At 71.1% G+C, this 55225-nt stretch carries 60 protein-coding genes (2 of these 60 only partly in view); 38 read left to right on the top strand and 22 right to left on the bottom strand.

The window, feature by feature from the left end; all coding sequences use genetic code 11:
- The 12 genes from BLW32_RS13790 to BLW32_RS13735 all read left to right on the top strand — a co-directional run.
- On the top strand, positions 1-170 hold the 3' end of the coding sequence (locus BLW32_RS13790; protein WP_068741800.1) for a hypothetical protein. Its footprint begins 340 nt before the window's first position; 170 of the gene's 510 nt are visible here — the last part of the coding sequence; the start codon falls outside the window, past its left edge; it ends in the stop codon at positions 168-170.
- Between the two features lie 103 nt (positions 171-273).
- Positions 274-594 carry a hypothetical protein gene (locus BLW32_RS13785; protein WP_068741801.1) on the top strand — a complete coding sequence of 107 codons (321 nt, stop codon included), beginning with the start codon at positions 274-276 and terminating at the stop codon, positions 592-594.
- Positions 591-941, top strand: coding sequence for a hypothetical protein (locus BLW32_RS13780; protein WP_068741802.1), 351 nt, complete (start codon positions 591-593; stop codon positions 939-941). Before BLW32_RS13785 ends, BLW32_RS13780 begins: the two co-directional genes overlap by 4 nt.
- On the top strand, positions 938-2785 hold the full coding sequence (locus BLW32_RS13775) for a hypothetical protein (protein WP_068741803.1): 1848 nt from the start codon (positions 938-940) through the stop codon (positions 2783-2785). Before BLW32_RS13780 ends, BLW32_RS13775 begins: the two co-directional genes overlap by 4 nt.
- Complete coding sequence (locus BLW32_RS13770; RefSeq protein ID WP_139286157.1) at positions 2769-3125, top strand: hypothetical protein; 357 nt, start codon at positions 2769-2771, stop codon at positions 3123-3125. The genes BLW32_RS13775 and BLW32_RS13770 overlap by 17 nt, the downstream gene beginning before the upstream one ends.
- Entirely contained in the window at positions 3118-3531 is a 414-nt protein-coding gene (locus BLW32_RS13765; RefSeq protein WP_068741805.1) for a hypothetical protein, read from the top strand. Before BLW32_RS13770 ends, BLW32_RS13765 begins: the two co-directional genes overlap by 8 nt.
- Before the next feature lie 146 nt (positions 3532-3677).
- The gene (locus BLW32_RS27550) at positions 3678-3827 is read left to right on the top strand and encodes a hypothetical protein (protein WP_156486413.1); all 150 of its coding nucleotides are present in this window, start codon (positions 3678-3680) and stop codon (positions 3825-3827) included.
- A 25-nt stretch (positions 3828-3852) separates the two neighbouring features.
- Positions 3853-4347: an SdpI family protein gene (locus BLW32_RS13755; protein WP_068741807.1), complete on the top strand. Its 495-nt coding sequence runs from the start codon at positions 3853-3855 to the stop codon at positions 4345-4347.
- Positions 4348-4416: 69 nt separating this feature from the next.
- Positions 4417-6762 carry an RNA ligase gene (locus BLW32_RS13750; protein ID WP_082791417.1) on the top strand — a complete coding sequence of 782 codons (2346 nt, stop codon included), beginning with the start codon at positions 4417-4419 and terminating at the stop codon, positions 6760-6762.
- Positions 6759-6953, top strand: a complete 195-nt coding sequence (locus BLW32_RS27075; protein WP_139286156.1) for a hypothetical protein — start codon at positions 6759-6761, stop codon at positions 6951-6953. Before BLW32_RS13750 ends, BLW32_RS27075 begins: the two co-directional genes overlap by 4 nt.
- A 27-nt stretch (positions 6954-6980) precedes the next feature.
- Positions 6981-7181 carry a hypothetical protein gene (locus BLW32_RS13745; protein ID WP_139286155.1) on the top strand — a complete coding sequence of 67 codons (201 nt, stop codon included), beginning with the start codon at positions 6981-6983 and terminating at the stop codon, positions 7179-7181.
- A gap of 193 nt (positions 7182-7374) precedes the next feature.
- Positions 7375-7743 carry a hypothetical protein gene (locus BLW32_RS13735; protein ID WP_068741811.1) on the top strand — a complete coding sequence of 123 codons (369 nt, stop codon included), beginning with the start codon at positions 7375-7377 and terminating at the stop codon, positions 7741-7743.
- An 18-nt stretch (positions 7744-7761) separates the two neighbouring features.
- On the opposite strand, the gene BLW32_RS13730 is transcribed toward BLW32_RS13735, so the two are convergent.
- Positions 7762-8019: a hypothetical protein gene (locus tag BLW32_RS13730; RefSeq protein ID WP_068741812.1), complete on the bottom strand. Its 258-nt coding sequence runs from the start codon at positions 8017-8019 to the stop codon at positions 7762-7764.
- Positions 8020-8259: 240 nt separating this feature from the next.
- Between BLW32_RS13730 and cysS the strand changes: the two genes are divergently transcribed.
- From cysS to BLW32_RS27545, 5 genes are all read left to right on the top strand, one after another.
- Entirely contained in the window at positions 8260-9702 is a 1443-nt protein-coding gene (cysS, locus tag BLW32_RS13725) for a cysteine--tRNA ligase (protein WP_068741813.1), read from the top strand.
- A 14-nt stretch (positions 9703-9716) separates the two neighbouring features.
- A complete protein-coding gene (locus BLW32_RS13720; RefSeq protein WP_217635851.1) occupies positions 9717-11837 on the top strand; it encodes a hypothetical protein in 2121 nt (706 codons plus the stop codon).
- A 56-nt stretch (positions 11838-11893) separates the two neighbouring features.
- Positions 11894-12106, top strand: coding sequence for a hypothetical protein (locus BLW32_RS13715; protein ID WP_068741815.1), 213 nt, complete (start codon positions 11894-11896; stop codon positions 12104-12106).
- 57 nt (positions 12107-12163) lie between these two features.
- On the top strand, positions 12164-13108 hold the full coding sequence (locus tag BLW32_RS13710; protein WP_068741816.1) for a hypothetical protein: 945 nt from the start codon (positions 12164-12166) through the stop codon (positions 13106-13108).
- 230 nt (positions 13109-13338) lie between these two features.
- Positions 13339-13494: a hypothetical protein gene (locus tag BLW32_RS27545; RefSeq protein ID WP_156486414.1), complete on the top strand. Its 156-nt coding sequence runs from the start codon at positions 13339-13341 to the stop codon at positions 13492-13494.
- A gap of 62 nt (positions 13495-13556) precedes the next feature.
- Here the strand turns inward: BLW32_RS27545 and BLW32_RS28175 are convergent, their stop codons facing one another.
- The 3 genes from BLW32_RS28175 to BLW32_RS13695 form a co-directional block, all read right to left on the bottom strand.
- Complete coding sequence (locus BLW32_RS28175; RefSeq protein ID WP_068741817.1) at positions 13557-16994, bottom strand: P-loop NTPase family protein; 3438 nt, start codon at positions 16992-16994, stop codon at positions 13557-13559.
- Positions 16995-17292: 298 nt separating this feature from the next.
- Positions 17293-17670, bottom strand: coding sequence for a hypothetical protein (locus tag BLW32_RS27060; RefSeq protein ID WP_139286152.1), 378 nt, complete (start codon positions 17668-17670; stop codon positions 17293-17295).
- Positions 17671-17720: 50 nt separating this feature from the next.
- Positions 17721-18794 (bottom strand): RNA ligase family protein, encoded by a 1074-nt coding sequence (locus BLW32_RS13695; protein WP_068741819.1) that lies wholly within the window; start codon positions 18792-18794, stop codon positions 17721-17723.
- A 447-nt stretch (positions 18795-19241) separates the two neighbouring features.
- Here BLW32_RS13695 and BLW32_RS13690 point away from each other — a divergent pair, with 447 nt between their 5' ends.
- The 4 genes from BLW32_RS13690 (at position 19242) to BLW32_RS13675 (ending at position 23266) form a co-directional block, all read left to right on the top strand.
- Positions 19242-21476 (top strand): hypothetical protein, encoded by a 2235-nt coding sequence (locus BLW32_RS13690; RefSeq protein ID WP_068741820.1) that lies wholly within the window; start codon positions 19242-19244, stop codon positions 21474-21476.
- A complete protein-coding gene (locus BLW32_RS13685) occupies positions 21466-21882 on the top strand; it encodes a hypothetical protein (RefSeq protein WP_139286151.1) in 417 nt (138 codons plus the stop codon). The genes BLW32_RS13690 and BLW32_RS13685 overlap by 11 nt, the downstream gene beginning before the upstream one ends.
- A 138-nt stretch (positions 21883-22020) precedes the next feature.
- A complete protein-coding gene (locus BLW32_RS13680; RefSeq protein WP_082791418.1) occupies positions 22021-23016 on the top strand; it encodes a YHYH protein in 996 nt (331 codons plus the stop codon).
- Positions 23017-23077: 61 nt separating this feature from the next.
- Positions 23078-23266 carry a hypothetical protein gene (locus tag BLW32_RS13675; protein WP_068741823.1) on the top strand — a complete coding sequence of 63 codons (189 nt, stop codon included), beginning with the start codon at positions 23078-23080 and terminating at the stop codon, positions 23264-23266.
- A gap of 18 nt (positions 23267-23284) precedes the next feature.
- Here the strand turns inward: BLW32_RS13675 and BLW32_RS13670 are convergent, their stop codons facing one another.
- Both BLW32_RS13670 and BLW32_RS13665 read right to left on the bottom strand, forming a co-directional pair.
- Positions 23285-23749, bottom strand: coding sequence for a hypothetical protein (locus tag BLW32_RS13670; protein ID WP_068741824.1), 465 nt, complete (start codon positions 23747-23749; stop codon positions 23285-23287).
- A complete protein-coding gene (locus BLW32_RS13665) occupies positions 23746-24672 on the bottom strand; it encodes a hypothetical protein (RefSeq protein ID WP_139286150.1) in 927 nt (308 codons plus the stop codon). The genes BLW32_RS13670 and BLW32_RS13665 overlap by 4 nt, the downstream gene beginning before the upstream one ends.
- Positions 24673-24769: 97 nt before the next feature.
- Between BLW32_RS13665 and BLW32_RS13660 the strand changes: the two genes are divergently transcribed.
- Positions 24770-25333, top strand: coding sequence for a putative endonuclease domain-containing protein (locus tag BLW32_RS13660; protein WP_068741826.1), 564 nt, complete (start codon positions 24770-24772; stop codon positions 25331-25333).
- A gap of 413 nt (positions 25334-25746) precedes the next feature.
- Here the strand turns inward: BLW32_RS13660 and BLW32_RS13655 are convergent, their stop codons facing one another.
- Complete coding sequence (locus BLW32_RS13655; RefSeq protein WP_082791419.1) at positions 25747-26001, bottom strand: helix-turn-helix domain-containing protein; 255 nt, start codon at positions 25999-26001, stop codon at positions 25747-25749.
- A gap of 360 nt (positions 26002-26361) precedes the next feature.
- Between BLW32_RS13655 and BLW32_RS13650 the strand changes: the two genes are divergently transcribed.
- The 4 genes from BLW32_RS13650 (at position 26362) to BLW32_RS13635 (ending at position 30293) form a co-directional block, all read left to right on the top strand.
- Complete coding sequence (locus tag BLW32_RS13650) at positions 26362-27702, top strand: tyrosine-type recombinase/integrase (protein ID WP_139286149.1); 1341 nt, start codon at positions 26362-26364, stop codon at positions 27700-27702.
- 203 nt (positions 27703-27905) lie between these two features.
- Positions 27906-29297 (top strand): flotillin family protein, encoded by a 1392-nt coding sequence (locus BLW32_RS13645; RefSeq protein WP_068741828.1) that lies wholly within the window; start codon positions 27906-27908, stop codon positions 29295-29297.
- A 6-nt stretch (positions 29298-29303) separates the two neighbouring features.
- Positions 29304-29738: a MarR family winged helix-turn-helix transcriptional regulator gene (locus BLW32_RS13640; RefSeq protein WP_068741829.1), complete on the top strand. Its 435-nt coding sequence runs from the start codon at positions 29304-29306 to the stop codon at positions 29736-29738.
- Positions 29739-29795: 57 nt separating this feature from the next.
- The gene (locus BLW32_RS13635) at positions 29796-30293 is read left to right on the top strand and encodes a DUF4395 domain-containing protein (protein ID WP_068741830.1); all 498 of its coding nucleotides are present in this window, start codon (positions 29796-29798) and stop codon (positions 30291-30293) included.
- Positions 30294-30380: 87 nt separating this feature from the next.
- On the opposite strand, the gene BLW32_RS13630 is transcribed toward BLW32_RS13635, so the two are convergent.
- Complete coding sequence (locus BLW32_RS13630) at positions 30381-30824, bottom strand: flavodoxin domain-containing protein (protein ID WP_068741831.1); 444 nt, start codon at positions 30822-30824, stop codon at positions 30381-30383.
- A 76-nt stretch (positions 30825-30900) separates the two neighbouring features.
- Between BLW32_RS13630 and BLW32_RS13625 the strand changes: the two genes are divergently transcribed.
- The 4 genes from BLW32_RS13625 to BLW32_RS13610 are packed head-to-tail and all read left to right on the top strand — an operon-like array spanning position 30901 to position 34568.
- Entirely contained in the window at positions 30901-31698 is a 798-nt protein-coding gene (locus BLW32_RS13625) for an alpha/beta fold hydrolase (RefSeq protein ID WP_068741832.1), read from the top strand.
- Between the two features lie 23 nt (positions 31699-31721).
- Complete coding sequence (locus tag BLW32_RS13620; protein WP_068741833.1) at positions 31722-32861, top strand: alpha-hydroxy-acid oxidizing protein; 1140 nt, start codon at positions 31722-31724, stop codon at positions 32859-32861.
- Entirely contained in the window at positions 32858-33379 is a 522-nt protein-coding gene (locus BLW32_RS13615; RefSeq protein WP_068741834.1) for a hypothetical protein, read from the top strand. The genes BLW32_RS13620 and BLW32_RS13615 overlap by 4 nt, the downstream gene beginning before the upstream one ends.
- A 10-nt stretch (positions 33380-33389) precedes the next feature.
- On the top strand, positions 33390-34568 hold the full coding sequence (locus BLW32_RS13610; protein ID WP_068741835.1) for a cation:proton antiporter: 1179 nt from the start codon (positions 33390-33392) through the stop codon (positions 34566-34568).
- On the opposite strand, the gene BLW32_RS13605 is transcribed toward BLW32_RS13610, so the two are convergent.
- From BLW32_RS13605 to BLW32_RS13595, 3 genes are all read right to left on the bottom strand, one after another.
- Positions 34501-35370: a MetQ/NlpA family ABC transporter substrate-binding protein gene (locus BLW32_RS13605; protein ID WP_068741836.1), complete on the bottom strand. Its 870-nt coding sequence runs from the start codon at positions 35368-35370 to the stop codon at positions 34501-34503. The two genes, BLW32_RS13610 and BLW32_RS13605, sit on opposite strands and share 68 nt — an antisense overlap.
- 65 nt (positions 35371-35435) lie before the next feature.
- Complete coding sequence (locus BLW32_RS13600) at positions 35436-36287, bottom strand: exodeoxyribonuclease III (protein WP_068741837.1); 852 nt, start codon at positions 36285-36287, stop codon at positions 35436-35438.
- Positions 36288-36301: 14 nt separating this feature from the next.
- Entirely contained in the window at positions 36302-37468 is a 1167-nt protein-coding gene (locus BLW32_RS13595) for a zinc-binding dehydrogenase (protein ID WP_068741838.1), read from the bottom strand.
- A 117-nt stretch (positions 37469-37585) separates the two neighbouring features.
- Here BLW32_RS13595 and BLW32_RS13590 point away from each other — a divergent pair, with 117 nt between their 5' ends.
- Genes BLW32_RS13590 through BLW32_RS13580 form a run of 3 tightly spaced genes read left to right on the top strand, consistent with a single transcriptional unit; the run spans position 37586 to position 40066 of the window.
- On the top strand, positions 37586-38323 hold the full coding sequence (locus BLW32_RS13590) for a lipase family protein (RefSeq protein WP_102101978.1): 738 nt from the start codon (positions 37586-37588) through the stop codon (positions 38321-38323).
- 46 nt (positions 38324-38369) lie between these two features.
- Positions 38370-38825 carry an SRPBCC family protein gene (locus tag BLW32_RS13585; protein WP_068525744.1) on the top strand — a complete coding sequence of 152 codons (456 nt, stop codon included), beginning with the start codon at positions 38370-38372 and terminating at the stop codon, positions 38823-38825.
- Positions 38822-40066 (top strand): APC family permease, encoded by a 1245-nt coding sequence (locus BLW32_RS13580; protein WP_068741840.1) that lies wholly within the window; start codon positions 38822-38824, stop codon positions 40064-40066. The genes BLW32_RS13585 and BLW32_RS13580 overlap by 4 nt, the downstream gene beginning before the upstream one ends.
- On the opposite strand, the gene BLW32_RS13575 is transcribed toward BLW32_RS13580, so the two are convergent.
- From BLW32_RS13575 to BLW32_RS13545, 7 genes are read right to left on the bottom strand one after another with little or no spacing between them, the layout of a single operon-like run.
- A complete protein-coding gene (locus BLW32_RS13575) occupies positions 40038-40607 on the bottom strand; it encodes a YdcF family protein (protein ID WP_068525929.1) in 570 nt (189 codons plus the stop codon). The genes BLW32_RS13580 and BLW32_RS13575 overlap by 29 nt on opposite strands.
- On the bottom strand, positions 40592-42187 hold the full coding sequence (locus BLW32_RS13570; RefSeq protein ID WP_139286148.1) for an alpha/beta hydrolase family protein: 1596 nt from the start codon (positions 42185-42187) through the stop codon (positions 40592-40594). The genes BLW32_RS13575 and BLW32_RS13570 overlap by 16 nt, the downstream gene beginning before the upstream one ends.
- Positions 42174-43169, bottom strand: a complete 996-nt coding sequence (locus tag BLW32_RS13565) for a CgeB family protein (protein WP_068741842.1) — start codon at positions 43167-43169, stop codon at positions 42174-42176. Before BLW32_RS13565 ends, BLW32_RS13570 begins: the two co-directional genes overlap by 14 nt.
- Positions 43166-44407, bottom strand: a complete 1242-nt coding sequence (locus tag BLW32_RS13560; RefSeq protein WP_068741843.1) for a lipopolysaccharide biosynthesis protein — start codon at positions 44405-44407, stop codon at positions 43166-43168. Before BLW32_RS13560 ends, BLW32_RS13565 begins: the two co-directional genes overlap by 4 nt.
- Complete coding sequence (locus tag BLW32_RS13555; protein ID WP_068741844.1) at positions 44404-45543, bottom strand: glycosyltransferase; 1140 nt, start codon at positions 45541-45543, stop codon at positions 44404-44406. Before BLW32_RS13555 ends, BLW32_RS13560 begins: the two co-directional genes overlap by 4 nt.
- Entirely contained in the window at positions 45540-46583 is a 1044-nt protein-coding gene (locus BLW32_RS13550) for a glycosyltransferase family 4 protein (RefSeq protein WP_068525928.1), read from the bottom strand. Before BLW32_RS13550 ends, BLW32_RS13555 begins: the two co-directional genes overlap by 4 nt.
- 17 nt (positions 46584-46600) lie before the next feature.
- Positions 46601-47554, bottom strand: coding sequence for an amino acid--[acyl-carrier-protein] ligase (locus BLW32_RS13545; RefSeq protein WP_068525738.1), 954 nt, complete (start codon positions 47552-47554; stop codon positions 46601-46603).
- 151 nt (positions 47555-47705) lie between these two features.
- Between BLW32_RS13545 and BLW32_RS28170 the strand changes: the two genes are divergently transcribed.
- Genes BLW32_RS28170 through BLW32_RS13530 form a run of 3 tightly spaced genes read left to right on the top strand, consistent with a single transcriptional unit; the run spans position 47706 to position 49433 of the window.
- A complete protein-coding gene (locus BLW32_RS28170; RefSeq protein ID WP_074851010.1) occupies positions 47706-47942 on the top strand; it encodes an acyl carrier protein in 237 nt (78 codons plus the stop codon).
- A gap of 7 nt (positions 47943-47949) precedes the next feature.
- Positions 47950-49056 (top strand): glycosyltransferase, encoded by a 1107-nt coding sequence (locus BLW32_RS13535; protein ID WP_068741845.1) that lies wholly within the window; start codon positions 47950-47952, stop codon positions 49054-49056.
- Entirely contained in the window at positions 49053-49433 is a 381-nt protein-coding gene (locus tag BLW32_RS13530) for a holo-ACP synthase (RefSeq protein WP_068741846.1), read from the top strand. Before BLW32_RS13535 ends, BLW32_RS13530 begins: the two co-directional genes overlap by 4 nt.
- Here the strand turns inward: BLW32_RS13530 and BLW32_RS13525 are convergent.
- On the bottom strand, positions 49430-50761 hold the full coding sequence (locus BLW32_RS13525; protein ID WP_068525735.1) for an exopolysaccharide biosynthesis polyprenyl glycosylphosphotransferase: 1332 nt from the start codon (positions 50759-50761) through the stop codon (positions 49430-49432). The two genes, BLW32_RS13530 and BLW32_RS13525, sit on opposite strands and share 4 nt — an antisense overlap.
- Positions 50762-50908: 147 nt before the next feature.
- Here BLW32_RS13525 and BLW32_RS13520 point away from each other — a divergent pair, with 147 nt between their 5' ends.
- Together BLW32_RS13520 and BLW32_RS13515 are read left to right on the top strand one after the other, a co-directional pair.
- Positions 50909-52327: a non-ribosomal peptide synthetase domain-containing protein gene (locus tag BLW32_RS13520; protein ID WP_139286146.1), complete on the top strand. Its 1419-nt coding sequence runs from the start codon at positions 50909-50911 to the stop codon at positions 52325-52327.
- A gap of 61 nt (positions 52328-52388) precedes the next feature.
- Entirely contained in the window at positions 52389-53246 is an 858-nt protein-coding gene (locus BLW32_RS13515) for a class I SAM-dependent methyltransferase (protein WP_068741848.1), read from the top strand.
- A gap of 13 nt (positions 53247-53259) precedes the next feature.
- Here BLW32_RS13515 and BLW32_RS13510 read toward each other — a convergent pair whose 3' ends face one another.
- The 3 genes from BLW32_RS13510 to katG form a co-directional block, all read right to left on the bottom strand.
- Positions 53260-53862, bottom strand: coding sequence for an LGFP repeat-containing protein (locus tag BLW32_RS13510; RefSeq protein WP_068741849.1), 603 nt, complete (start codon positions 53860-53862; stop codon positions 53260-53262).
- Between the two features lie 62 nt (positions 53863-53924).
- Positions 53925-54692 (bottom strand): acyl-CoA thioesterase domain-containing protein, encoded by a 768-nt coding sequence (locus tag BLW32_RS13505; protein ID WP_068741850.1) that lies wholly within the window; start codon positions 54690-54692, stop codon positions 53925-53927.
- Between the two features lie 152 nt (positions 54693-54844).
- A protein-coding gene (katG, locus tag BLW32_RS13500) for a catalase/peroxidase HPI (protein ID WP_068626727.1) crosses the window boundary here: on the bottom strand, positions 54845-55225 show its end. It continues 1833 nt past the right edge of the window; the window shows 381 of its 2214 coding nt (coding positions 1834-2214); its start codon lies off the right edge, out of view; the stop codon is at positions 54845-54847.

Here is a 55225-nt window from a genome sequence, read left to right as displayed (position 1 = left end):
CAGTGTCGGGATCGCTGAACCCGCCGGGTCCCGGCATCGAGCTCAAGTACGGCGACCAACGCACGGCCGGTCCCTGGAGCGTGACGATGGAGCGCTCCGGCGCCACCTTCGAGCACAAGCCGACCGGCTCCCGTGCGGTGTTCAGCAAGGCCGGCGTCACCGTGTCGTAGGGGCGACTGGAGTCGATCGGGCAGCGAGACTGCGCCCCGCGCGGCCGACGAACACAGCGATGACAGGAAAGCCCCGACTGGGGAACTTGACGAGAAGGAGGTAGTGGCGATGGGCGACCCTTGGGGCTGGACGTCGGTCCCGGTCTGCGGAGTCTGCGGCCGGGACATGGGTGGTACGGAGATCGACCACACCCCGTGCTTCGACCGAGGACGCAAGCGCGTGGAGCTCCGCGCCTCCCCGGATCGACGGATGGACTTCCGGGTGCGCCGCCTCGCATTCGATGGCGGTCAGGATCCGGCGCTGCCGGTCGAAGGCACCGGCCCGTGGGATGTCTGCCTGCAGGACGACGGCCAGACGCTCAGGCTGTTTCGCATCATCGACAAGCCGTCGGAGCCTGCTGACCGAACGGAGGAGGCGACGTGACCTTCCTACTGATCCTGCTCATCGTCTCTGCGGCCGCGGCCGGTATCGCCAGCGGCCGACGCATCGCGCAGCCCATGAAGGAGGTCCGCGCGCGCGTCTGGATTCCGGCAGCCATCGGCGTGGCATTGCTCGGGGTGCAGTCCATGGCCGTCAAGGCCGCCGGAACCAGTGGCGCCTCGCACCTTCTCGCGGGGCTGGCGCTCGCCGGCATCGTGTACTCGCTCGCCTGCGCGGCGACCGGCCACATCTGCGAGTTGATCGAACTGGCCCGCAAGGCACCTCCCGAGGAGGAATCCGACGACGGGGAGCCCAGTACGGGAACCGGGGGAGAGGCTGCCGCATCGTGACCTCGGACGGGCCGGCCTTCAACCTCAGCGCGTTGCTCGCGTCCCAGCGCTCGGAGCTCCCAGCCGAGCTCACGCGGCGCGTGCACCCGGGGGTTCTGGCGTCCGAGGTCGACGATGCGTTCACCCGCCGGGAGCGTCGAGAACTTGCCAAGGCGCTGCTCGCCGTATGGCCGAGTACGAGCCCGTACTCGCCGAGCGCTTTCGGGGCTGCACAGGTGTACGAGCGTCGAAACTCCGGATGGCTCGTCGACTCCGACGCCCGCACCGCGCACCTGGCGGCGCTGCGAAAGGTGTCCGAGACCAGTCCGGAGCTGCAGGAACTGCTTCGCCGTGCGGAGCAGATCGCCAGCGGGCTGTGGCGCACAAAGACTGTCAGACTGCGGTGGTGGAGCCCGGTCCAGGAGTGGGTCGCTCTGGCGGTGGTGGAGTCGAACCCTTTGCTCTGGGAAGACGCGCACACCGGCAGGATCTTCTGGACAGCAGCCGTCAACGAAGCCCTCTGCACCATGGACCGGGTAAGCGACACAGGTGTCCAGAATCTGGATACCGCCTCGCCACGATTCCGGGTCGCGAGCGGAGAGCGGCGAGCGGCGCAGCAAGTCATGAGCGCAGTTCAACGGCCGGCCCTGCGGTGGATACCGTCCATCGTCGTGGTGGTGGCGGTGATCATGGTGGTGGTGACAGTCCTCAGCGGCCACCTGGTCTTGGCGACCTATGCGGCTCCGGGACTGGTGTCGATGCTCGCGATGTTCGCTTCGCAATCACGCGACCGGCATCCCCGTTGGGTCTACGGGGACCCACGGCGCCAGCGCGACGGGACTCTCCCCGGGGATCGCCGGCGCTCGGTCACCCGAGCCGTGAACGAATTCCTCGAGCAGCACGCCGAGGGGGCATGGACCACAAGCCCCGAAGCGCCGCTGCCGCCGCAACCTTCCACGAATCTGACGGCACTCGACGCTGCGCCCGAACCCGGCACCTTCCTCGGGGCGGACGGAGTGTTCGACACCTTCAACGCCGTGGCAGCGGACGCACTTGGCCGAGGCGCTTCCTCCGGCTCGTCGAGGACGCCGCCCAGACGCGTGCCGATCGCACCTGGCGAGGACCGCGGTCGCCCGGCATCGGGCGATGGGTTCAAAACGCCGCCGCCGAACGATCCGCTGTACGCGGGCGCGCCGACGGAGTGGGACCGCGCGGCCGACCTGTGGAAGCGCACGGGGGAGCTTCTCGAGGGGCGCGAGGTTCCCTCGCAGGATCAGCCCGCGCGCGGTCGCCCGGAACCGCAACACGGTGTCGGTCTGGCCGCGCGAGCTGCGGCCATCCGCGGCGGGCTTGCCGATCTCGATCAGGAATGGCTCCGCTACCTCGTCAACACCGAGGAGCTCTTCCTCACGATGCCCCGTCTTCGGGACGACGACTGGCCGCCGACGAAGGCGTACCGCGAAGCCATGGCGGACCTCGGCGAGGCCGTCGAGACCCTGGACTCGCAGCTGGACGAGGCCTTCGTGTCAGCTGGTGAGGCGGCGCTACACGCCGCCGAAGACGCATGGCACGACGCGCGGATCGCGGCCGCCGATGCTGCTGACGCCTCACTGCCCCCGCGTGAGCAACGAGCACTGCGCCGCGCCGCGAACCACATCACGGTGCTCGAGAACCCCAACCTGCCCCGGGCGATGCGCGACGAGCGATTGCGCCAGTTGCGCGCCGAGCTCGATCGCCTGGAGACCGTGCCGATCAGCTTCGAGCAGGTCATGGAGATGCCGAAGCTGGAAACGGTGCGCCGCCTTGCGCTGGAAGCCGCGCCGACTTCCGACAAGAAGGGAGCCCCGAATGACATCGAAGACTGAACTCGAGTTGTGGAGCCCCGCCGAGCCGCCCCACGCAGTGCGGAGCTCCATCAAGCCTCCTCACCGGGAGCAGAAGCGCCCCGGAGACCTGTTCATCGGCGACATGGGCGCCAGCAAGCGCTTCGTCATGCGCGCCGTGGGCGCCATCTTCGGGACTTACGGATGGGCGCTCAACAAGACGGAACTCGTGCACTACTGGACCCCGCCGGCCACCGCGACCCCAAGTGAGATCGCCGCTGCGAGGAACTATGTCCATCGGTACCTGTACGGCGACCCCGGCCCGTGGACGGCCGCCGACTTTGAGCATCGCGCCGCCCCGGAGACGGACTTCGATGGCTAGGCCGCGGTCGAAGTACGCGATCATCGACCGCGTAGCGATCCTCGCAGGTGCACTGCTGGGCGTCGCGGCCGGCGGCATGTTCGCTCTGCCGTTGCTCTGGTGGGCCCACAATCTCGAGCGTGGACCTGAACCGAAGACGATCCCGCTCAGCGACTTCCACACGCCGGAGCAACTCGCTGATGAGGTTTCCAAGAGCGCCGGCACCCGCATCGAGACCGGTCCCGGTTGGTGGTCCGTCGAGGTCACGCAGCCGGTGACGGGACCGTTCGGCGAGACCGTGCCCTGCCGGCGGTACGTCCGAACGATCGCCGACGGCAAGACGCAGGTGGTGCCCGGCGACTGGCGCTACTCCGCGGACGGCGCGCGGACCTGCCGCTACCCAGCCTCGGCCGAGGCGCCTTCGTGAGTCCGTGGGTAGCCGCACTCGGACTCTCGCTGCTGCTGATGTTCACGGTCGGGATGTGGTGCGGGCGAGAGCGCGCCCGACGACTGACGAGACAAGGCGTGGTCACGAGCATCGTTGCAGGATGGCTCGCCCTCGTCGGAGCCGCGATGAGTGCGGGAACAGCGCTGACCTTCTGGACCTACGCCGCGGCGCTCTCGTCCATATCCGCGGCGCACCTGCTCGCTTTCGTGGTCGGGGATGCCCTCCACGTGAAGGGCGCCCGCGAGCTCATGACGGGAGGGCGCAGGCCGATGTAGCGGGGGCCAAACCTACACTGGGAGGGTGTTCGTGCTGGTTGTGATCCTCGCCCTGGCCGCCGTGGCGGCTGTCATCGTGGGTGGCGCCGGGCTCGCCGGCCGCCTCCCGGAGAACGGCTTCGTGGGGGTCCGCACCGAACAGACCCTGTCCGACCCGCTGCTCTGGCGCACCGCCAACCGCGTCGCCGGGCCGAGCCTGGTGGCCGCGGGCGTCATCTTCGGTGTCGCCGCGCTGATCGGTCCCGCAATGGACGCACCCTGGTCGTTCGTCGCCGTCAGCGTCGCCGTGATCGCGGGCGTGCTCCTGGCCGGCTTCGGCGCGCTGCAGGGTGCCCGGGCGGCGTCGATCCAGGCGCGGCTGCAGATGCCCGACGCCACCTGCTGCAGCGCGGACGAGCCGGGCGGGCAGTGCGGGGACAGCGCACCGTCGGACGACCCCGCGGCGGATTGCGGTGTGACCGGCGGCTGTGGCGCGTGCGCCCTCAAGGGCATGTGTGACCACGAAGCGCACCCCGCGTAGACGACACACCGGTCCGCGCGAATCTTCCGGTTCGACAAGTCTCTAAAATAGAGAGTATTGTCACGCTGCATGAGGAAGATGTTCGTGATGCGGGGCGCACCCGGCGCAGGCAAGACCCACTACCTGCAGGCGAACGGGTTCAGCCCGTACGCCGTCGGTTTCGACCAGGCGCGCGAACTTCTCTCCGGACCGCACCAGACCCTCGACGACGGTGTCCTGGGAACCAGCCGCGCGATCAGCGACAACGCGGAGAAGCGAGCCGTCGAGTTCATCACCGCCGCTGTACGGAATCGATGCAGCCTGGGGGAGACCGTCTTCATCGACGCGACCACCTCCACCGGCGGACAGCTCAAGCGCTGGCTGCGCCTTGCCGACGAATACGACTACGAACTCATCGTCGTCGACTTGCAGGGAGACCTCGACGACGACGAGCTGCTGGCGCGCAACGCCAGGAGGCCGGAAATCGATCGCGTCAGCCCCGATGTCGTCGTGAAGATCGCGAACAGGGTCCGTTCGTCGCGCTCGAACGAGTCCGCAGGTGTACGCGCGATCGCTCCGGAGTCGGTTCCCACCGAACTGGTCGTGCCCACCCTCGACTTCCGCGGCTTCGACCGCGTCCTGGTGATCGGCGATGTCCAGGGCTGCGGCACCGTGCTCGGCACGCTGATCGAGCAGGTAGACCCCGGCGAGCGTGACGCAGTGGTGTTCGTCGGCGACTTGTTCGACCGCGGAGTGGAGAACGCCCTCGTGTACCGGACCGTGCAGCGGCTGGAGGAGCGCACCAACGTGCGCAAGATCTCCGGCAACCACTGCCGCCACCTGATCGAGTGCATCAAGCACACCGCCCCGGGACGGTACGGCCAGACCCGCGAGTCCATCCGGCAGATGGTCGAGGACGGCATCCTGGCCGGTGACCTCCTGGCGCTGTACCGATCGATGGTGCCGTTCATCACCGCCCGGTTCGCCGACGACGCCGAGCTGTGGATCAGCCATGGTGGCGTGGTCGGCCTCGACGCCTACCGCGTCGAGCCGTCGCCGGATCTTCCCATGGGCGGATACCGCGCGGGACTGATCTCGGACCGCTTCTTCGAGTACGGCGCCAGCGCGCGCAACCAGGTCTACAACGCGGCCGGCGACTACTCCACGAACATCGACGATGTCTTCGCCGACCGGTACGCCGGTGAGGGCCTGCTGGCCTTCCATGGGCACCGGGCCACCCCTGCCGGCGCAGGCGCAGGCATCTCCTTCGGCCTGGAGTCGTCGGTGGAGTTCGACGGCGGCGTGCTCTCCGCTGCGCTCGTCACGCGCGGGTCCGACGGCACGGCGGTCGAAGTGATCGAGCTTCCGAACCCCGTCACCTGCGGGCCGAAGCAGGAACGTCGGTCGGAGCAGCGCAAGCGCGCGAAGACCACCAACCGGGAGCTCCTCGAGCAGCTTCGGGGTTCGGACCTGGTCAAGGAGAAGGTGATCGAGGAGGGGCTGTCCTCGTTCAACTTCACTCGCGACGCCTTCTACCAGCAGGAATGGAACGAGCTGACCACCAAGGCGCGCGGGCTGTTCCTCAACACCGAGGACGGAGCTGTGGTCGGCCGCGGCTACGCGAAGTTCTTCAATGTCGGCGAGCGCCCCGACACCGCGCTCGACGCCGTCCTGGCGCGGTTCGGCGACGGTGGAGACGTCGCGATCGAGCACAAGCTCAACGGGTTCCTCGGTCTCACCTTCGTGCACGACGGCACGCTGCGCGCCTACTCGAAGTCGGGGCCGTCGCTGTTCGCCGACGAGTTCGAGTGTCTGCTCACTGCACACCTCGAGGACCGGCTCGTTGAGTTCACCGAGGCGCTCGGCAAGGCTCGGGTGACGCTCACCTTCGAGGCGCTCTCGCCGCGTGACCCGCACATCGTCGACGACGGCACCGGCGTGGTGCTCCTGCACGCAATCGCCCGCACCGTCGACCGCACCCTGCTGCTGGACGACGTCGCCGATCGGTTCGCCGGCCAGTTCGGCTTCCGCCGGCCGGAGACGCGCGTGGTGTCCGGTCGCGACGCTGTGGCGGCAGCGATCGAGGCGGCGTCGAACGCGACTACCGAGGGCATCGTGCTGCGGCACCTGCCCACCGGCGAGATGGTGAAGGTGAAGGCGCAGTCCTACGCCGCCTGGAAGGCGGTGCGCCCGAAGCTGACACAGCTCGCGGTCGGCAAGCGCGACATCGCCGAGGTGCGCGGTTCGCGGGCCCCGCGGTTCGTCGCTGCCACCGCCGTGTTCGACGAGGCTCGGCGCCAGGGCGTTCAGCTGGCCGACTTGATGGTCGAAGCGGTGCACAGCGCGACGCTGGACATGCCTCGGCTGCGGACACTGGTCGGCGACCTGCCGGAGGTGCTGAGCCTGAGCCCGGTCACGGAAGACGAGACGGCATGACCGCGGGACCCGTGAGCGGCTCCGAGCACTGCGCAGCGTGCGGCCGGATGGTCGGCGCCCGCGGCTTCGGTACGGCAGGGGACGCCGATTGCCCGCGCTGGGACCAGCTGCGGCCGTGGCTCGTGCGTGCTTGGCGCGCCGGGTGGCGCAGGATGCGCGGACAGCGCTGGCCGACGCTCGCCGGCGAGTAGCACCGACACCGTTCGAAGGAGACCACCTTGGCGACCCTGTACGCACGCATGACCGAGGGCGAGACCGTCGCCGAGGAGACCGTCCTCTGCTCGGAGCACCTGCTCCGAGCAGAGGAGTACACCGCCGCCGACGCCCGCGGAGACCACGAGCTCGCCGACGTGGAGAACTCCCGCCTGTCCTGCCAGGTCTGCGGCGTGAAGCAGAACGGCGAGCAGGGCTGGACGTGACCGGCCTCGGCGGCGCGGCTCCGAGTACTACCTGCGCCGTCGAGACGCACAAGGGTCCCTGCGGCGGGCACATCGAGTGGCAGCGGGAGCAGGGTGTCGGGTGGTTCGGCTCCTGCTACGGCCTGTGCGGCGGATACCCCGTCGTACTCGATGAGACCGATCCCGTGAAGCGCAATAGCGAGAGGAACGAGTCGTGAGCTGGGACGCTGAGCTGATCGACGACGCCACCGGCGAGGCGATCTACGACACCAACTACACCCACAATACGAACGTGATGGCCAACCTGGTGCTGTACCCGGACACCGACACCTCGCAGACGGTGTTCGAGGAGGTGTTCGCTCCCAAGCGGCCGTCGTGGTGGGTGGCTTTGGACGGGCTGTCGGGCGCCGCCGGCGCACGGTACCTCGACCGGATCATCAAGGGTCTGCGCGCTGAACCCGAACGATTCCGGGCGCTGAACCCGACGAACAAGTGGGGCGACTACGACCGGTTCGTCGCACGGCTCGAAGAGATGCGCGACGCAGTGCCCGAGGCGGCGTCGACATGGCGCGTGTCGGGCTGACGCCTCCCACTGCCCGGGTCAGATCAAGAGTGTCGCCGCGAAGATGGCCCCCAGGGTCAATTCGATGAGCACGGTGACCGCGATGATGGGGAGCACGGCAGGTGCGTTGGTCTGACCAGCTCCGCGGGCGACCCGGGCTTCTCGCCAAGAGCGGCCGACGGCTACGACGCCGAACACCAGGACAAGCCCGGCAGCGACGAGGAGAGCGAACTGGGACTCGGTGAACGGTCCGACATGGAAGATGCCGACGTACGGGCTCGAATCGCTGATGAGCATGCGTGCATCACTTCCTGGGCGCGGTGGTGGGCCACGGTCCCAGTCAGGCCGGCAACGCGCGGACCACGGCGCGATCCTCGACGGCCCACCACCCAGACCGCCGTGATCGCCGGCGCCGGATCCGGGCTCCACACGGTTGACTAATCTCTGTTTTAGAGAATAGAGTGGCGTCATGGCCACGTCGGTGAAGCACCTGAGCAAGACCCGCACGGTCGAACGGGCAACGACGGAGACCCTCGCATGACGCTGCGCCTTTACGACTCCCTGACCCGCGAGGTCCGTGACTTCGTGCCCCTCGTGGACGGCAAGGCGGGCATCTACCTCTGCGGCGCGACGGTCCAGGGCGTCCCCCACATCGGCCACATCCGCAGCGGCGTGGCCTTCGACGTGCTGCGTCGCTGGCTGATCGCGAAGGGCCTCGACGTGGCCTTCGTGCGCAACGTGACCGACATCGACGACAAGATCCTGCGCAAGGCGGCCGAGGCGGGCCGCCCCTGGTGGGAGTGGGCCGCGACGCACGAGCGCGAGTTCACCCGCGCCTACGACGCCCTCGGCGTGCTGCCCCCGTCGGCCGAGCCGCGCGCGACCGGCTTCATCACCCAGATGGTCGACTACATGGAGCGGATGATCGAGCGCGGCCACGCCTACGCGGCCGCCGGCGACGTCTACTTCTCCGTCCGGAGCCTGCAGACCTACGGCGAGCTGAGCCGCCAGAAGGTCGACGACGTGCAGCAGGGCGAGACGCTGGCCGAGGGCAAGCGCGATCCCCTGGACTTCACGCTGTGGAAGGCCGCGAAGCCCGGCGAGCCGAGCTGGCCCTCGCCGTGGGGCGACGGCCGCCCCGGCTGGCACCTCGAGTGCTCCGCGATGGCGACGAGCTACCTCGGCGCGCAGTTCGACATCCACTGCGGCGGCAGAGACCTCGTCTTCCCGCACCACGAGAACGAGATCGCCCAGGCCCACGGCGCCGGCGACGCCTTCGCGAACTACTGGCTGCACAACGGCTGGGTCACCATGTCGGGCGAGAAGATGAGCAAGTCGCTCGGCAACGTCGTCGCGATCCCGAACCTGCTCAGGCAGTACCGCGCCGTCGAGCTGCGCCACTACCTCGGCTCGGCGCACTACCGGACGCTGCAGGAGTACTCCGCGGGCGCGCTGAGCGAGGCTGCGACTGCCTACGGCCGGATCGAGTCCTTCGTGCAGCGCACCGTCGAACGGGCAGGTTATGTTCCCGCCGGGGACTGGACCGTCGCTTTCGCGTCGGCGATGGACGACGACCTCAACGTGCCGGCTGCGCTTGCCGAGGTGCACGGCGCCGTGCGCGCAGGGAACGCGGCGCTCGAGTCGGGGGACCTCGACGAGGCGCGGCGCCTGGCCGGCGCGGTGCGGGCCATGACGTCGATCCTCGGCGTCGACCCGCTGGACCCGCACTGGGTCACGGAGAACGCCGGCGACGGCCAGGCCATGGACGCCCTCGGCGTGCTGGTCCAGGCCGAGCTCGAGCGGCGCGCCGCCGCACGGGCGGAGAAGAACTGGGCGGAGGCCGACGCCTCGCGCGACCGGCTGCACGCCGCGGGCATCGAGGTCACCGACGGTGCCGACGGCTCGGCATGGACACTCAAGAAGCCCAGGCCGCCGGATCAGCCCGCGGGCCTCCGAACGCAGTTGGGTCCGCGTCAATGAGCCGGTCAAGCGGCGTGCATGCCCACAAGCACTACGAGCGCGAGCACCGATACCTGCCTCGAGACGCGTGGTTCGATTGGGATTCCTGCCACGAATGCGACCAGGTGGTCGATCACCGGGATTCCTGCCACGATTGCGAGCAGGTGGTCGATCACCGGCATCATGCAACCATGGACCGAGCGCGCGTCGACAGGCACATCCGAGACCTCGAGGTCGGAGAAGGTGCCTACACCGTGCCGTGGTCCATGACCGTCGACGACGAGCGTCATTGCTGGATCGACCCGGGCTTCACCGCGCACGCCGAACCCCAAGGGACAGTGTGCATGCGGGTCGAACGCCGCGACGACGGCGTCCATGTAGACCTTTCGCGCGTGGACGAACACACGTCGTGGACGACTGGGAATCCGCGTCACGACTCCGTTCCGGTCCGCGGCTTCTTCGGCGGCATCGGGCGGCACAACTTCGAGGCCACACCCGCCACCGCGCACCCGGAGGGCGACCGGACGACGAAACGCCCCCGAGCGCTTGGCGGCGTCGCGCGGCACTTGAGCGACGACTTCCTGCGTCAGGCTCGGGCGGAGAGTTGGCCGCTCGTCGAGATGGCTCGCGCCGTTGCCGACGCCTTGGACAGGGAGCCGAGTGCCGACTGGGAGAGGATCCGCCAGCATCTGGTGAGGACGGCGCCGGCAGGCACCTTGGATGGCGGTCGCCGGATCGAGACACCCGCCCCGAGCCGATTCTTCGCTCTGTCGATCGCGGCGGGCTTGCTTCGCGCGATGCTGACGGTTACCGGGTTGCTCGGGTTCATGTATGTCGTAACCGGCGATGCCGCGCAGCGAGCCGTAGACGCTGTGCGCCAGGCTCTCGAGCCGTACATGACGCTTCCGACGGTTGTCCTCGAGTCCACGCACGAAAGCGTGACGAACGCGGCCTTGACCCTCGGGCTCGACGAACGCATCTTGCCTACACTCGCGTTCGGACTGCTGCTCGCGGCTGTGCTTCGTATGCCGAAGCCCCCGGCGCTGCCAACTCTTGTCTCAGACGCCCGGTGGAGGGAGCTGCTCTCAGCCGTGCTCGCACATCGCATCGCAGAATCGTTCCCGACACACCCGCACATCGGCGCGCCGGCGGTCGAGACCGCTTCGGTCACGTTGACGAAGAACGGAGCCCTGCACGTGTTCTACGACAAGCCCACCCTGTTCCGCATCACGCGCGTCACGCAGTTGCATACCAGCACCGACATTCACGACGCCCCCGTCGTGGACATGCTCTGCATCGATCCGGCAACCGGCTCGTTCGAGGAGCAACGCGAGGTCGTGCTGACGCCTAAGGAGCTTTCGAAGGGTCTCCTGAGCACCTACCGCTCCACCGGACAGACCGTCATCGTCGGCTACCTGACGAAGAAGCGCGCGCGTCACGGCCGGGACGTCGAGTGCCTGTTGCCCCTCGACGCGGACAACGCACCATACGGCGTTGAGAAGACCACCACCGCGCTCCTGGAAGCCGCTACCTACATCTTCGACTGGTGGACCACGTTCGAGGAGGCCGTCACGGAGTCCGGCGTCGAAGAGGCAGATCCCTCGCCGACCAGTTCCGCCCCCAGGCAGCGGATCGACGAGGCGAAGTCCGCACTCGCCGACCTCGACGGCCAGTGGCTCGCATTCACCACCGACACGACGCCCATCGGCCTGCGCGCCTACTACTTCGACATGCCGGCGCTGTGGCGCAAGCCTGCAGCGCCCATCGTCGCGGCGTACGAGACAGCGCTGTTCGAGCTCCGCGAGATCATCGACGAGCTCCCCGTCGAGCCCTCCGCCGAGGCTGCTGACCGGGTTTCGCACGCCGCGGAGCACGCACTGAACGCCTGGTCCGAGGCACAGCAGTACGCGATCAGCGTCGGCGTCGACGACGGCCGCTCGATCGAGGAGAAGACGGCCGCGCGCCGCCTGCCCGAGCTGCTCAATCAGTTCCTCGACCCGTCGACCACCGCGTCGCAGGCGGACCGACTGCGAACTCTCATCGAGGCGCAGATGAGCAAGCTGACCACACGCCCGGGGATCAAGCACCTGGAGGCGGTCAACGCCGGCGCGCAGCGTCTGCACAGGGCGCCGGTCCTCGCCGCGATCGAGTCCTGACCCGAGCGCGCGCCAGGCAACTAGACCGCTGCCGCGTGGGCCTACCGTCCCCACCCATGAAGGACAAGAACGGCACCCCACTCGCGATCGGCGACCGCATCATCCCGAACACCGTGTTGGTCGACGGCGACCTGTTCAGTACCGCGGTGATCGTCAGCCCCGACCCCTACAACCGCGACGGTTGGGTGCAGGTGACGTGGGACTGCGATGAGTCGACCGGGTTCGCTGAGCTCGCCGATGCCGTGAAGTTCGACGGCCCACCGCAGTAGCGGCACCTGGCCGCGCCTCGTTGCGGCTGCGCTGCGGTTTCGCGTGAGACTGCACGCATGGACTCGATCACCGCGAAGTGGCTGCAGCACACGCACGCGACCGAGACCGCCGCCGAATACGCGGTGCGCGCGACGGAGGCGATCACTGGCGCCCCTCTGCCCCCTCCCGAGGAACGCGCGACGGTGCTGCTCCGGATGTGGATGCAGCCGGACGCGGTCGCCTGGGTGCGGCAGCAGCACCTCCTCACCGTCACGGGAGAGATCGCCGAGGCGGAACCACGGGCGTGGCGCCTGACGTGGTCTTCGGTCGCGCTGTTCGCGGTGGCCGGCGCCGGTGCGGATGCGGCGGCCGACACCCCTGGCGGTGTGCCCGCCGCAGTGGCCCTCGCCATACTCGGCGTGCTGCTCGTCGGCGCCGGCCTTGGTGGCGCGATGCGCCTCGCCAGAGCGGCGGGAGACCCCATGGTGCCCAGAACCAGGCTCGCCCATCTCGCCTGGGAACGCGCGGAGCCCCTTGATCACGAGGACGCGGCCGAATGGGGCCTCCTGCATGAGCGCGTCAGCACGTACGTGACGCTGTGCGACGACGTCTCGGACGCGGCTCAGCGGCCACTACTCTCGCGAGCGTCCGACGCGCCCGCGGAGGCGATGCTGGTCGAGGAGATCCGGCTCCACCTGCGATCCGCCGCCATCGCCCTCCGCCAGCACCATGGAGCCTGGGACGGGTACGCACTCGCGGCCGGCGAAGGAGATGGTGTGCTTGCCGCGGTCCCGCGGATCCAGGCCGAGCACGCACACGCTGACTTCACGGAGTACCTCGCCCGCGCCGACGACGCTCTCGAGGCTCTGCGTCCTCTCGCCCTCGCCGCCCGAGTCAGCGCGAAGCTGGCGCCGTTGGGCATCCCGCTGCCGCAGGCGTCCGGGCAACGAGCGCTCCGCGGTTCCCGGAACGGAGAAGGGGCGCGGTGTCTTCCCCACCGCACCCCTCCGCACGCAGACTAGCATATTTGTTCGATAATCTGAGATTCTTCGAACAATTGTCACGCACCGGCAGTTCCGAGGGGACGCGACACCTACAGGATCGGGGGCTGCAGCAAGGGCATGCCCGCTCCTGCTTGTTCGACAGTACCCCCTCTTTTGCCTCCCGCTGCCACCCAGGCATCGAACGTCCGCGCGAAGCCATCGCAAACATGCAGGTAGACGGCATCGAACACGTGTGTCACACTGTGGTCATGAACGGGAACACGCAGTTCGACAGGTTCGATGACGCGATCGCGGAAGCGTCCGCCGCGATCGGTACCGCCTTCGCCTCGGCGGAGAACGAGGTCCGCGAGCAGCTCGCGGTTCTCTTCCTCGAGGCCGACTCGCTCCGCAAGGTCGCCGCCTGAACAACTAGGCGCTCCTGAGCAGAAGACCCCGCCACCAGTTCGGTGACGGGGTCTTCTGCTGCTCAGGTCAGGCGTCGCCGGACCGACCGGTCGGGTCGGCTCTCGATGTACGCGCGGAGCGGTTCGGGCACCGCGCGAACGCCGTCCTCGTCAGCGGCCCGCATCAGCACCATCTTCCCGGATCCCTCCCAGCCAGCGCGGGGGAGCAGGTCCGAGGCGTCACCGAGGAGACCAGAGGCCTCCTCCGCGGTCGGAGCTCCGGTCAGCAGCGTCGCGGGAGCGAGCCCCGCCCAGAGGTCGTCAGCCGTGCGGTCAGACTCGGGCTCGATCACCACCAGGTGCGTGCCGGTTGCGGTACCGGTCCGGAGCAGCACCCTGATCGACGCGGCCAGCTCCGGCCGGTCGTCGAGGTGCTCGATGTGGTCGAGCGCGAGCAGCAGCGGTGTGACTCGGCCGCTGATCCCGGACTTCCGCCACTGCTCGAACTGCCTCGTCGCCTCATCCGGATCATCGAAGTGCGCCAACCAGCTGAGGTACGCAGTGTCCCAGCCGGCAGCGGCGGCATCGCGCAGCAGCCCCTGCGCCAGCATCGTCTTGCCGCGGCCGGGTCCTCCGTGGATCCGCAGAGGGCCGTCCTCGGCTGGCGTGTACGTGACCTTCTGACCGCCAGGCCCGTGGCCGAGGCTGAATGCGGTGATCGCCGCCGGCTTGATCCGTGTACCTCCTCGCCGAACGACCGGGCGGTCCACCGGCTGAGGCAGATCCGCGAGCTCGTGCTCAGCGCGGATCGCCACGTTGCCACGAGGCTCATCGTCGGGATCAGGGTGGTTGTGGTCCTCGGTGCAGGCGAGGGGGTCACCGAGGCTGTCCCAGTAGTAGTGGTTCGGCTTCGACTGGTCGTGCCCGGCCGGGAGTCCGAGAAGCGCGTTCAGCGCCTGGCCCACGACGGGAGCCTGCGCCGGCATCTGGTTCACGATGTCGAGCAGCTTCGGGCCTCCGTTGATGCCCGCGATGAACTCGTGGGGCGTCAGCGGGCGGCGGGGGTGATCGGCGGCGAACTTGCGCGTCAGCTCAGGGTCCAGCGTGCTGATTTCGTCCCCGAACATGGACGACAGCGAACCCATCTCGTTCGACGGGAGGTAGGTCTGCACCACCTCGTACGTGCCGGACCCCGGGCGGGCGAAGAACACGCCCCGGCCGCGGACACCGCGCGGGAACGCCTCGGCGGGGATCTTCGCGCCGCCTCCGAGCTTGTGCCGCGCCAGGTCGGACGGCGCACCCATCACGACCGCAGCCCCGAAGTGGGGGAGCCACGCCGACGGGATTGTCTGCGCGTGCAGGTCGTGGGTGACCAGCACCAGGTGCACACGCGAAGTTCGGGCGAACTTGAGCATGTCGAGCACCTGGCCCGACAGCTTCGTGACCTCGGCCTTGCTGTTCTCCGACGCGAACGCGCGGGAGAAGGCCTGGAACTCGTCGAGGACGACGAGAATCGGCGTCGAGCCGGCCGCGCGACGCGAGGAGAGCTTGTGCGCGTCCGTGATCGCCGCGGCGTAGGTGTCGGTGTCGAGATGCCTGTCGAGCGAGACCACCTCCCATCCGCTGCCCAGCGCATCCGTGATCGCGCCCTCGACGAACACGGACAGCCCGCTCCCGGTGCGTCCCGTGACGAGCATCGATCCAGCTTCGGCAGGCGACCACATCACCAGCCCATCGGTGCCGAAACCGACGTGGAACCTGGTGTCCTTCCACAACTTCCCCGCGTCACTCGCATCCCGGCGCACGATGGGCGGTCGGTCAGCACTCGCCGGCAGGCCGAGCCGGGGATCCGGCGAGGGTTCGGGCAGGGTGACTGTGCGGTCGACGTGGAGTGTCACCGCGCCGGAGCTGATCGCCGAGACGAGCGCGCGGCTCATCATCGACATCGGCACCACGCGGTCGAGCAGCTCGCCCGCCTGCGGGCTGCCGCCCATCTCGCGCACCAGCGCCGGGACGTCGATCTGGTCCTCGGACTCCGCAGACAGCTGCGGGAACTTCGGAGGCTCGAGAAGCTTGAGCGGATCGAGCGACTGCACCCCCGTCGAGACCACCGGTGTGTAGCCGGCCGGCAGCATCTCGACGAACCTGGCCCATTCGCCGCCCTCGGCTGCGGGACCGTTGCCAGCGACGCGGAAGAACCCGTCGTCGGAACCGGTCATCTCAGGCGTGCGATCCATCGGGATCACCGCGCCGGTATCGGGGGCGAGCACCTTGCCGGAGTCGAGTACGAGGTAGGCCGTGCCGCCGGCCACCAGGATGTCGCCCTGGCGCGCCTCGGCGGGAGACACCGGCACGCGGCGCTCGCCCCCTGCGTTGAGCGGGATCCCCGCGGACTCGACGGGCGGAGCATCTTCGGTCAGAGCCAGCATGATCGGCAACGACTGCGGACCGGTCACCATGTCCTTCGAGCCGTCGGGGTGCACCGCGGTGACGACCCCGATCATCCGGTTGCTCTCGCCGTTGTGAACCATGTCGCCGGGCCGGGCACCGTCCGCTGCCACCTCCTGGCCGCGGCGCCGGAAGATCACGCCGTCGGGGACCGGCTCGGTGCCGATGGTCGCGATCTCAGCTGCGAGGCGCGCCGACTCGGCGTCCGGGAAGTCGACCCGGTGCCCTGAGAACCCGACCGGCGTCGGCGCGTCGCCAGTGCGGTCCACGAGCGGGCTCGGATCGGTTACCTGGAACCGGATCCGATCATGCATCGAGCGGTGGCGCTCGCTACCCGAGTTGAGCATGTGGTCGACCAACTCGGCCAGGGTGGTGATCCCGCGCGGCTGGCGGTACTCCGGCCGCAGCATGGAGTCGAGCAGCTGAGCCTCAGGAGAGTCAGGGGCCCACCCGCAGAGATCGGTGAGCTGAGCCAGCACGCTGACCCAAGCGAGGGTCGCATCGCCGATCGCGGTGAGAGGGTCGACCTCGCGCACGTCGTAGCGGCGTGTGAGGTAGTGCACGTCTCTGGCGAGCGAGAATTCGCGGCCGTCTCGCCCGTAGGCGCGGTGCTCGTCCATGACGACAGCGACCTCCGCATTGCCGTACCCGAGCAGGATGTCTCCCGGCCGGGGAGGCGTGAACAGCGACGCCACGCGCGAGGCGAAGTCGGTCTCAGGGAGTGCGGCGCCGGAGTCGGCGGCGCGCTGGGGGTCCGGCTCGGAAGTGGACCCATCGACTCCGTACCCGTCGCCAGTGCCGTACTTCTCCACGAGGTAGCGGCTGGAGGGGGCGAATCGGCCAGGCGTCTGAACGGTGGGGTCGAAGGGCGCCGCTGCTTCTGCAGCGGCGCGCCAGGGGGTCGAGTTCGACTGGTCGAGGGGCAGGAAGGTGAGCGGCTTCGCCGCGAACACGTCGGGCGGCGCTTCGATCACGGAGCGGGCGAACGCCCGCGCGTTGTGGAGGGAGAAGTCTTCGCGGGCGCGCTTGAGCGCCTTGGCCAGCATCTCGGTGCGATTGGTGGCGTGAGCCATGAGAGGAGAACCTCCCTTTCCGTCAGCAGCCACGTCCCCGGCACGTGCCTGCGCGAAAAGGGCAGGTAGTTCAGCCGGAGCATCGCCTTCACGAGGCAGTTCGACCCTGGTGGACCTTCGATCGCCGCCGCCGGGGAGCGGAGCTCAACGAAGATCCGGGCGCGGGCACCGCTCCGGTGCCACTATCTCTAAAGTAGAGATCGGCGATCAGCGGCGCAATGCTGCGCCCAGCATTCGTCTGGGACGGGTGAAGTGGTGGCACTTGCTGATGCGTGCGGGTGTCGGCCGCGCACGGCCTCTACCGGCCGCGGCGTCGTGCGAGCTCAGCAGGCCCCGACCGTGCACGGTTCGTGACTGTGTCGAGCTGCAGCTGCTCTCGGCGTGCCAGCACCTGCAGAGTGATCGACGACTGTCCGTTCGCGCTCTCGACATCCACTTCGACGATCGCGAGCCACGCACCGGTCGCTTCCAGCAGCCACGCCAGCTGGCGCCCGGGCATGACCCGCTCGAACCGAGCGCCAGCACCACGCTTCCATAGCGGGCGGGCGTCTACCCCCGTGATCGGCAGGCCGATTCCTCCAGGTAGGACGTCGGCGACCGTAACGAGGACCGGTCGGGGTGGATCGAACCGGTGCAACGTCCGGTCCGCGTAGAGCCCCACCCAGTTATCGAACACAGATTCGAGAATAGCCCTCGGCGTCGCGGAACGACAGTGGCGGCGCTCGGCTACGCGGTCGGCGCCTTGAACTTCACCTGGGCGAGTACGCACTCCGCTGCTTCCACGTCGTCGCGCTGACCGAGGTAGACCGGCTGATACAGCGTGGGAGTCGGGGTTGCGTACAGGTAGCGGACCTCGACCACCGATCCGACCGTGGGCACCTCGTGGTTGCTCGGGATCGTCACGTTGCCGACGAAGACGGGGCCGTCGTCGCCATCCAAGGTCAGGCCGACACTGCGCTGCGTGTTGACCGTGCTGACCAGGGCGCTCAAGGTCTCGACGAACTTGAACTTGCGCTGGGTGCCACCGCTGTTGGGCCGTCCGTGGCGGTACACCGCATCCAGGCGCTTGAAGACCACGCCCTCGGCGCCGGCCGCCTTGAGCTCCGCCAGGCGCGCAGCCTTCGCTTCGGGGGCTTCGACGCTCGGGACCGCGGTGATCGCGGAAGCCGCATCGCTGAGGAGCTCGGTCAGCGCGACGTACCGTGCGCTGTACGCCCAGTCGCACGCATCCTGTCCGTGGACGCTGAGCAAGTCGAAGGCATGCAGGCGGTCGCCGATGATCTCGCCGTCGAGGGTGAAGTCGCCATCGATGGCGAGCGCCGCGTCCGCTACCAGCTTCGAGACGCCGACGATCAGTCCGAGCTTGTTGATCGCCTCGACGGTGTCGCCGGTCTTGCGCAGCATCATTCGACGGCCGTCCATCTTCTCCTGCAGGCACCACTCCTCACTGGCGAGGAGCTCGGCCACGGCGTCGTTGTCGACCACGTTGAGCAGCTGGGGGAGCAGCCCCGACGCCTGACGATCGGAGTCGGGGTTCAGGTACGGCGTGCCGTCTTCACCAAAGGTGTATCCCTTGGCCTGCTTCCCACTGATGAGCTTGTCGAAGACCGCCAGCGCCTTGTCGTAGGCGACCGGCGCGGTCGTCTTCGTTCCGGTGGTCAGGGTGGAGCCGCGGCGCCCGTACGCGAAGGTGACGACGAAGCCGTCGCCCTTCGGCTCGATGCGGGCGTGATACTCCTTGTCGCTGGATCCGTTGGAGTAGTACAGGCTGGCTGACTTGGCTTCGTCGGTCGTGGTCACGTCTTCTCCTGAGGTTGGGCGCTCGCTTCAATCAGTATCTCTAAAATAGAGACTACATCGACTGGCTGACAGGTTTCGGAGAACGGGCGCGAACGGCCGACACGACACGCCGACGACGCGCCCAGCGGCACGCTGCTGGTCGCCTCATCGAAACCGGTGTACCGTTCAGGTCGCAGTAGCCGCTTCATGGGCTGCGGCACGGCACCCGCGAGGGTGTGCTGGCAGGGGCACCTGCTGGCCGTTGCAGGACGATGTCCCGGAGGCTCCTATAGCCACCACCCCGGGTGTGGTCGGTGATGTGTACCGCGGAACTCAAGCTTCGGCGCTGCTCGTGATACTCGGAACCCCACGAGACGTGCTCGCACGGACTGGTTGCTCCAGCCGGCGGCAGTCACGCGCCCCTCAAGGAGTGAGGACTCGGCGCAAGGATCCAGCCAAGGACCAGACATGTCTGATTCGCCCTACTTCGACCCGTTCGACGTCGCTGTCCCGTTCAAGGACGACCACGAGCCGATGGACGTCCACGTCGTCAACCTCCCGCGCGAGCTGCCCAAGCCCGCGCAGACCCGCACGGTCACCCGAGCGGCCCGCGTTCTTCACGAGCACCTGGTGAACGCGAGCACGGGCACCGACGCCACGGCGAGCCTCGAACTCGCGGACTGCGCGGCGATCGTCGCGTCCACCTCCGAGCCGGAAGCCGAACGAGTCGCAGGCTCGGTCGACACCGCCCTGAAGACCTCGGTGGCGGGAGACACTGCGCTCACGTACCTGAACACGAAGCTGTTTCTCACCTCGCTGATGCCGATCCTGCAGCCCCGCGCGGCCGACACGCCGTCGAAGCTCGCGGCACCGGTGGTCAAGGGGCGGCGTGTGGCCGAGGGCCCGCAGGCCGCGTTCTTCCTCGAGTTCGACAGCGAGGAGCATCTGCGGGCGCACATCATGGAGGCGATCGAGCAGACCCTCGCCGCGGGCATGGACCTGCGCGCCTCGATTCTTCAGCACGGGGTCTCGGAGGACGTCACAGTCGCCGTCGCGACCATCGTCCTGCGCGACACCGACGAGGAGTTCACCTCGCTGATCGTGCGGGATGGCCTCACCCGCACCACCAACGCGTTGCGTGCGGCCCTCGGCAATGAGGTCACCGACCGCGAGCTCCCTGCGCGCGTCGCCGACATCCTGCTCGCCAAGTCGGGGCCGGCCACCGGCCCCGACGGGAACTCGCGCGCTCGCCGGAAGGGCCGCGCCGCCGAGCAGGACAAGCTCCGGGCCCAGTTCGCGGCGGCCGCCGCCGACACCCGTGATCCCATGCTGGTCCGCACCGGTCAGACCGCCATGCTCCCGGTGCGCATCGTCACCTCCATCCACCGGTTCGGTGGCCTGCCCACGGGCGAAGCGGCAGCGACGGTGTTCCCCGACGCAGTGGCCTCGGCCGTCGCGCAGATCCACTCGCTGTCCAAGCCCTGGTCGCCGACGGCGATCGGTGCGAACGCGATCAGGCAGGCGCTGCAGCGGCTCCAGGCCCGAGAGGCCATCGACTCGACCGTCGCCGACGTCGCGCTCGGCATGGCCCCGTTCAGCTTCGACGGTGTCGACGTCTCGGGCGAGGACCTCACCGTGCGTCTTGACCCCGATCACGAACCTGAGATCGACCTCGAGCTGCAGCGTGGAGTGCTCTTGCTCTCGGCGCTCTCGCAGGGCGATACCTTCACTCTGGTCAAGGCGCAGCTCCGCAGCATCCGAGGGATGTCACAGGTCAACAAGATCAAGTACGCCGACATGATCTCGACGGTCGTGGCCGGATCGATCCCGGTGCACAAGCCGAGCTCGCGGACGAACGGGACGAAGGCGTGGAAGGCCGGCGGCCCGCTGCCGCACAGCCTCTACGGGACGGGTTGGTCGGCGCTGACCCCTACGCATTACGCCGATCTGGTTCCGTTCGCGCAGGATCCCGAGAGCGAGCACTACGACGACGCGAGGGCGACGCTCGCGGCGGCAGGAGGCCTTGCACTCGTCAGCGACGGCATCCTGCTGACCGCCTCCGGTTCGACGACGACGGGTCTGGACAAGACGCTGACCTTCCTCCGTCGCCAGCCCAGCATCATCGTCGACAAGCTCCTCGACAGCCCGCGCGGGCTGTGGGTGCTCGCCCACGCAGCGGATTCCTTCCAGTCCGATGCCGAGGCGGTCAACAGCTTCCCGGTCGGCGCAACGTCGAGCCGGATCCTGGCGTCCTCGGACCCGTACAAGCTCGCGTTCCCTTCGGACGAGGACCCGCAGGTACCGCGGAAGGTCGCGCACGCCGACAACCTCTACGACCTCGTGCGGATCGAAGCGGACCTGCTGGTCGATGCCGACGAGAAGGCCGCCGCGCCTTCGCCTGCGCGAACCGTGACCCCCGGTGAGGAAGCCGACCAGCTCGCACAGGAGATCAGCACCCGCTTCGAGGACCTGACCAAGCTCACCACGAAGCTCCGCGGTCTCGCGGCGGACAACGAGCTGGAGGCCTTCGGCGGCGCGGTTACCCGCGAGCTGTGGGAGCAGTGCCGCGACGATGCCCTCGCCCTCCTGACTGAGATCAACGGGATGCGTCCGCGGGACGAAGACGCATTCGACGAGGAAGACGGCGAGGACAACGAGGAGAACGAGGAGAACGAGGAGAACGAGGCCGGCGATGACGCGTAACGCGAACGGGACTCGCCGCCTCAAGGCGGACGCTCGAGCGGGACGCGGACTTCAGGCCTTGGCTCGCGAGTTCCACGTCCATCTGCGTGAGGGCGCGACCGAGCGCTCGGTGCTCGCCGCGCACCCGGTGTCACAGCTCCCGTCCGAGAAACCGTTCGGCCCGCAGGTCTACGTCGTGCTCGACGCAGCCGGGACGCCCGCCTACGTCGGCCAGACTTCGCAGGCACTCCGGGAGCGCTTCCGCGGGCACCTCCGCAGCCCCGACAAGTCCGCGGTCTTCGCGTGCGTCGCGACGATCCCACTCGACCCGGACACTCCGGCTCTGGTGGTGAACCGGATCGAACGAGTCGCACGCACCCTGCTCCGCCCCACGATGGGTCGCGCATGGCCGGTCGGGCGCACGTGACCATGCACCGCTGACCGAGGAGAGCCCCTCTTACCCCCACGGGTGAGAGGGGCTCTGCCACCTCCGCTTGAGTCCCGCGGGCCATCTCCCGACGCGCCCGAGGGTCGCGCCGTGCAGCGCACAGCGCAACCTGCGCCCATGAAGAGTCACGGAGATGGGCGCAGGGGCCTCGTCGCGCTTCTCGCTGCCACAGTGGTTGCGGCCTGCACAACGACGTCGGCCGCGGCGCCGGCGCTGTACGCGGACGGTGTCCTGCCGGTGGGCGACGGCAAGTACGTCACCGACGGACCCCGCGCCGGCTACGTCTACATGTGCGGCGACTTCGCCTCGTCGCTCGGTCGGGCCGGGATCGGGGGAGCGAAGTCGCGCGGCCCCTGGTTCACACCCGACGGGAAGGGGTACCGGCCCGCGGACAAGCCCCATGTCCGCGGTGAGGTGTCGGTTCCGGGACAGTTCGACGTCCGCATCGCCGGCGGCACGCGGGAGATCTCCACGAACGGACTGCCGCAGGTGCATCCCGTCGGCAACTTCCCCGTCGCGCTTGACGACCCGGTGCGGGCCATCGACCCGAACCCGAACACCATCGCCGAGCGCAAGGTCCTCTACGCGCTCCCCGTGTCGCCAGCAGCTGCATCGCGACCCGGCTGCATCCGGGAGCAGGTGGGCGTCATGCTGCGCTCGGCTGCACTCCTGAGCCCGGTCGACGCGGAAGGCAGGGATGCAGTCGCGTGGGAGGTGCAGGACCGGTGCGATGGCCACCCCGAGCCCAGCGGCCAGTACCACTTCCACGGCCCCAGTCAGTGCCTGCCCGGAACCGAGACCGCTCGGGTGATCGGGTACGCCCTCGACGGATTCCCGATCACCGGCTCGCGGGACGTCCGCGGGCGAGAGGTCTTCTCCCGCGACCTCGACCAGTGCCACGGCGGCGCTGCGGAGTACATCGACACCGACGGTCGCGTCGTTCGCGGGTACCGGTACGCCTTGACGCGTGATTGGCCGTACTCGGTCAGCTGCTTCACTGGCGGATCGGAGAGTCCGCTCGCGCCTGGGCGGCAGAGCAATCCGACGGGCCCTGCGGCAGGGACGGCCGACGGCACAGGCTTCACACTGCCGGCGGCCGACCACCCGCACTAGTGGGGCTAACCCGCTCTGACCTGCGAGTGTCGCGTCCTCCACTCTGTGGGAGGATACCGCCATGAGCGAGCAGCACGCGGAGCACCGTAAGCCCAAGGGGCACGCGAAGTTGTCGGAGCTGACGCTCCTCGTCGTCGTTCCCGGCACACCCCCGAAGGTCCAGGCGTACACCGAGGATCAGCGCAGCGAGGCCCAGGCGTTCGCGGCCAAGCACGATGTCGCGGTTCGAGAGCTTCCGTCGATCGACTGACCGCCCACGCGGGCCCGGCTACAGGTCGGCGATGGAGACGTCCGCGACCTCGCCGGTGCCGGGCACCGTCCACCAGATCACGCCGTCCCAGTCCGCGAGGCCGCCGGCGAGCTCGGTCCGCCGCGGTGGGTACTGCGCGCGTAGGTCCGCGTCCTCCTGCGCCGCGCGCCGGCGCGCCTGTTCCTCCGCGGCCACGCGGTGATCCGTCGCCTGCTGCTGGGCCCGCTGCCAGGCACTTGCGGATGCCGCCTGCGCCGCGGCTTCGTCGGCCGCGGCCTGGCGGCGCTCGCGCTGCAGGCGCTCCGCGTGCTCGGCCGCCTCGCGTGAGGACTCGAAGTTGCCGCCGTTGAGCCTGCTGACCACGGCGTCCGCGTCCTCTTGGTCGTGGTAGCGGCTGTGCTCCTGCCAGGTCCCGTTGTGGTAGCTGCCCACGATATACGTCGGCCGCAGCAGCCCGGACTCCACCTTCCAGCTGTAGCTCATCGCGTCTCCTCGCCGGTCAGGGTCACCCGGAATCGGCCGCCGATCGGCTCGTCGACCGTGATCGACGACGCCCGCAGCCCGCTGCGCAGCACCTCCGCCGAGCGGCGCCACACCCCGAGGGTCTGCCCCGGGAGGCCGTCGAAGTCGAGGATGAGCGCGCCGGCCGTGTAGCCCACGCGCAGCAGCGGAGGCACGCGCACGGTCGTCAGCTCCTGGTTGCCGGCCGGCGTGGGAACCGTCTGCACCACGATGCCGGCCAGGCCGGCGATCTCCAACGTGCTGGCGAAGTCGACCGGGTTGCGCAGGATCGGGAAGGTGCGGGCGAAGTTCGTGCGCAGCTGCTCGGTCGCGACGAGCGTGCGGGCCGCGCTCCGCGCCTGATCCCCGTCGACGCCGGCCGGCACCGGCTCGGTGACCGGCATCCCGGCGCGCATCGTGGCCGCGGCGTCGTCGATCCACCGCTGCCGTTCCTCGTCGAGCGCGCGTTGCGCGGCTTCAGCCTCTGCGCGCTCGGCGGCGGCGGCGCGCATCCGCTCGCGGCGCTCGATCGCCGCGTTGTCCCGCTTGGCGCGCTCGGCGGGGGAGTTGTGCTGGATGAGCGCGGCGATGATCAGGGCGGCGATCGCGACGCCGCCGACCTTGAGCCACGAGTCGCGGTCGCCGTCCTTGAGCTTCTCGACGAAGGAGCGGTTCTCCAGGCGCCGGTACTCGGCTTGCTGCATCTCGCACTCGGAGGTCTTGAGCTCCTCGAGCATTCGTCCCATGGATCCCGGCGTAGCGGTCGACGTCGCAGCGGTGCTGCAGGTCGGCTTCGTCGGCGCCGCGGCGCACCCTGCCAGCATCAGCGCGCCGAAGAGGAGCATCCCCAGGAGCAGCACCGCTCGCCCGCGCCCCGCTGGCCCACCTGCTTCTGTGTCCCCCATGGGAGACATTCAAGCGTGGCCGTTCGGATCCGGCAACGCGTTGGAGATCTCCGCGCCCCGCGCAGGTGCGATCACCTGTTCGATTTAGCCTCCGCGCATGCTCGCGTTCCTCCTGCACCCGATGGTCCCGTTCGCGGCGGACGTGGTCTTCCTCTGGTGGCTGTTCAACCAGCGCGGGGCCCGTCCCGTCGCCCCGAAGATGGACCGCTCGACCGCCCGACTGGGCGATCTCGCTGCCGACGGCTCGGCCAAGACGAGCAAGCCCGAGAAGAGTGTGCGCGAGGTGATCGAGCGCGCCGGATACCGCACCTACCCGCAGGGCACGATGATGTGCATGGGGTACGACAGCGCCGGCAAGAAGCGCTTCTTCACTCCCGACATCCTGCTGCAGCGCCCCTTCGCCGTGGTTGAGTACGACCCCGCGCATTGGCACGGCGCCCCCGAGAAGGTCGCCGAGGACGTGATGCGCAACCGCTTCTACGCCCGCGCGGGCCTGAAGATCATCCGGGTGCGAATCGACGGGACGCAGGCGCTCGGCCCGAACGATGTCGTGATCGCCGAGTCTGAGTTCGATGCCGCCCGAGACGGCGCCGCGGTGCTGCGCGCGATCGGACGAGCCCGCGAAGTGCCTTCGAACTACTGGGACAACATGGCGGTCTAAGGACGCGACACGTGCAGGTCAGCGTGTCCACGGGCCATTATTTTAGAGACCTGGGGATGCTGCGCATTGGACGTCTCACTGGGGCGAGGCCATCCTCGGACTGGCGCATGAGCACGAAAGAGAGCTCCCGCCTGGGCAATGCGTCTAGAGTGCGATCTGCGAGAGCGCGCGTCCGCCATGACGTTGCAGGAACCGCCCGCCGCACCGTAGTCTCTGTTTTGGAGAGTCGCGGTTGATGCCAAGCGGAAGAGGAGCCGGTGATTCGGAAGAGCGAGAGAACGACCACACTCGGGGGCTTGAGCGCTGCGGTGCTGGCCCGCCGACCGTTCCGCACAGTCCCGCAGGACAACGCGTTCGGCCTCGCGGTTCAACCTGCAGCCAAAGGGGCACCCCTGATTGCCTCCCTGAAGAGGTCAGTAGTGCGCCGGAGAGGTCGATCGGTCCAGGAACTCCTCAAGTGCATCCTCCGAGATCAGGACCCTGCGGCCGATCTTCACGGAGGCGACTTCTCCCTGGCGAACGAGGCTGTAGACGTGCCCCTTCGAGAGGTGAAGGCGCTCTGCCACTTCCTGCGCGGTGAGCATCACGCGCCCGGGAGGGCGTTGTTCGGCGGGCTGGCTCCGCGCCGCCGCGATGAGCGTGGCGATCGCGCTGTCGAGCTCCTGCATGGTTCCTCCTCCGGAGTGGTGGTGCGGGAACTCTGCACCACCACGCGGTGGTGCAACGACTACGGCGCGCTTTTGGAAGTCGCTGAGCGCGGAGACGAGGCGTGAGTGTCATCCGAGAGCATCTGAGTGAGATTGAGTGAGATCGAGTGAGGAGAGCGAGTGAGCAGCGGAACGAGCAGTAGGCATTGCCAGATCACACCGGTTGAAGTCGGCCCAGGTGAGCTTCGGTTCGAAGTCCGCGCAGAGTCGCAGCTGGCCAATGGGCGTCGGAAACAGACCAAGCGGCGAGTGCGGACGATGGACGAGGCCGTGCGGTTGACTCAGACGTCGACCGCACCTACCAACAGGGGGTAGGCCCGCTTGGCACGGATCCCCGACTACGTCGAAGTCGTGACGCTGCCGTCCGGCGAACGCCGGTACGAGGTTCGCGTGGAGCTCCCACCGCGCAACGGGAAGCGCCGGCAGAAGAAGAAGCGGACGCGAACGATCGAGGAGGCGAAGGACTTCTACAGCCGGCACGTCGCAGTAACGCGGTCGTCGTCGCGACTCGCACCCTCGAAGATCACGGTGCGCATGGCGATCGACCAGTACGTCGAGCAGCTGGACGTGGCGCCCAACACGCTCAACTCCTACGTGAACAACCTTCGTCCAGCGATCGACCTTCTGGGGGACATGCGCTTGCAGAAGGTCGAGCCGAAGGACGTCGCGCGCCTGGTCTCGACTCTTCGGAAGGGTGGGATGTTGGCCGGCGATTGGCGGCGACCGCCCGGCACCGCGGTTCCGTGGACGCCGTACCGGATGAAGCCCTGGAAGCAGAGTTCGGTGAACGGGACGATCCACTGCCTCCGCGAGGTCTGGAAGATGGAGATGAGTGCGGGTGTCGCCACGTACAACGTCCCCGCCACCGTCCGTCGCGACCCTGTCGAGCTTCCAGTCCGCTCCACGCTGACCGCGGCGCAGGTGACCGTCCTGTATCGCGCAGTCGCGAACGACAGGCTGGAGCACATGTTCTACCTGGCACTACATGGGCTCCGCCGAGGTGAGGTCGCAGGTCTTCGATGGAGCGATGTAGACCTCGAGTCCGAGATTCCGACGATCTCGATCAGTAGCCAGCGCACCACTAACCGCGGCGCTGTCACCGTTCGCCAGACGAAGAGTCGCTCGTCAACACGCACTTTGCCCATCCCGTCCACATTGCTGCCCGTCCTCCGCCGGGCCAAGAAGCGTGCGGAGTCCGAAGCGGCGGTTGCGGGCACCCAGTGGTCGAACTCTGGCTACCTCGTCTCGAAGCCGCTCGGCGAGGCCTACCATCCCAACTATCTCGGCGAGCTGTGGCAGAAGGCGCTTGCTGACGCCGGACTCCCACGTGTGCGGTTCCACGACGCACGGCACACCTGCGGAACGCTCATGCATCTCAACGGTGTGCCAATGGCAGTCATTGCCGCGTGGCTCGGGCATGCCAACCCGACGATCACACAGCGCATCTACGCGCACAGCCAACAGGACGCGCTGCGTCTCGGCGGCGAACTCTTGTCGACGCTCACTGCTCTCGACGGCGACAAGTCGAAGCCCTCCGAGAACGCCAAGAAGGGTCGATCCAACACCCGTCGAAATGCGATAGTAGTCAGAGGAAAGGCGCGGTCGCTCAAGGCTCCGTCCAATCATCGAGCACCGTCCGAGAGTCGCCCTCCAGGCGAATAGCCTCTCGATCTCTGCAGTCCCGCCACTTCGCGCCGAATTACCTTGCCGATAGTGTCAGAATGTGTCACTTCGCCATCCTCGGAAGAGCTACCCGACGAGAAGGCGAAGACCGTTATCCGGTATACTGGAGACGAAACCCAGGCATTGCGAATGGGGTGCGCAATGGCCTTGACCAGGGATGATACCCCTCAGTTGGAGGGCAAATGACCGTATCGATCCTGATCGCGGCAGGTGCCGCGGTGATCGTGATCCTGCTCGCCCTGTGGATCTTCTTCCACAACTACATCAAGTCGCCGCCCGACCAGGTGGCCATCTTCACCGGCCGCGGCGAGATGAAGGTCGTCCGCGGCGGCGCCCGGTTCAAGGTGCCCGGCCTCGAGCGCGTCGACTACATGCCGTTGCGCCCCTTCGAGATCCGGATCGCGCTCAGCAACGCCCGCAGCATCGACGGCGTGCCCGTCGAGCTGCAGGCCGTCGGTCTCGTGCGCATCGGCACCACCGACGAGATGACCCGCACCGCGGCCCAGCGGTTCCTCACCGCCAACATGGGCGAGCTCGAGAACCAGATCAACGAGATCCTGGCGGGCAGCCTCCGCGGCATCGCCGCCACCATGACCGTCGAGCAGCTCAACAGCAACCGCGAGGCCCTCGCCCGCGGCGTGGTCGACGAGGCCGGCGGCGACCTGTCGCGCATCGGCATGGAGGTCGACATCCTCAAGATCGCCGGCATCGAGGACCGCAACGGCTATCTCGAATCGCTCGGCCAGAAGCGCATCGCCGAGGTCAAGCGCGACGCCGACATCGGCAAGGCCGAGGCCGAGCGCGACTCGCTCATCCGCTCCGCCGACGCCCGCCGCGCCGGGGAGATCGCGCAGACCGAGGCCGAGACCGCGATCGCCGAGGCCCAGCAGGGCCGCGACGTGCGCATCGCCCAGCTCCGCGCACAGACCGAGGCGCAGAACGCCGAGGCCGACCAGGCCGGCCCGCTCGCCAAGGCGAAGGCGGAGAAGGCCGTCGGCATCGCACTCGAGGAGGCCGAGGCGGCCCGCGTCGAGGCCCGCACCGAGGTCGAGCGCAAGCGTCGCGCGCAGGCCGAGGCCTCGCTCGACGCCGACGTCATCGCGCCCGCCGAGGCCGCCCGCCAGGCCGCCGTCGCGCGCGCCGAGGGCGAGCGACAGGCGGCGATCCTGGCCGCCGAGGCGACCGCGGAGTCGACCCGCCTCGACGGCGAGTCGAAGGCGCAGGCCCGCAAGTCCGCCGCCGCGGCCCTGGAAGCGGAGCTGCGCGCCGACGCCGCCGGTAAGCAGGCCCAGGCCGAAGCGTTCAACCAGTACAACGCGGAGGCCGTCCGGCTGCTGCTCGCGCCGCAGGTGCTCGCCACCGTCGAGGCGTCGGTCCGCGCGCAGTCCGAGGCGACCGCCGCGATCGACAGCATCAACATCATCGGCGGCGGCGGGAACGACGCCACCGGCGGCCTGCTCGGCCTCTCGGGCCAGTCGGTCGCGGCCGTCGTCGCGGCGCTCAAGTCCCAGGGCATCGACCTGGGCCAGCTGCTCGGCGCCGCCCCGGGCGAGACCGTCGTGGTCGACGAGTAACCGACCGTGAAGCCCGGCGACGCCGAGGCGCTGCGCCTCGCGGTGGGCCTGCTGGAGCAGCGACTCCGGCAGCTGCCCGCCGCGGGGCTGCGCGGATCCGAGCTGTTCGTGCTCGCCACCGTCGAGGCGCTCGGCGTCGACGCCTTCCCGACGGCGATCGGGGACCGGCTCGCGATGAAGCGGTCCAACGTGTCGACGGTCGTCACCGACCTGCGGCGCCGCGGTTTCCTCGAGGGCGACGCCGACGGATCCGACGGCCGGCGGCGGCCCGTCGCCCTGACGGACCGCGGGCGGGAGGTCCTGCACGCCCGCGACGCCGCGCAGGACGCCTGGCTCGTGGAGACCGGGAGCGCACAGCTCACCGCCGACGAGGCCGCCCGCCTCCGCGACGCGGTGCCGCTGCTCCTGCGCCTGGCGGCGGGGCCGGGCCCCGGCGGATGAGAATCATCGCGAGCGCAACCCTGATGGCCGCCACCGGGCGGCGATAACCTCAACCGCGTGAGTGGTCTCTTCTCCTTCCCGAACCCGGTCAACGAGTACGCGGCCCGCGCGACCGCCGGCCTCGTCGTCATCCTCGCGGTGGTGACGATCGTCGCCGGGCAGTGGTGGCTGTACGCCGCGCTGGCGATCGGGTTCGCGCTGCGCGTCGCGGGCGGGCCCCGGTACTCGCCCTTCGGCCGGCTGTCGGTGCACGTCATCGCTCCGAAGCTCGGCCCGGCCAAGCTGGTCCCCGGTCCGCCGAAGCGGTTCGCGCAGACCATCGGCCTCGCGTTCTCGACGGTGGCCCTGGTCCTGTTCCTCACGGGCAACACCGTCGCGGCGCAGATCGTGCTCGGCCTCCTCGTCGTGGCGGCTCTGCTCGAGTCGGCCGCGGGCGTGTGCCTCGGCTGCGTCGTCTTCGGCTGGCTGCAACGCCGCGGCGTCATTCCGGCCTCGGTGTGCGAGGCCTGCGCGGGCGTGAACACCACGCCGCCCACCCTCACCGTGCCGCAGTAGCCCGCACACACCCCGGACGAAAGAACGCCGCCGCGGATCCCTCCGCGGCGGCGTTCGTCTGTCAGGGTGCGTCCCTCCCGGAGGAGGTCAGATCTGGCCGACGATCTCCTCGGCCCACTCGACGGCCTTCTCGTCCACGTCGTCGGTGCCGGAGTTGTCGTGCTCGAAGCGGTCGCCCACCTGCGTGGCGCCCAGCCCCGTGAGGTGCTTGACGATCGTCTTGCCGCCGGCGTTGTAGGTGTCGACGTAGATGGAGTCGCCCAGGCCGAAGACCGCGAAGCGCAGGCCCGTGAGGTCGGGCGCGGCCTCGAGCAGGTCCTCGAAGAACTCGGTGGTGCCGGCGGGCAGTTCGCCCTCGCCGTACGTGGCGCACGAGAAGACGTGGAAGTCCGCGGGATCCAGCGCGTCGATCTCGCCGTCCATCATGTCGTGCAGCTCGACGGAGCCGGCCTTGGCGAACACGGTGTACATGGCGTTCGCTGCGCCCTCGGCGGTGCCGGTCGAGGAACCGTAGAAGATGTGAACAGACATGGGACGATATTCTAGCCAAGGCTCACCTCGTGGTGTGAGCTGCATCCTGTCGGTGTGACGTCCTAGGCTTGCCGCCATGCCTCACGCCCCGCTGTCCGACGGTGCCCGGCTCGCCTACACCGTGCACCCCGCGGCGCCCGGCGCGAGCGGTCCCGGGGTGCTGCTGTTCGCCGGTCAGGCGCTCGCCGGATCGTCGTGGGCGCCGGTCGTCGACGTCTTCCGCGCCGCCGGGCCCGTCATCACCTTCGACCATCGTGGCATCGGCGCCAGCGACGACGTCTTCCCGCGCGGGTGGAGCACCCGGGACTGCGCCGCGGACGCCCTCGCCGTGCTCGACGCGGCCCGCGCGGACGGCGCGATCGGCGACGCCGTCGACGTCTACGGCTTCTCCATGGGCGGCCGCGCCGCGCAGTGGCTCGCCGCCGACCACCCCGGCCGGATCCGGCGTCTCATCCTCGGCGCCACGACGGTCGGCGACGCCCACGGCGTCGCGCGCCCCAGCGAGGTGCTCCGCATCCTCGTCCGCTCGGACCGCCGGGCGCTGCTGGAGCTGTTCTTCACCCCGGACTGGCTCGCCGCGCACCCCGAGGCGGCCGAGGCGATCCTCGCGCAGCCGCGGTCCCTCCCGGCGCAGCGCGCGCACTTCGCCGCGAGCACCGACCACGACGCCGCGGCCGCCCTCCCGTGGATCGAGGCGCCGACCCTCGTCCTGCACGGCGCCGACGACCGCATGTGCCCGGCCGAGAACGCCGAGATCCTCCGCGCCGGCATCGACGGTGCGCGGATGCGGGTGTACCGGGGCGTGCGGCACGGCTACCACCTGCAGGAGCCCGCGGCCACCGTCGACGCCCTGGACTTCCTCACCGCGCCCTGACCCGCCACTGCTACCGTCCACCCATGGCGGACTACGGCAGCTTCCAGGACGGGATCTACGCGGAGGGGCTGCTCGCGAAGCACCGCCACTTCCCCTACACCTTCGGCGATCTCGAAGCGCGGGCGCAGCAGGTGCTCGACCACTCCCTCTTCGACTACGTGCGCGGCGGCGCCGGCGACGAGACCACGCAGGACGCGAACGTCACCGAACTGCGTCGCTACGGCTTCGTCCCGCGGATGCTGCGCGACCGCAGCGTGCGCGACCTGTCGACCACGTTCCTCGGCGCCGAACTCGACGCCCCGGTGATCCTCTGCCCCGTCGGCGTGAACGGCCTGGTCCACGAGAACGGCGACCTCGAGGTCGCCCGGGCCGCCGCCGAACTGAACGTGGCGGCGATGTACTCGACGCTGTCGGAGGCGCCGCTGGAGGAGATCGCGGACGCCCGCGGCGACTCCTTCGCCGCCTTCCAGCTGTACCCGACCAAGGACGATCAGCTCACCGACAGCCTGGTGCGCCGCGCCGACAAGGCCGGTTTCGACGCGCTCACCATCACCCTCGACACCGGCAGCCTGGGCTGGCGCCCGCGGGACCTGGGCAACGGCTACATCCCGTTCCTGCGCGGCCGGTGCCTCGCCAACTACCTCTCGGACCCGCGGTTCATCGAGCTGTGCGGCGTGGAGAACCCGCCGCCCCTGCATGCGGGGATCGTCTGGTCGTCACTGTTCAGCAAGCCGACCTTCTCGTGGGACGACGTGGCCCGCCTCCGCCGGATCACCGACCTGCCGATCATTCTCAAGGGCATCTGCCACGCCGAGGACGCGCGCAAGGCGGCGACTGAGGGCGTCGACGCGATCGCGTGCTCCAACCACGGCGGCCGGCAGGCCAACGGCGGGCTGCCGGCGGTGAGCCATCTCGAGGGCGTCCTCGACGCGGGCCTGCCCGTCACCTTCGACAGCGGCGTCCGCGACGGCGTCGACATCCTGCGCGTCGTGGGCCTCGGCGCGACGCTCGCCGGCATCGGCCGCCCGTACGTCTACGGGCTCACCCTCGGCGGCGCCGCGGGCGTCGAGCACGTGCTCCGCTCGATGCTGGCGGAGGCCGACCTGACGATGGCCGCGGACTGTCTGACCACCCTCGCCGACCTGCACGTCGTCAAGCGGTGACCGGCGTCGGGGCCGGCGTCGACTTCGACTGGTTCGGCTTCGAGGACGCGGTCTGCACGGAGCTGCGCACCGTCGCGCGGGCGCTGGTCTATCAGGCCGACGGCGAGCTGCCCTACGCGTACGCGCTGACCACCTTCTACGCCGAGCAGGGGTCGGTGATCCTGCTGCCGTACCCGGCGCTGGGCACCGTCGAATCCGTTCCGCCGCGGGAGCTGTGGGACCCGCCGGCGTGGCCCCGCCGCGACGGTGAATGGGCGCGGCGCCCGCCGCTGGACGATTGGCAGGACCGGCTGAACGACGCCGTCGAGGGCCTCGACGACGCGGCGTGGACCGCCGCGTACGCGCGCTACGGGTACGCGCTGCTCGGGGCGATGCGACGGGCGAAGGCCGAACTTGTGGCTGAGGACGCCTTCCCCCGGGAGATCGTCTGCCTGCTGGACGACGAGGACGGCGAGCTGCTCGTGAAATCGGCCTCGGAGCAGGAACTTCGGGGTTACTGGGCGGCCCGCGCGGAGTAGCCTCCTTGCAATGACGTTCTCGACGCTGGCGCTGGTCACGGCGCTGGGGCTGCTGGGCCCGCTGCTCGCCGCGAAGCGGTCGTGGCACCTGCCGCTGATCCTGGGGCCGATGCTGGCGGGCGTGGTCTTCGGCGCCACGGGTTTCCGGGTGCTGGACGCCACCGAACCGACGTTCGCGTTCCTCGCCGACATCGGCTTCGCGATCGTCATGTTCGTCGCCGGAACGCACGTCCCGGTGCGCGATCCCGCGGTGCGGTCGGCGCTGGGCTCGGGCGCGATCCGCGCCGCCGCCGTCGGCGTCATCGCCGCGGTCCTCGGCACCGCCCTGGCGGCGGCCTTCGACATCGGGCACGCCGCGTTGTACGCGGTGCTCATGGCCTCGTCGTCGGCGGCCGTCGTGCTGCCGGTCATCAACGACAACCACCTCACCGGCAAGCCGGTGCTGGCACTCACCGCGCAGGTCGCGATCGCCGACACCGTGTGCGTCGTCGCGTTGCCGCTCGTCATCGACCCGCCCACAGCGGGCCGGGCCGCTCTCGGCGCGCTCGCGGTGGGCGGCGCGGCGTTCGTGCTCTACTTGCTCCTGCGCTGGTCGGAGAACAGCGGCCTGCGGGACCGGCTCGAGGCCTTCTCGGAGCAGCGCGAGTTCGCCCTGCAGCTGCGGATCAGCCTCGTGGCGCTGTTCCTGCTCGCGGCGATCGCCACCACCATGCACGTCTCGGTGATGCTGGCCGGCTTCGCTCTGGGCCTGGCCGTCTCCTCGGTGGGGGAGCCCCGGCGGATGGCGGCGCAGCTCTTCGCGCTCGGTGAGGGCTTCCTCGCGCCGCTGTTCTTCGTCTGGCTGGGCGCCCGGGTGAATCTCCGCGACCTGGTCGAGCACCCGTCGTTCATCCTGCTCGGCCTCGCCCTCGGCTTCGGCGCGATCGGCGCGCACGTCGCGATGCGGTTCGCGGGCCTCCCGATCCCGCTCGGCGTGCTCGCGGCCGCGCAGATCGGGGTCCCCGTCGCCGCGGTCACCGTCGGCGAGCAATTGCACTTGTTCGCCGCGGGCGAGGGCGCCGCGCTGATCCTCGGCGCCCTCGTCACGATCGGCGGGGTGTCGCTCGCCGCCGGTCCGGCCGCTAGCTCCGCAGCGACTGCTCCACCCGGGCCAGCGTCTCCCGGAGCGCGTCCGGCGCATCCGTCGTGAAGATCGCGGTCTCGCCGGAGTCCTTGACGACGGCGTCGCGCACCCGCTGATCGTGGTACAGACCCGCGAGCGCGGTGTAGTCGCCGGTGCGGGGATCGTTCTCGCGGGCGGCGAAGACGTTGACGTACTGCGCCAGGTCGGGGCGGCGCGGATCGTCGGTGTAGATCGAGTCCTTGCTCGTCAGGCCCAGTTTCACCGCGAAGGTGTCGTCGACGAAGCCGGCGTCGACGCTGTCGAGCGACGGGCCGATCTGGGTGGGATCCAGCGTGACGAGCGTGACCTTGGACCGTGCCCGGTCGACGTCGGCCAGGGTGGACTGCCAGGTACCGGCGCCGTCGCGGAAGGTCACGAGCCCGGCCGCCTTGAGGCTGAGGAGGGGACGGATCTGGTTGGCGGGGTTGTCCGACAGCGCGATCGTGGCGCCCTGCGGCAGCGCGTCGATCGAGCGGTGCCGCTTCGAGTACAGCTGCAGCGGGTAGATCTGGGTGGCGCCGACGGGGGTGAGCCGGACGCTGTTCTTGACGTTGTACGCGGCGAGGTAGCGCACGTGCTGGAACTGGTTGAGGTCGATGGATTCGTCGGCGAGGGCGGGGTTCGGGGCGTTGTAGTCGGAGAAGGACACGAGCTTCACGGAGTAGCCGTGTTCCTTCGCGACGTCGGTGAACACCTTCCAGTGGGGCTTGCCGACGTCGACCACGCCGAGGGTGATCTCGTTCGAGGGGGCGTCGCTCGTGCAGGCGGTGGTGCCGACCGCGACGAGGGACAACAGGACTGCGAGGAGGGCGGTAGCCGTTCGTTTCACGAGGGCTCACTGTGCAGCACCCCACGCCGCGCGGAAAGGGTTGCGGTCACGGTGATCCCGCGACCTCAGCCGAGCGCGTAGTCCACGACGACCGGTGCGTGGTCGGACAGGCGCTCCTCGGGCGAGGCCTCCTTGTCGACCACGACGGACCGCGCGGTGCGCGCGAGCCGCGGCGTCGCGAGGTGGTGGTCGATGCGCCAGCCCACGTCCTTGGTGAAGGACTCGCCCGCCCAGCTCCACCACGACAGCGGGCCGGGGCGGTCGCCGTGCAGCGCGCGCACCACGTCGACGAGGCGCCGTGGGCCGAGCCGCGCCCCCAGCCACTCGCGCTCCTCGGGGAGGAAGCCCTCCATCTTCTGCGCCGGCCGCCAGTTCGTGACGTCGTGCGGCAGATGCGCCAGATTCAGGTCGCCGAGCAGCAGGAACTCGCGCCCGGCGGCGAGCGCGGCCCGTCGGTTGCGGTCCAGCTCGCGCGCGAAGGCGTCGAGGAAGCGCATCTTCCGGGCGTGTTTGGCGCCGCCGTCGGGCGTGTCCCGCATGTTCCCGGGGCGCTGCAGGTGCGCGGGCAGCCCGCCCTTGGGCAGGTACAGGCAGGCCACCGTCAGGCCGGAGAAGTCCGCCTCGACGTACCGGCCCTCGTGGGCGTACTCCGCCAGGCCGCGGGCGCGGGGCGGCCGGCCCGCCCAGGTCCGCACGGCCGACGGTGCCTCCCGGGACAGGATCGCTACCCCGTTGCGCCCCGGGATCGAACCGCAGTCGATCGCCGCGTGATAGCCGGGGAATCCACCCACCTCGGCGGGCGGGCAGCGCAGCTCCTGCAGCGCCAGCACGTCCAGCCCGCGGCCCGCGAGCCAGGCGTCGAAGCCGCGCCGCCGCGCCGCCCGGATCCCGTTGACGTTGAACGTGCCGATCCGCACCCCGTCGGGCGCGGTCAGGGCGCGGTCGCCGTGCTCGACGGGTCGATGAGGATCTTGGCGTGCACCTCGGGGTCGCCGAGCGCGTCGAACGCGGTCTCCACACCGCCGAGCCCGACGGTGCCCGTGACCAGCGGCTTCACATCGACCTTGCCGTCCGCCATCATGTGCAACGTGTCGTGGAACTCGCCCGGGTCGTAGCCGAAGACGAACCGCAGGTCGATCTCCTTGTTGCCGGCGAGAGCGGGCATGATCCGGTCAGGCTCCATGCAGACGCCGACGACGATCACGCGGGTGCGCAGCGGCGCGGCCTCGATGATCGAGTTGATCATCCCGGGCACGCCGACGCACTCGAAGACCACGGGGCCCGACGGGGTCTCGCCGATCTTGTCCGCGAGGCGGAAGACGTGCCACCAGGGCAGCGGGCCGGGGACCAGGGTGAGCTTGTCCATGGTGCTGACGCCCAGCTTGAACAGGTCGCTCGCCCTGCGGATCTCGTTGCGGGGCTGCTTGTAGGCGTCCCACGGCTGCTGTTCGCGCGGATCGACGACCACGTGGGCGCCCATCTGCTTCGCGAGGGCGCGGCGGCCGGGGGAGAAGTCGCTGGCGATGATCTTCTTGACGCCCGAGGCGCGCAGCATCGAGATGACCGCGAGGCCGATGGGGCCGCAGCCGATCACGATCGCCGTCTGCCCGCGCCCGACCTCGGCGCGCCGCACCGCGTGCCACGCGACGGCCATCGGTTCGGTGAGGGCGGCCTCCTCGTCGGACAGCTTTCCGGGGACGGGCATCGTCATCGACTCCTGGACGAGCACCTGCTCGGCGTACGAGCCGGGGGAGCGCTCGGACAGGCCCACGAGCTGCGGCTCGCTGCCGACCATGAGCGTCGGCAGGGAGACGACGCGCGTGCCCACCGGCCACCGCTTCCGGCAGCCGGGCCCGTACTCGGCCACGGTGCCCACGAACTCGTGCCCCATGACGATGCGCTGGTCGGTGCGCATGCAATCGGGGTAGCCGGCCTTGGCGGCGAGGTCCGCGACGAGGTCGGCATGGTGGCGAGCGTGCAGGTCGGAACCGCAGATCCCGGTGCGGGTCACGTTCAGGAGCACCTGCCCGCGGGCGGGGCTCGGGGCGGGGAGGTCTTCGACGGTCAGGCGACCTTCGGTGCACACGACGGCTTTCATACGTTCGAGAATAATCGCTGCCGCCCGAGAGCCGGGTTCCCGCACCCCGCGGGTGCTATGAACCGCCTCACCTTCCCGATGTGTTGCGATCGCAAGCACGCCTGCTATGTTGCGATCATGCAGATCCTGAAGAAGTCCTTCATCGCGCTCGCGGCGGCCGCGGGCGCCGCCGCCGTCCTGCCCGCCGCCGTGCATGCCGAGGCCAAGCCGCTGGTCTACGTCATCGGCGGTTTCATCGCGCCCGGGAACATGTACGAGCCGCTCAACAGCCACCTCCGCGGCGCGGGCTTCGACGTCGAGCCGCTGTGGCTCACCGGCCTCGACCACCGCGCGGACGCGAACCGCCTCAAGGGGATCGTCGACGGCCGGAAGCGGACGAACCCGAGCCGCGACATCTCGATCCTCACCCACAGCAACAACGCCCTCGTGGACCGCTACTACCTGAAGGTGCTCGGCGGCTCCAAGGACGTCAAGCGCTCCGTCGTGCTCGGCGGCGTCGAGTACGGCTCGCCCACCGGTTGCATGCTGCCCGCGCCCGCCAATCAGTCGTGCAACGGCTCCGCGCTGATCAACCAGCTCAACGCCGGCCTCGACACCCCCGGGCCCACCGAGTACTACTCGATCCGCAGCACCCGCGATCCGCTCTCGGGTGACCTCGACGGCCGCCAGTGCCGGGCGAGCGTCCAGGGCTACCTGCCCGCCGCCGCATCGGTCGACCACGCGTGGCTCGGCTGGGACCCGCGCGTCGTGCCGCTGGTGATCAGCTCGCTCAAGGGGACCTGCCCCGGCCAGTGGGTGACCTCGCCGGAAGGCTCGGTCACGTACGAGAACAGCGTCGACATGAACCGCAAGTAGATTCCATCCCTGGGCACGATGCGGGTGCACCTGGTTCGATGATGGCGTGAGCACATCGGATGACACCCGCATCGTTTCCGCCTCCCGCGACATCGCCGCCCCGGCGGACACGGTCTTCCCTCTGATCGCCGACCCGGCGCGCCAGCCCGAGTGGGACGGCAACGACAACCTCACCGAGGCCGCGCCGGGGCAGCGGGTCCGCGCCGTGGGGGACGTCTTCACGATGACCCTCACCAACGGCCAGGTACGCGAGAACCACATCACGGAGTTCGACGAGGGTCGGCTCATCGCGTGGACGCCCTCGCCCGTCGGCGAGGCCGCCCCCGGTCACCTCTGGCGCTGGGAGCTGGAACCGCTCCCCGACGGCGGCACGCGTGTCACCCACACGTACGACTGGACGCACCTGCACGACGAGCAGCGCCTGCCGCGCGCCCGCGCGACCACCGCGGACCGTCTGGCCGCGTCCATCGACCGGCTCGCCGGCCGCGCCGAAGACCGGTGACCGAACCCGCGCTGCGCCGCACCCTCGGCCTGGGTGACGCCGTCACCGTCGGCCTGAGCGCCATGATCGGAGCCGGCGTCTTCGTCTCCTTCGCGCCGGCCGCGGCGGCCGCGGGTTCCGCGCTGTTCGTGGGTCTCGCGATCGCCGCACTCATCGCCTACTGCAACGCGAGCAGCTCGGCCCGCCTCGCCGCGCGATACCCGCAGTCGGGCGGTACCTACGTCTACGGGCGCGAGCGCCTCGGACCGTTCTGGGGCCATCTCGCCGGGTGGAGCTTCGTCGTCGGCAAGACCGCGTCGTGCGCCGCCATGGCGCTCACCGTCGGCCACTACGCCTGGCCGGATCGGGCGCACGCCGTCGCCGCGGGCGCCGTCGTCGCGCTGACGGCGCTCAACGTCGCCGGGGTGGAGCGCTCCGCCCGCGTCGCCCGCGTGGTGGTCGCCCTCGTCCTCGCCGTGCTCGCCGCCGTCGTGGTCGCTGCGTTCGCCTCCGGGGCCGCGGAGCCGTCCCGGGTGTTCGACGGTGCCGCCGCCGGCCCGTTCGGCGTGCTGCAGGCCGCGGGGCTGCTGTTCTTCGCGTTCGCGGGGTACGCGCGCATCGCCACGCTCGGCGAGGAGGTGCGCGATCCCGCTCGGACGCTGCCCCGGGCGATCTTCCTCGCGCTCGCCGTCGCGCTCGGCGTGTACGCGCTCGTCGGCGTCGCCCTGGTCGCGGTGCTCGGCACCGATGGCCTCGCGGCGTCGGTCGCGCCGGTCGCCGACGCGGCCCGCGCGACCGGTCTCCCGGTGGTGATCGTGACGGTGACGGCCTGCGTCGCGGCCCTCGGTGCGCTCCTCGCGCTGCTGCTCGGGGTCTCCCGCACCACCCTCGCCATGGCCCGCGACGGACATCTCCCGCGCGCCCTCGCCACCGTCCACGAGACCCGTCGGGTGCCGGTGTACGCGGAGCTCGCCGTCGGCGTCGTCGTGACCGTGGTGGCCGCGACCGCGGACCTGGGCGCCGCGATCGGCTTCTCGTCGTTCGCGGTACTCGTCTATTACGCGGTGGCCAATGCCTCGGCGTGGACGCTCGACACCGCGGTCCGCTCGCGGGTCGTCCCCGCCGTGGGCCTGGCCGGGTGCCTCCTGGTCGCGTTGTCGTTGCCGGCCGGCTCGGTGTCCGCGGGCATCGTCGTCCTGGTCGCGGGCGCGCTGGCGTACGCCGTGACGCGCTCTAACAGCCCGTCTGGTACAGCGCCTTGAGCCAGCCCGCGCTCTGGTAGCCCCATCCGAAGACCGTCTCCGCCGTGCCGCGCTGCTCGGGGAAATCCGTCATCTGCATCGTCTTGCCGTAGCAGCGCTCGAGGATGAACCGGGCGCGCTCGAGGTGCGCGGTCGTCGTCACCACGATGATGTCCTCCCAGCCCCGGGCCGTCGCGAGCCGCTGCACTTCCTGCGCCTCGCCGCGCGTGGTCCACGGCTGCGGGAGGAAGCAGGTGACGTCGACGCCCGCGATGGCCCGTGCGCACAACTCCTGCATCCGGGTGTCCTCGGCGCCGACCGAATTGGACAGCACGACCTGCTGCGAGAGACCGCGTTCGGCCAGGTCGAGGCCGTACTCGAACCGGTCGTAGGGATTGCCGCCGAGCACCACGATGGCGTCCGCCGGCGTGAGGTCCCGGTCGATCTTGGGCTGCAGGTACGCGCGGTCGAGCGCGATCCCGACGACGGCGACGAGCACCAGAATCAGGGCGCACGCGATCAGGCGGCGCATCCGCCGCCGTCGGTTCACCGCTGTCCGCACCACAGCAGTATCGCGGTTGCAACACCAGCCCGCACATCGGGGTGGTATCCGGGGTGATCTCCGGCACGCGGGCGGACGGCGCGGACGGTGCCCGCGCCGGCCCGGCGAGGGAGCCGGCGGAGGCCCTCGGGACCGCGCTGGGAGTCGAACCAGGCGGCGTCGGGCGGGGCGAGGACGAGGACCGCGTCGGTCCCACCGGCGACGACGGGGCGCAGCAGGACCTCGGGAACCTGGGTGACGCCGCGTCGGCCCAGCAGTCGCCACGCAGGGTAGGGCAGCCGGGTGCGGAGCAGGTCCTTGACGCGCCCGCGCGGGCTGCGCGCGAAGGCGGGATCGGTCCGCGGCACGCCGAGGTCCTCCGCGGGTGCCGCCGCGATGCCGGGCTTGAGTCGCCAGGAGTACAGCACCGTGTTCACCAGGACCGCGGTGTCGGCGCCGGCCGCCCGGGCGGCGTGCGCGGCGTACCAGGAGCCCGAGCACACGCCGGCGGTGAGCAGCGGGCCGTCGAGCACGCGGGCCGCGGCGAGGGCGTCGTCCACGCCCGTCGGTGGGAACAGCGCGACAGCCTCGCCCGCCGCGACGGGCCCGGATTCGCCGGCGCCCCGGCGGTCGTAGCGCAGCGCCGCGCCGCCGGCGGCGGCGACGTCGCGGGCCAGCTCCACCCAGGCGCGGTTGGGGCCGTGCCGGGTGTCGTTGGCGGTGGCGCAGAGCAGCACCGACCGGCGCGCGGCACCGTCGGCGGGGACGGTCCGGATCGCCGCGGCGCCGCCCACATCCTCGATGCGCTCCTCGACGCCGGCCCACCGCGCGCGGGTGCGGACATCGGGCTCGACGGTGACGGGCTCTACGCCGGGCAGAGCGGCGCCGAGCCACGCGGCGATGTCCTCGACCGCCGTGTCGGGGATCCGCACGAGGTGCGCACCGGGCTCGACGAACTGCGGCATGCCCGCGGCGACGAGCCGGTCGGCATCGTCGGGACCGGTCGGCGCGGCGCCGGGCCGCTCGGCGACCAGCAGGCGCGGGGCCGCGAGGGCGTCGGCCGGCAGGGTGGACAGCGCGGCAGCGGCGTCGGCGTGGACGTCGAGGCCGACCCAGCTGCCGGGGCCCGCGCCGATCGCCATCCGGGCGAGCGCCGTCTGTGCGCGGGCGAACGCACGGCCGCCGACGGGGTCCCACAGCACCGCCGCGGGCGGGGTCAGGCCCGCGGCACCCGCGATCGCCGCGCCCGCGCGCAGCGCCACCACCGCGGGCGCTCCGACGCCGAGGCCCCGGAGGTACGCGTCGGCGTGCCGCACCGAGGCGATCCATCCATCGACCGCGTCGGGCAGGCCCGCCGCGCCGGCGGAATCGCCCGTGCCGAGGTAGTCGAAGCGCAGCACGGCGAGGCCGCCCGCGGCGAGCAGGTTCGCGAGGCGGCGGAGTCCGCGCAGGGTGTCGTACTGCTCCTTGGCGAGCGGCGGCACCAGCAGCACCGCGCCCCGGACGCGGCGGGACGCCGGCACGTGCAGCGCGCCGTACAGCGCCGCATCGGCGGGCCCGAAGTAGGTCCGCACCTCCACGGGCGACTCAGTCGAGGGCATCGATGATCTCCCTCGCCCGGTCCGCGTAGGTGTTCCCGCCGCGGGTGATGGCGGCGTGCCCGGCGGCGGCGATCCGGGCCGCGGCCGACGGGTCGGCGCGCACCCGCGCGACGATGCCGTCGATCTCCGCCGGGTCGTCGTAGAGCAGGGCCTCGCGGCCGTCGGTGAGCAGCTCCGCGTGTTCGACGGTCCGCGGGCCCACGAACAGCCCGCCCGCCGCCGGGACCTCGAAGGTGCGGCAGGTGTGGGTGTCGCGGTTGTCCGAGTTGAGCAGCACCAGGTTCGCGGCGACCGCGCCGATCGCCGCGGAGAGGGCCGTCCCGTACTGCGGGCCGCGCACCGTCGCCCGGCTGCGCAGGACGGCCGGCCTGCGGCGCCACCCCGGCCCGGCGAGGTAGAACTCCGGTCCGAGGCGGGTGGCCAGGCCCGTGACGAGCGCGGCGCGGTCGGGGCGGGCGTTGCCGACGAACCCGGCGGCGTACCGCCGGGCCGAGCGCGGCGCGACCGGGCGGTGCCAGTCGGGGTCGTAGGCGCTGCGCACGAAGACCGCGCGGTGCGCCCCCCGCGCGAGCAGCTCGGGCACGTTGTGCGCCTTGGTGGTGACGATCGCGTCCCACCCGGGTTCCGCCGCGAGGTACTCGGGGGTGGTGTTGGCGGGGTTGGCCACGTCGTCGGCGCTGTAGTGCACGTGCCGGCCCGCCGGCAGGGTCAGCAGCCGTTCCTGGTCGAGGTGCACGGACGTGTAGCAGAAAAGTAGGTCGGCGACGGGCTGCGCCTCCAGCCGCCGGTGGACGGCCTCGACGGTCGCGGGCGCGCGCCGCCCGGTGCGCTTGGCGTACCACCACGCCGGGCTCCCGCGGCGGGGGAGCGTCACCGCGGTGGTGTCCACGACGGTCACGTCGTGGCCGGAGCGACGGAAGCCCTCCGCCAGGGAACGGGCGTTGCTGCCGTACCAGTCGTCGCCGGCGAACAGGATCCTCACGCCGCGTCGCCTCCTACCGGGGCGGGGACCGTCGCCCCCTCCAGGCGCCGGGCCCGCAGGACGGAGAAGATCGCGGCCGCGCTCTGCGCCGCGACGATGCCGAGCACGACGGTCCGCGGGTCGTGGCTGCGCAGCGCCAGCAGGACCGCGACGCCGATCACGGCGGCACCGACGGCGCCGGCCAGCAGCACGCCGCGCGTGTCGCCGAGTACGGGGAGGACCGCCGTCGCGACGAAGGAGGCGACCGCGAGCCCGGGGAGGGCCCAGGCCTGCACCTGGAGGAGGGGAACGGCACCGTCGAACTCCGCGCCGAAGATCAGTGGCACCAGCCAGGGGGCGAGCGCCGTCGCGAGCGCGGCGAGCAGCGCGCCGCCGGTCGCGACCAGGGCGATGCCGCGGCGCGCCGTCGCCCAGAAGGCGCCGGTCTCGCGCCGCGCCAGCCGGGGGAGCAGGCTCACGCCCACGGCGTCCATCAGGGAGCCCGCGGCCTGCACCGGCCGGTCGCTCGCGCTGAACAGGCCCAGTGCGTGCGGTGTGAGCGCCGGCGCGAAGACCGTTGCGGCACCGGGCCCGTACGACGAGGAGAGCAGCCGCGCGGCGAACACCGGGCCGCCGGTGCGCAGCAGCGCGGCGGGCGGCCCCGGCCGCGCGGGGCGCCCGTGGTCCCGGACGGTGCGCGCCCAGGACCAGCCGACCGCCACGAGGTTCCCCGCGAGCAGGGCGCCCATCGCGGCCTCCGGCGTCCGCACCTGCGGCAGCACCACCACGAGCAGTGCGAGGTAGACGACCCGGCCGGCGGTCTGCTGCACCACGACGGCCCCGAAGCGGCCGGTTCCGAGGAGCACCCAGTCGTCGCCGCACGCACTCACCGAGCCCACGACCAGACCCAGTGCGCCCATCTCGACAGCGCGGGGTACCGGCAGGGCCGCGGCCAGCAGGAACAGCGCGGTGAACGCGGCGAGGACCGTGCACCGGAGTCCGGCGTAATCGCCGCGGAGCCGGGCCAGCCCCGGCTTCTCGGCGCGGGCGGCGACGAAGGCGGTGATGCCCAGGTCGGTGCAGAGGGCGCCGAGGACGTAGGTCGACATCGCGATCGCGAGCAGGCCCATCCCCGTGGGCCCGAGCAGCCGCGCGCAGAGCGGGATCGTGATGAGGGTGATCGCGTACTGGCCGTACCGCCCGGCGGAGACGAGCGCCACGTCCCGGAGCACCCCCGCGGAGCCGCGGAGCCGCGTCATCGGACGTCCCGTGCCACCCGCGCCAGCAGGGAGTCCGCGATGGCCGCGGAGGTCTTCAGGTCCAGATCGCGGCCGCGGTCGCGCGCGGCCGCGCTGAGCTGCTCGCGCAGCTCCCAGTCGGCGATCAGCGAATCCAGGGCGACGGCGAGCAGGTCGGGCCGGCGCGGCGGCACCAGAACGCCGTTCTCCCGGTCGACGATGAGCTCCGTCGGCCCGCCGGCGCGGGCGGCCACCACGACCCGGCCCGCGGCCATGGCCTCGGCGACGACCTGCCCGAAGGGCTCGGTGAGTCGCGAGTAGTGCACCACGATGTCGGCGTCCGCGGCCTCGGCCAACGGGTCCGTGACGTGCCCGGTGAAGGTGACCCGCTCGGCGATGCCCAGCCGCCGGGCCAGCTCCTCGAGCTCGGCGAGGTAGGCGTCGTCGCCGTCGAAGTGGGCGCCGCCGACGAACCGCACGTGCGGCTCGGCCTCCATCTGTGCGAGCGCGCGGAGCAGCAGGTCCTGGCCCTTCCACGGCGTGATCCGGCCGATCATCGCGATCTGCACGTTCTTCGGCGCCCGCTGGGGCTCGGGCGCGGGGACCGTGGCCAGGTCGACGCCCGGGTGACACACCGCGGTCGGGCTGCCGCCGGTGGAGATGGTCCGCAGCGTCCCGCGCGAGTTGGCGAGGTACCCGGATGCCGCGACCCGGCCCAGGAGGCGCAGCGGGAAGCGCTTGCGGCCGAAGTACTCCGCGCTCACCCGGTCGTGCACCTGCCACACCAGCGGGATGCCGGTGCGGCGGGAGGCGACGGCGCCGACGAACAGCGACTTCGTCGACTCGGCGACGACGACGTCGGCGTCCTGGGCCAGCAGCATCGGCGCGAGACGCCGGCCCGTGCGGTACAGGCCGATGGCTCCCCGCAGTACGGCCAGCGGACCCGCATCGCGCCGCACCGCCGACGGGCGGCCCGGGACGACGGTGACCGGCACGTCCGCGGCCGCCAGCACCTCGGTCAGCGGGCCGGGCGCGAGCAGCACCACGGAGGCGGGCACGCCCCGGTGGCGCAGTTCCCCGGCGAGGCGGGCGAACGCCAGCTCCGCGCCCGAGGGGGCCGCGGTGTGCCCGAGGAAGACGGGGCGGCGGGCGCTCACGCGGCGACCGCCCGGTAGAGGGCCGCGTGCCGTGCGGCGGCGACGCCCCAGCTGAAGCGCTCGGCGTGCGCGCGGCAGTCCTGCGCCGAGGGGCGCACGCCGTCGAGTCCCGCGGCCAGGCGGTCCGCAAGCGCGTCGGGATCGCCGGCGGAGACCACGAGATCGGCGGCGAGGTCGCGGACGGCGTCGGGCAGGCCGCCGACGTCGGTGACGACGGGGGCGCGGCCGGAGGCGAGGGATTCGAGGGCGACGAGGCCGAAGCCCTCCCAGGCGACGGACGGGACGGCCGTGAGCGTCGCGGCGGCGTACCTGCGCGCGAGGTCGGCGTCGTCGATCGTTCCCACGAAGGTCACAGTATCGGTGATCCCCAGGTCCGAGGCGTGTTGCTGCAGAGCACGGCGCTGCGAGCCGTCGCCCACGACGTCGAGCCGTGCACCCGGGTGCCGGGCGAGTACCGCGGGCCATGCGCGCAGCAGCACGTCGATGCCCATGCGGCGCTCGAGCCGGCGCACGCACAGCACCCGCGGCGGACCGTCGGGCACGGGCGTCGCGGTGAAGCGCGCCAGGTCGACGCCGGGCGGTATGACCGCGATCGCGCCGCGGTCGGCCCCGTACCGCGCGACGAGGACATCAGCGAAGGCCTGGGAGAGCACGACGAAGCGGTCGCTGCCGCGGTACCGCGCGCGTTCGACGAAGGCCTTCACTGCTACCGCGACCCGGCCTTCGCCCGCGGCGGCGCTCTCCTGCGCCCACGGGCCGTGGAAGTGCGTGACCAGCGCGGCCCCGCGCGGCGCGGGCCCGAACAACGCGAAGTGCCGGTCGAGGACCGCGGTGCCCGCCGGTGCGGGGCGCCGGGACGCCCGCACCCGGGCGGCCGTGCTCCCGGCATCGGGCCCCCAGCTGGCGCCGCCGGGTTCGGGGTCGCCGAAGGCTGTGGCGCCGACGTCGAGGTCGGCGCACAGGCGCAGGGCGGCGAAGAGGTCCGCGAAGTAGCGGGGCAGACCGCCGGGCGCGGTGCCCGGCCAGGTGGTCCCGGTCAGGTGGACGGGGACCGCGCTCACAGCTGGGCGTTGACGGATCCGGGCCAGGCGGCGCGGTCCAGCCCGTGCGTGGCCAGCAGCGCCAGGGCGATCCGCTCGATGCCGAAGCCGAGGCAGGCGCTGTGCGCCGGCGCGCCGTCCACGGTGGTGATGTCGAAGTGCATCCCGAAATGATCGCGGTGGTAGTTGCTGGACGCAACGGCGACCCCGGGAGCGTCCTCGCCGTACATCGGCACGAGCAGCTCGGTCTTGAGGTTCTCGGCCGACTGGTTGGCGGCGAGCATGCGGCCGGCGCGGCCGAAGAAGGGGTCGGTCGCGGGCGTCCGCCGCACCGGGAGGCCGAGGTCGGAGAGCAGATCGGCGGCGCGCGCGACCCAGGTGTCACGGTGCGCGACGGCCGCCCGGTCCGAGCCGACGCGGACGATCTCGCGCATGCGGAAGGACTGCATCCGCGCCGGGTCCGCGGAGGGCTCGCGGCGGAAGCAGTGGCCGGAGACGTCGATCCAAGCGCCGTCGCGCGGCAGCTGCCCGCTCAGCACCGGGTACACGGAGTGGCAGGCCGACGGGACGAGCGCGACGTCGCTCGCGTGGAAATGGCCGCCCCAGTCGTGGCCGGCGTTGCGGCCCGCGAGCAGCAGGCGGTGCTCCGCGTCGCCCCCGGTGTAGGTGGAGACCGCGGCGGCGAGCTGCGGGAAGGACGCGATGTAGTCGGTCCGGTCGAGGTACTCGCGAGGCATCACCGGCGGGAAGGTCAGCACCGTGGCGGCGCCGCCGTGCACGTCGCGCACCGTCGCGCCGACGAGGGCCTCGACCGCAGCGGTGAGGTCCGCGAACGCGGCGCCGTGCCCGTACACGCCGTCGACGCCCGACGGGATGAGCAGCCCCGCGTCGAAGAGGGAGGCGCGGAACTCCTGCTGGCGCGCGTGCAGGTCAGTAAAGTCGATCGCACGAGGTGCTGCGGCCTGCGTCATCGGTCTCTTCTCCGTGGCTGGAACCGTTGTCACTGCAACATGTTACCAGGCTAGGGTGTACGGCGGCGGCGTGGGAGTCGTGACTGCAAAGGTTGTCACGGCCGGTTCGCGGCTGGTTCGCGGCGCGGGTGCGACGCAGGTGGGAGGTGCGGTGGACGAGGTGATCCGCTCGATCGTGGCGATGCACGGCCGGTTGACCAGGCCGATTGCGGAGATTGCGGGTGGTGATGATCTGTTTGCGCTGGGCCTCACGTCCCACGCGGCAGTGAACGTCATGCTGGCTGTCGAAGACCGATTCGCGATCGAGTTCCCAGACGCGCATATGAGCAAGAACACGTTCAGTACTTTGGATTCGATCGCGGCGACGGTCCGCGAACTCGCCGGCTGAGCCGCCGATGACCCGCATCGCCGTCGTCCACGAGCGGTGGACCGAACAGGGCGGCTCCGAGAACGTCGCGCGGGCGCTCGCCGACGCCTGGCCCGACGCCCGGCTGCACGTCGCCTTCGCCGATCCGCGGACGGTCCCGCCCGAGCTCCGCGACCGGATCGCCGTCACCGGGCTCGATTCCGTGCACCGCGCCCTCGGCCGCCGCTCCCACGCCCCGCTGATCCCGCTCGCGCCCGCCGCCTGGCGCCGGCATCGCCCGGACCCCGGCGCCGACGCCGTCGTGATCAGCCACCACGCGATGGCGGTCTCGGCTGCGCGCTCCTGGCCCGGCGCCGCCGTCGTCGCCTACGTGCACTCGCCCGCCCGCTGGGCGTGGATGCCGGAGCTGCGTTCGGGGGAGGCGCACGGCGCCGCCGGCCGGTTCGCGCTCGCCGCCCTCGCGGCCCAGACCCGCGCCGTCGAGACGGCCGCGGTGCCGCACCTCGACGTCGTCGTCGCCAACTCGACCGCCGTGGCGGACCGCATCCGGCGGTGGTGGGGCGTCCCGGCACAGGTGGTCGCGCCGCCCGTCGACGTCGCGCGGTTCACGCCCGACGGTGCCACCCCCGGCGGCTACTTCCTCGTCGCCGGACGGCTCGTGCCGTACCGCCGCGTGGACCTCGCGATCCGCGCCGCCCAGCGCGCCGGGGTGCGGCTCGTCGTGGCCGGAGACGGGCGGCACGAGGCGGCGTTGCGCCGCATTGCGGGCACCGAGACGGTGTTCCTCGGCAGGGTCTCGGACGCCGAGATGGTGCGGCTGCAGCGGGACGCCATCGCCACCCTGATGCCGGGCGAGGAGGACTTCGGGATCGTCCCCGTGGAGGCGATGGCGGCGGGTACCCCCGTCGTGGCCCGCGCGGCCGGCGGCGCGCTCGACACGGTCGCCCCCGGCGTCTCCGGCGTTCTCGTGCCCGACGGGCCCGACGCGCCCTTCACGGACGCGCTCGCCGCGGCGCTGCGGGACCTGCGACCGGCGGACTTCGATCCCGCGGCGCTGCGCGCGCACGCCGAAGCCTTCTCCGTCGCGGCGTTCCAGTCCCGGATGCGCGCGGTCGTCGCCGAGGCGGTGCGGTGAACCGGGTGGGGATCGACATCGCGGAGGTGGCCCGCATCGAGGAGTCGATCGCGCGATTCGGAGCGCGGTTCACCGCGCGCGTCTTCACGCCGGGCGAGCTCGACGACTGCGGCGGTGACCCGCGGCGCCTCGCTGCGCGGTGGGCGGCGAAGGAGGCGGCGATCAAGGCGTTGCGCCTCGGGCCAAACGTTCCGACCCCGCCGCGCGAGGTCGAGGTGGTCGGCACGCCGCACGGGCCCGAGCTGCGGCTGCACGGTGGCCTCGCGGCACGCGCCCGCGGGCAGGGCTGGATCCGCGCCGAACTCTCCCTCACGCACACGGACACGTCGGCCGCGGCGGTGGTGCTCGCCGAGCTGGCCGAACCGGCCGGCGCCTAGCGTCCGCCCCGGCCGAAGAGCACGGTGCCGACGGAGATCAGCAGGATCTTCACGTCGAGCCACAGGCTCCAGTTCTCGATGTAGTAGTTGTCGTACGAGGCGCGGTCCCGGATGTCGGTGTCGCCGCGCAGCCCGTGGATCGCGGCCCAGCCGGTCAGGCCCACCATCACCCGGTGCCGGGACTGGTAGGCGGGGATCTCCGCGCCGAAGCGGTTCGCGAAGTGGGGTCGCTCGGGTCGTGGGCCCACCACCGACATGTCGCCGCGCACCACGTTCCACAGCTGCGGCAGCTCGTCGATCGAGTGGCGCCGCAGGAAGCGGCCGAGTCGCGTGATCCGGAGCCGTTCGTCGGTCCAGTCGCGGTCCGACTCCTCGTCGGGCACCGGCCGCATGGTGCGGAACTTGTACAGCGAGAACAGGCGGCCGTCCTGGCCGACGCGGGTCTGCTGGAAGAGGATCGGTGCGTTCGGCTCCTGGACCTTGATCGCCAGCGCCACGAGGAGGAGCAGCGGGGACAGCAGCACCAGGCCGAGGAGCGAGGTCACGAACGAGGTGACGCGCTTGACCCGCCAGTGGCTCGAGCGCAGCGCGAGGCGGCGCACCAGCACCAGCGGGGTGGTGTGGATCCGGTCCATGTCGCGGTCCTGGTGCACGAACTCGTAGAGCCGTGGGACCACGTAGATCTCGCAGTCGAGGGTGTCGCACTCGCGCAGCGGCTCGACCAGCGTGGCGTCGCGGTCGCGGGAGAACGCCACGATGACGGTGTCGATCTCCCGTTCGCGAACAAGGCCCGCCAGGTCGCGGCGCCGGGGGATGACCTCCACCGGGAAGACCGTCACGTCGAGGGGGTCGTCGTCCATCACCAGCACCGGGCGCAGCCCGTACTCCGGGAACATGAACATCGAGTGGACCAGCTCACCCGCGACCTTGCCGCCGCCGATGACGAGGGTCCGCCCGCCGCGGTCCGGATGTCGCGCGCGATGCCGCCGGACCGCGCCGTAGTACACCACCCGCACGGCGAAGAGCAGCACCCAGCACAGTGCGGCCCCGATCAGCTGGGAATGGTCGTCCTGCCAGACGGTGACGACGCCGAGCGGTGCGAGCATCCACCCCGCGATCGCCAGCTGCGGTGCCGAGTCGAGGGCGCTCAGCGTGATCCTGGTGCGGTACAGCCCGAACAGGTAGAACACGCTCACGGTGAACGCGGCGCCGACGAAACCCTCGATCGCGTGCGAGACGTGGGACGAGGTCGAGGCGTTCGTGGCCGCGAGAAACGTGTAGACCACAAGGAAGTCGAGGAAAGCGAGTGCCCACGAATGGCGTCGCATGCGGCGGCCGCTACCGGCCGGCGCACTGTTCGTGGTCACTGTGCTCCTGACTTTCCGATGTTGCTCCGTCGCTCGAATATAGGACACCTGAGTGGCGCGGTGACAACCAGTGCAGTCCGGAGCTCTCCCGCGCGTAGGGTGAGCGGCGTGCAGCCCCTCCCGTCCCAGGTCGCGATGCTGCAGCTCGCCGCACAGCACCCGGGCTCGCGTGCTCTGGTCATCGACGCGGCGTGGCGCACCGAGCTCCCGGTCGACGTCGACGCGCTCGCGCGGGCGGCGACGGCCGCGCTCGCCGAGACGGAGGCCGCGGCGATCGGCGTGGACCTCGACGCCGGCTCTCGGTTCGTCGCCGCTGCGCGGGCGCCCGTCGGAGTCGAGCGCTTCGCGTCGGAGGAGGCGTACCGGGCGTGGCGTGCGGCGGGGTCCCTGCCCCTCGACGGCGGGCCGCTGGTGCGCGCGACCGTCGCGCGGGTCGGGGGCGCCCACGTCGTGCGCCTCCTCGCCCATCACGCCGTCCTCGACGGCTACGCCGTCACCCGCGTGTTCCGCCGGATCGTCGCGCGCCTGCGCGCCGAGGCCGACGGCGCGCCGCTCCCGCCCGAGCGTCTCGGTGACCTCGCCGCGCTCGCCGCCGCGGCCGCGCCGCTGTGCGTGCCCGACGGTGCCTTCTGGTCCGCCGCGACGGATGGTGTGGGCGACGCCGGCCACGAGATCGCCTTCGTCGATCGCGTCGCACCCCCGTGGGGCGAGCCCCGGCAGTACCGCGCGCGCGTCGCCGCTGCGGGGGTCGTCGATCGCCGGGAGTGGCCGGCCCAGGCGGTCGGCACCGTGGCGGCGTACACCGCCCGGTTCCTCGGCACGGCCGACGCGCACGTCGGCGTGACCGGTGCGCTGCGGCGGAGCGTCCTCGAGCGGGCGACGCCCGTGCAGTGGATGGCCGTCATTCCCACCCGCGTCGACGTGCCGCCCGGCGCGACTCCCGCCGCGCTCGGCGCCGACGTGCAGCGCTGGCTCGCCGCGGCGTCGGCGCGCATCGCGGCGGGGGAGCGGCCCGAGGGACTCCTCACGACGGTCCCCGCCGCCTGGCGCACCGGACGCCTGTACGGGCCCATCGTCAACGTCCTGCCGGACGTGCGGACCGAGGGCTGGTCGCTCGACGTCGCGGCCTGGGGGCCGGTCGGTGACTGCCTGATCTCGGTCTACCCCGAGCCGGGTGACGAGCTGGTCGTCGACGGCGTCTTCCACCCGGAGCTCTACGACGCGGCGCAGGCCGCGGCGCACGTGGACGCGATCGCGGCGCTGCTGGGCGCGACGCTCACCGCGCCGCACGCACCGCTGCCGGCCGTAGCCGCCCGGCCGGCCGATCCGGACCGGATCCCGGTGCCGGGCGGGTGGGCGGTACCCGCGCGGATGCGTGCGGCGCTGGCCGGCGCCGGCTTCCCCGCGGACGTGGTCGAACTGCGGACGGAGCCGCCGGTCACCGTCGTGCTGCACGGCGTGGATCCCGAACGCCTGCCGGACGCGCGGGCGGTGCTGCCGCCGGGCGTGCGCGTCCGGCGCGGGTGATGATTTGCCGGAACGGCACGAGAACTTGCCAGAGCCTCCGCGGCCGGGGCACGGTGGATCCATGACGCAGCACGCACACGGACACATGCACACCCATCCGGACTGGGCGGCCCTCGCGGCCGAGATCGAGGCCGAGGGCGAGACCCTGAAGCCGTACGTGGAGCAGGCGCTCGACGTGATCGCCGAGCGGAACGCCGCGCCCGCGACGGTCCTCGACGTCGGGTCGGGGCCGGGCGTCTTCACCGCGGCCCTGGCCGCGCGGTTCCCGGCGGCGCGCGTGGTCGCCGTCGACGGTTCCCCGCAGCTGCTGGACCGAGCCCAGGACCGCGCGGAGCGGGCCGGGCACCCGATCGAGGCGCTGCAGACGGAGTTGCCCGACGGCTTCGGCGAGCTGCCCGCGGCCGACGTCATCTGGACGGCGCAGACGATGCACCACCTGGGCGACCAGAGCGCCGCGGTCGCCGCTCTCGCGGGCCGGCTCAACCCCGGTGGCGTGCTCGCAGTGGCCGAGGGCGGCCTGCCCTCGCGGTTCCTTCCGCGCGACATCGGGATCGGCCGCCCGGGACTCGCGGAGCGGCTCGACGCGCTCCAGGCGGTCGGCTTCGGGGAGATGCGGGCCGCGCTCGACGGCACCGTCGACGTGCCGGAGGACTGGCCCGCGGTGCTGCGAGCGGCAGGACTGCGCGACGTGCGCGCCCGGACCTTCCTCGTGGACCGCCCGGCCCCGCTCGACGACGCGGCGCGCGCCGGCGTCGCTCACATGCTCGGCCGCTACCTGCGGATGGCCGACCGGCTCGACCCCGACGACGCCGACGTGCTGCGCCGGCTGACCGATCCGGAGGACCCCCACAACGTGCGACGCCGCCCCGATGTCTTCGTGCTGGCCGCACGAACGGTGTACATCGGGACGGCGTCGTGACCGTCGTCGGGGACTAGGAGACCGTCGCGACCCCGTCGCGGAAGGTGATCGTCCCGTGCTGGAAGGTCTGCTTGATCGCGCCGTTCTCGGCGGTCTCGTCGCTGGTGGGGTAGCCCAGCTTGCCGGTCTCGTGGCCCTGGTCGCCCCACTTGTCGCCGATCACGCCGTGCACGACGTGCGCGCCCGAGGCCTCGGACCAGTAGATGGTGCCGCCCTTGAGCGTGAGGTACTTCCCCTTGCCGTCCGGCAGCGCCGAGACGGGGCCGAGCGGCGCACCGAGGTGGCCCTTCTCGTAACCGTACTTCGCGTACTCGCCGATGATCGGTCCGTCGGTGAGCGTGACCTCGGTACCGCCGGGCGTCGCGATGCTGGTCGACGGCACGGCGGCCTTCGACTCGGAGCCCGCGCCGTTCGCTCCGGACTCGCCCGCTCCGGACTCGCCCGCGCCGGAGCCGTTCGCGCCGGTGACCGCCGAGGCCGCGCTTCCGGCCGCCGACGTAGCGGCGTCCTTCGCGTCGTTCGCGGTGTCCTTGGCGTTGTCGCAGGCGGAGACGGTCACGGTCAGCGCGACGGCGGCGGCTACTGCACCGATCGTCCGTGTGATCCGAGTATTCATAAGAGCTCCCTTCGGCAGGGTGAACTGAACGCTCGGAATGTAACCACACTCTTGACCGGATTTCAGCGCAGACGCACCGTTTGAATCTGATTCACCGTTCCGACCGGGCCCGCGATGTCGTGTATGACCGAATGGGTCAGACCTGCGCCATCGGGTCCGGTGGACACCCGCGTATCGAAGCCGATCGCCGTGCCGACCGGGTCGCGGAACAGGTGCGCGGTGAGGTCGAGGTTCGGATACGCGACCTCCTCCGGGGAGAACCGGGGTGTCATACCGTTCGCAATATCAAAAATTCGCGCGGCGCGGGCGACCGGCCCCGTCGGCTCGTCGAGCAGGTCGACGTCGGACTCCACCCAGTACGCCGCCCGGCCGGGGCGCACCTCGGCGCGACGGGCGCGGGCGGACGCGATGAAGCCGCCGGGCCAGACGGCGCTGGGGTCGCACTCCGGCATCTCCGCGGCGGGCGGGATCGGATCCAGCTCGGAGCCGGCGACCTCGCGGGAGTCGCGCCGGTCGAGGAGCCAGGCGCGGAGCACGAGACCGGCGCGGCCGCCGTGGCTCAGCGTGGCCTCGACGAGCTCGATGGTGCGGCCCGGGCGCACGACCCGGAGGTCCACGTCGACCACGTCCATGGGCAGCGTGCCGAGGATGTCGTAGGACAGGCGCGCGATCCGCAGGTCGTCGTCGCGGCGCGCGTCCCGGTCCTGTTCCACCGCGTGGGCCAGCAGCCCCATGGGCGGGGCGATGTGTTGTTCGGCGGTGTTCCATCCGCCGGAGACGTGCTCGGTCGGGCGGAACGCGGTCGCGGAGACCCTGTCGAAGTACGGCATGGCGTGAGCGTACGCCTACGACCGGCGCGGATCGCGCTCAGGGTTAACTGTCACTAACTGGAATTCGGGGGGTGGTCCCGCCGGCGGAAACGACCGCGCCCCGCACACCGGGAACGGTGTACGGGGCGCGGCTGCCGGCCGGTGGAAGAGGATCAGGCCTTCACATCGAACCGGTCTGCGTTGGCGAGCTTGGTCCACGCGGCGACGAAGTCGCCCACGAACTTCTCGCCGGCGTCGGCGGCGCCGTAGACCTCGGCGATGCCGCGGAGGATCGAGTTCGAGCCGAAGACGAGGTCGGCGCGGGTGGCCGTCCACTTCTTCTCGCCGGTGGCCCGATCGGTGCCCACGTAGGTCGCGTCGTCGTCGGACGCCGGCGCCCACTTCGTGGACATGTCGAGCAGGTTCACGAACCAGTCGTTGCTCAGGGTGCCGGGGCGGTCGGTGAAGACGCCCGCCTCGGAACCGCCGAAGTTGTTGCCCAGCACGCGGAGGCCGCCGATGAGCACCGTCATCTCCGGCGCGGTGAGGCCGAG

This window comes from Tsukamurella tyrosinosolvens, assembly GCF_900104775.1.
In the GTDB taxonomy this organism is placed as follows: Bacteria; Actinomycetota; Actinomycetes; order Mycobacteriales; family Mycobacteriaceae; genus Tsukamurella; species Tsukamurella tyrosinosolvens.
Note: the sequence above shows the minus strand (reverse complement) of the source record. Positions and strands in the feature narration are given on the sequence as shown.

What these genes read in the sequence shown, in the direction of transcription:
- BLW32_RS13610 (WP_068741835.1), top strand. Translation starts at nt 33,390, where the DNA reads ATGACGTTCTCGACGCTGGCGCTGGTCACGGCGCTGGGGCTGCTGGGC.
- BLW32_RS13515 (WP_068741848.1), top strand. Translation starts at nt 52,389, where the DNA reads ATGACGCAGCACGCACACGGACACATGCACACCCATCCGGACTGGGCG.
- BLW32_RS13770 (WP_139286157.1), top strand. Translation starts at nt 2,769, where the DNA reads ATGACATCGAAGACTGAACTCGAGTTGTGGAGCCCCGCCGAGCCGCCC.
- BLW32_RS13560 (WP_068741843.1), bottom strand. Translation starts at nt 44,407, where the DNA reads ATGACGCGGCTCCGCGGCTCCGCGGGGGTGCTCCGGGACGTGGCGCTC.
- BLW32_RS13765 (WP_068741805.1), top strand. Translation starts at nt 3,118, where the DNA reads ATGGCTAGGCCGCGGTCGAAGTACGCGATCATCGACCGCGTAGCGATC.
- BLW32_RS13730 (WP_068741812.1), bottom strand. Translation starts at nt 8,019, where the DNA reads ATGCTCATCAGCGATTCGAGCCCGTACGTCGGCATCTTCCATGTCGGA.
- BLW32_RS13535 (WP_068741845.1), top strand. Translation starts at nt 47,950, where the DNA reads ATGACCCGCATCGCCGTCGTCCACGAGCGGTGGACCGAACAGGGCGGC.
- BLW32_RS13660 (WP_068741826.1), top strand. Translation starts at nt 24,770, where the DNA reads ATGCTCGCGTTCCTCCTGCACCCGATGGTCCCGTTCGCGGCGGACGTG.
- BLW32_RS13630 (WP_068741831.1), bottom strand. Translation starts at nt 30,824, where the DNA reads ATGTCTGTTCACATCTTCTACGGTTCCTCGACCGGCACCGCCGAGGGC.
- BLW32_RS13620 (WP_068741833.1), top strand. Translation starts at nt 31,722, where the DNA reads ATGGCGGACTACGGCAGCTTCCAGGACGGGATCTACGCGGAGGGGCTG.
- BLW32_RS13670 (WP_068741824.1), bottom strand. Translation starts at nt 23,749, where the DNA reads ATGAGCTACAGCTGGAAGGTGGAGTCCGGGCTGCTGCGGCCGACGTAT.
- BLW32_RS13685 (WP_139286151.1), top strand. Translation starts at nt 21,466, where the DNA reads ATGACGCGTAACGCGAACGGGACTCGCCGCCTCAAGGCGGACGCTCGA.
- BLW32_RS13750 (WP_082791417.1), top strand. Translation starts at nt 4,417, where the DNA reads ATGAGGAAGATGTTCGTGATGCGGGGCGCACCCGGCGCAGGCAAGACC.
- BLW32_RS13595 (WP_068741838.1), bottom strand. Translation starts at nt 37,468, where the DNA reads ATGAAAGCCGTCGTGTGCACCGAAGGTCGCCTGACCGTCGAAGACCTC.
- BLW32_RS13710 (WP_068741816.1), top strand. Translation starts at nt 12,164, where the DNA reads ATGGACTCGATCACCGCGAAGTGGCTGCAGCACACGCACGCGACCGAG.
- BLW32_RS13655 (WP_082791419.1), bottom strand. Translation starts at nt 26,001, where the DNA reads ATGCAGGAGCTCGACAGCGCGATCGCCACGCTCATCGCGGCGGCGCGG.
- BLW32_RS27545 (WP_156486414.1), top strand. Translation starts at nt 13,339, where the DNA reads ATGAACGGGAACACGCAGTTCGACAGGTTCGATGACGCGATCGCGGAA.
- BLW32_RS27075 (WP_139286156.1), top strand. Translation starts at nt 6,759, where the DNA reads ATGACCGCGGGACCCGTGAGCGGCTCCGAGCACTGCGCAGCGTGCGGC.
- BLW32_RS13645 (WP_068741828.1), top strand. Translation starts at nt 27,906, where the DNA reads ATGACCGTATCGATCCTGATCGCGGCAGGTGCCGCGGTGATCGTGATC.
- BLW32_RS13665 (WP_139286150.1), bottom strand. Translation starts at nt 24,672, where the DNA reads ATGGGGGACACAGAAGCAGGTGGGCCAGCGGGGCGCGGGCGAGCGGTG.
- BLW32_RS13505 (WP_068741850.1), bottom strand. Translation starts at nt 54,692, where the DNA reads ATGCCGTACTTCGACAGGGTCTCCGCGACCGCGTTCCGCCCGACCGAG.
- BLW32_RS13625 (WP_068741832.1), top strand. Translation starts at nt 30,901, where the DNA reads ATGCCTCACGCCCCGCTGTCCGACGGTGCCCGGCTCGCCTACACCGTG.
- BLW32_RS13590 (WP_102101978.1), top strand. Translation starts at nt 37,586, where the DNA reads ATGCAGATCCTGAAGAAGTCCTTCATCGCGCTCGCGGCGGCCGCGGGC.
- BLW32_RS27550 (WP_156486413.1), top strand. Translation starts at nt 3,678, where the DNA reads ATGAGTGCGGGAACAGCGCTGACCTTCTGGACCTACGCCGCGGCGCTC.
- BLW32_RS13525 (WP_068525735.1), bottom strand. Translation starts at nt 50,761, where the DNA reads ATGCGACGCCATTCGTGGGCACTCGCTTTCCTCGACTTCCTTGTGGTC.
- BLW32_RS13690 (WP_068741820.1), top strand. Translation starts at nt 19,242, where the DNA reads ATGTCTGATTCGCCCTACTTCGACCCGTTCGACGTCGCTGTCCCGTTC.
- BLW32_RS13715 (WP_068741815.1), top strand. Translation starts at nt 11,894, where the DNA reads ATGAAGGACAAGAACGGCACCCCACTCGCGATCGGCGACCGCATCATC.
- BLW32_RS13680 (WP_082791418.1), top strand. Translation starts at nt 22,021, where the DNA reads ATGAAGAGTCACGGAGATGGGCGCAGGGGCCTCGTCGCGCTTCTCGCT.
- BLW32_RS13570 (WP_139286148.1), bottom strand. Translation starts at nt 42,187, where the DNA reads ATGCCCTCGACTGAGTCGCCCGTGGAGGTGCGGACCTACTTCGGGCCC.
- cysS (WP_068741813.1), top strand. Translation starts at nt 8,260, where the DNA reads ATGACGCTGCGCCTTTACGACTCCCTGACCCGCGAGGTCCGTGACTTC.
- BLW32_RS28175 (WP_068741817.1), bottom strand. Translation starts at nt 16,994, where the DNA reads ATGGCTCACGCCACCAATCGCACCGAGATGCTGGCCAAGGCGCTCAAG.
- BLW32_RS13675 (WP_068741823.1), top strand. Translation starts at nt 23,078, where the DNA reads ATGAGCGAGCAGCACGCGGAGCACCGTAAGCCCAAGGGGCACGCGAAG.
- BLW32_RS13545 (WP_068525738.1), bottom strand. Translation starts at nt 47,554, where the DNA reads ATGACGCAGGCCGCAGCACCTCGTGCGATCGACTTTACTGACCTGCAC.
- BLW32_RS13510 (WP_068741849.1), bottom strand. Translation starts at nt 53,862, where the DNA reads ATGAATACTCGGATCACACGGACGATCGGTGCAGTAGCCGCCGCCGTC.